The organism is Bradyrhizobium sp. AC87j1 (genome assembly GCF_002936975.1).
Classification (GTDB): domain Bacteria; phylum Pseudomonadota; class Alphaproteobacteria; order Rhizobiales; family Xanthobacteraceae; genus Bradyrhizobium; species Bradyrhizobium shewense.
This window is the reverse complement of sequence record NZ_PTFE01000071.1, coordinates 1-44082: the sequence shown is the minus strand read 5'-3', so window position 1 is coordinate 44082 and position 44082 is coordinate 1. Positions and strand designations below refer to the sequence as shown.

At 64.2% G+C, this 44082-nt stretch carries 41 protein-coding genes; 13 read left to right on the top strand and 28 right to left on the bottom strand.

All coding sequences use genetic code 11. The features are described from left to right. Positions 1-1495 (top strand): Spy/CpxP family protein refolding chaperone (locus CV770_RS29100; protein WP_245453890.1); only part of this gene is annotated, 1495 nt, incomplete at its 5' end. Between the two features lie 191 nt (positions 1496-1686). On the opposite strand, the gene CV770_RS42810 is transcribed toward CV770_RS29100, so the two are convergent. Continuing rightward, positions 1687-1860: a hypothetical protein gene (locus tag CV770_RS42810; protein WP_165637131.1), complete on the bottom strand. Its 174-nt coding sequence runs from the start codon at positions 1858-1860 to the stop codon at positions 1687-1689. Positions 1861-2294: 434 nt separating this feature from the next. On the opposite strand from CV770_RS42810, the gene CV770_RS42805 reads away from it, so the two are divergent. Further along, the gene (locus tag CV770_RS42805) at positions 2295-2459 is read left to right on the top strand and encodes a hypothetical protein (RefSeq protein ID WP_201760092.1); all 165 of its coding nucleotides are present in this window, start codon (positions 2295-2297) and stop codon (positions 2457-2459) included. A gap of 2 nt (positions 2460-2461) precedes the next feature. On the opposite strand, the gene CV770_RS29090 is transcribed toward CV770_RS42805, so the two are convergent. The 9 genes from CV770_RS29090 to CV770_RS29040 form a co-directional block, all read right to left on the bottom strand. Beyond that, on the bottom strand, positions 2462-3325 hold the full coding sequence (locus tag CV770_RS29090) for a sugar phosphate isomerase/epimerase family protein (RefSeq protein ID WP_104464821.1): 864 nt from the start codon (positions 3323-3325) through the stop codon (positions 2462-2464). Next, entirely contained in the window at positions 3325-4515 is a 1191-nt protein-coding gene (locus CV770_RS29085) for a dihydrodipicolinate synthase family protein (RefSeq protein ID WP_104464820.1), read from the bottom strand. The genes CV770_RS29090 and CV770_RS29085 overlap by 1 nt, the downstream gene beginning before the upstream one ends. A 10-nt stretch (positions 4516-4525) precedes the next feature. Next, positions 4526-5677 carry a Gfo/Idh/MocA family protein gene (locus CV770_RS29080; protein ID WP_104464819.1) on the bottom strand — a complete coding sequence of 384 codons (1152 nt, stop codon included), beginning with the start codon at positions 5675-5677 and terminating at the stop codon, positions 4526-4528. Then, positions 5674-7071, bottom strand: coding sequence for an enolase-like domain-containing protein (locus CV770_RS29075; protein WP_104464818.1), 1398 nt, complete (start codon positions 7069-7071; stop codon positions 5674-5676). Before CV770_RS29075 ends, CV770_RS29080 begins: the two co-directional genes overlap by 4 nt. A 200-nt stretch (positions 7072-7271) precedes the next feature. Further along, positions 7272-8117: an ABC transporter ATP-binding protein gene (locus CV770_RS29065; RefSeq protein WP_104464817.1), complete on the bottom strand. Its 846-nt coding sequence runs from the start codon at positions 8115-8117 to the stop codon at positions 7272-7274. A gap of 151 nt (positions 8118-8268) precedes the next feature. Continuing rightward, positions 8269-9261 (bottom strand): ABC transporter substrate-binding protein, encoded by a 993-nt coding sequence (locus tag CV770_RS29060; RefSeq protein ID WP_201760091.1) that lies wholly within the window; start codon positions 9259-9261, stop codon positions 8269-8271. 55 nt (positions 9262-9316) lie between these two features. Beyond that, positions 9317-10126 (bottom strand): ABC transporter permease, encoded by an 810-nt coding sequence (locus CV770_RS29055; RefSeq protein WP_091953718.1) that lies wholly within the window; start codon positions 10124-10126, stop codon positions 9317-9319. 207 nt (positions 10127-10333) lie between these two features. Further along, the gene (locus CV770_RS29045; RefSeq protein WP_201760090.1) at positions 10334-11041 is read right to left on the bottom strand and encodes a TetR/AcrR family transcriptional regulator; all 708 of its coding nucleotides are present in this window, start codon (positions 11039-11041) and stop codon (positions 10334-10336) included. A 211-nt stretch (positions 11042-11252) separates the two neighbouring features. Further along, positions 11253-12101 (bottom strand): VOC family protein, encoded by an 849-nt coding sequence (locus CV770_RS29040; protein ID WP_104464814.1) that lies wholly within the window; start codon positions 12099-12101, stop codon positions 11253-11255. 223 nt (positions 12102-12324) lie between these two features. Here CV770_RS29040 and CV770_RS29035 point away from each other — a divergent pair, with 223 nt between their 5' ends. Both CV770_RS29035 and rbsK read left to right on the top strand, forming a co-directional pair. Continuing rightward, entirely contained in the window at positions 12325-13218 is an 894-nt protein-coding gene (locus tag CV770_RS29035; RefSeq protein WP_091953727.1) for a sugar kinase, read from the top strand. A 6-nt stretch (positions 13219-13224) separates the two neighbouring features. After that, positions 13225-14139 carry a ribokinase gene (rbsK, locus tag CV770_RS29030; RefSeq protein ID WP_104464813.1) on the top strand — a complete coding sequence of 305 codons (915 nt, stop codon included), beginning with the start codon at positions 13225-13227 and terminating at the stop codon, positions 14137-14139. Here rbsK and CV770_RS29025 read toward each other — a convergent pair whose 3' ends face one another. Continuing rightward, positions 14140-15360, bottom strand: coding sequence for an NAD(P)/FAD-dependent oxidoreductase (locus CV770_RS29025; RefSeq protein ID WP_104464812.1), 1221 nt, complete (start codon positions 15358-15360; stop codon positions 14140-14142). Positions 15361-15587: 227 nt separating this feature from the next. Between CV770_RS29025 and CV770_RS29020 the strand changes: the two genes are divergently transcribed. Next, positions 15588-16382: an enoyl-CoA hydratase/isomerase family protein gene (locus CV770_RS29020; RefSeq protein ID WP_165637133.1), complete on the top strand. Its 795-nt coding sequence runs from the start codon at positions 15588-15590 to the stop codon at positions 16380-16382. Then, on the top strand, positions 16379-16987 hold the full coding sequence (locus tag CV770_RS29015) for a histidine phosphatase family protein (RefSeq protein WP_104464811.1): 609 nt from the start codon (positions 16379-16381) through the stop codon (positions 16985-16987). Before CV770_RS29020 ends, CV770_RS29015 begins: the two co-directional genes overlap by 4 nt. Here CV770_RS29015 and CV770_RS29010 read toward each other — a convergent pair. The 4 genes from CV770_RS29010 to CV770_RS28995 form a co-directional block, all read right to left on the bottom strand. Beyond that, positions 16947-18287, bottom strand: coding sequence for a TRAP transporter large permease (locus CV770_RS29010; RefSeq protein ID WP_104464810.1), 1341 nt, complete (start codon positions 18285-18287; stop codon positions 16947-16949). The genes CV770_RS29015 and CV770_RS29010 overlap by 41 nt on opposite strands. Then, complete coding sequence (locus CV770_RS29005; protein WP_018322810.1) at positions 18284-18862, bottom strand: TRAP transporter small permease; 579 nt, start codon at positions 18860-18862, stop codon at positions 18284-18286. The genes CV770_RS29010 and CV770_RS29005 overlap by 4 nt, the downstream gene beginning before the upstream one ends. A gap of 155 nt (positions 18863-19017) precedes the next feature. Then, positions 19018-20013, bottom strand: a complete 996-nt coding sequence (locus CV770_RS29000; protein WP_104464809.1) for a TRAP transporter substrate-binding protein — start codon at positions 20011-20013, stop codon at positions 19018-19020. A 55-nt stretch (positions 20014-20068) separates the two neighbouring features. Beyond that, positions 20069-21784, bottom strand: coding sequence for an IlvD/Edd family dehydratase (locus tag CV770_RS28995; protein ID WP_165637134.1), 1716 nt, complete (start codon positions 21782-21784; stop codon positions 20069-20071). 174 nt (positions 21785-21958) lie between these two features. Here CV770_RS28995 and CV770_RS28990 point away from each other — a divergent pair, with 174 nt between their 5' ends. The 3 genes from CV770_RS28990 (at position 21959) to CV770_RS28980 (ending at position 24585) form a co-directional block, all read left to right on the top strand. Next, entirely contained in the window at positions 21959-22642 is a 684-nt protein-coding gene (locus CV770_RS28990) for a GntR family transcriptional regulator (protein ID WP_104464808.1), read from the top strand. A gap of 175 nt (positions 22643-22817) precedes the next feature. After that, positions 22818-23993, top strand: coding sequence for a TAXI family TRAP transporter solute-binding subunit (locus CV770_RS28985; protein WP_104464807.1), 1176 nt, complete (start codon positions 22818-22820; stop codon positions 23991-23993). Positions 23994-24027: 34 nt separating this feature from the next. Further along, positions 24028-24585, top strand: a complete 558-nt coding sequence (locus CV770_RS28980; protein WP_104464806.1) for a hypothetical protein — start codon at positions 24028-24030, stop codon at positions 24583-24585. A gap of 36 nt (positions 24586-24621) precedes the next feature. Here the strand turns inward: CV770_RS28980 and CV770_RS28975 are convergent, their stop codons facing one another. Continuing rightward, positions 24622-25035 (bottom strand): hypothetical protein, encoded by a 414-nt coding sequence (locus CV770_RS28975; protein WP_104464805.1) that lies wholly within the window; start codon positions 25033-25035, stop codon positions 24622-24624. Between the two features lie 220 nt (positions 25036-25255). Further along, positions 25256-26080, bottom strand: a complete 825-nt coding sequence (locus CV770_RS28970; RefSeq protein WP_091953760.1) for an NAD-dependent epimerase/dehydratase family protein — start codon at positions 26078-26080, stop codon at positions 25256-25258. Positions 26081-26169: 89 nt separating this feature from the next. Between CV770_RS28970 and CV770_RS28965 the strand changes: the two genes are divergently transcribed. Beyond that, entirely contained in the window at positions 26170-27147 is a 978-nt protein-coding gene (locus tag CV770_RS28965; protein WP_091953763.1) for an SMP-30/gluconolactonase/LRE family protein, read from the top strand. 187 nt (positions 27148-27334) lie between these two features. Here the strand turns inward: CV770_RS28965 and CV770_RS28960 are convergent, their stop codons facing one another. Both CV770_RS28960 and CV770_RS28955 read right to left on the bottom strand, forming a co-directional pair. Continuing rightward, positions 27335-28765, bottom strand: coding sequence for an aldehyde dehydrogenase family protein (locus CV770_RS28960; protein ID WP_028144301.1), 1431 nt, complete (start codon positions 28763-28765; stop codon positions 27335-27337). A 299-nt stretch (positions 28766-29064) separates the two neighbouring features. Then, the gene (locus CV770_RS28955; RefSeq protein WP_104464804.1) at positions 29065-31428 is read right to left on the bottom strand and encodes a thiamine pyrophosphate-binding protein; all 2364 of its coding nucleotides are present in this window, start codon (positions 31426-31428) and stop codon (positions 29065-29067) included. Positions 31429-31562: 134 nt separating this feature from the next. Between CV770_RS28955 and CV770_RS28950 the strand changes: the two genes are divergently transcribed. Then, entirely contained in the window at positions 31563-32024 is a 462-nt protein-coding gene (locus CV770_RS28950; RefSeq protein ID WP_028144303.1) for an Lrp/AsnC family transcriptional regulator, read from the top strand. A gap of 96 nt (positions 32025-32120) precedes the next feature. Further along, positions 32121-33041 carry a polyphosphate kinase 2 gene (ppk2, locus tag CV770_RS28945; RefSeq protein WP_104464803.1) on the top strand — a complete coding sequence of 307 codons (921 nt, stop codon included), beginning with the start codon at positions 32121-32123 and terminating at the stop codon, positions 33039-33041. 80 nt (positions 33042-33121) lie between these two features. On the opposite strand, the gene CV770_RS28940 is transcribed toward ppk2, so the two are convergent. From CV770_RS28940 to CV770_RS28905, 8 genes are all read right to left on the bottom strand, one after another. Further along, positions 33122-34201 (bottom strand): zinc-binding dehydrogenase, encoded by a 1080-nt coding sequence (locus tag CV770_RS28940; protein ID WP_104464802.1) that lies wholly within the window; start codon positions 34199-34201, stop codon positions 33122-33124. A gap of 60 nt (positions 34202-34261) precedes the next feature. After that, the gene (locus tag CV770_RS28935; RefSeq protein ID WP_201760093.1) at positions 34262-35203 is read right to left on the bottom strand and encodes a DMT family transporter; all 942 of its coding nucleotides are present in this window, start codon (positions 35201-35203) and stop codon (positions 34262-34264) included. 187 nt (positions 35204-35390) lie between these two features. Then, positions 35391-36230, bottom strand: coding sequence for an aldo/keto reductase (locus CV770_RS28930; RefSeq protein ID WP_104464800.1), 840 nt, complete (start codon positions 36228-36230; stop codon positions 35391-35393). 45 nt (positions 36231-36275) lie between these two features. Then, positions 36276-37178, bottom strand: coding sequence for an SMP-30/gluconolactonase/LRE family protein (locus CV770_RS28925; protein ID WP_104464799.1), 903 nt, complete (start codon positions 37176-37178; stop codon positions 36276-36278). 233 nt (positions 37179-37411) lie between these two features. After that, a complete protein-coding gene (locus CV770_RS28920) occupies positions 37412-40117 on the bottom strand; it encodes a nitrate reductase (protein ID WP_104464798.1) in 2706 nt (901 codons plus the stop codon). Between the two features lie 28 nt (positions 40118-40145). Then, positions 40146-41363, bottom strand: a complete 1218-nt coding sequence (locus tag CV770_RS28915) for an NAD(P)/FAD-dependent oxidoreductase (protein ID WP_201760089.1) — start codon at positions 41361-41363, stop codon at positions 40146-40148. A gap of 10 nt (positions 41364-41373) precedes the next feature. After that, the gene (locus CV770_RS28910) at positions 41374-41802 is read right to left on the bottom strand and encodes a globin family protein (protein ID WP_104464823.1); all 429 of its coding nucleotides are present in this window, start codon (positions 41800-41802) and stop codon (positions 41374-41376) included. A 119-nt stretch (positions 41803-41921) separates the two neighbouring features. After that, entirely contained in the window at positions 41922-43301 is a 1380-nt protein-coding gene (locus CV770_RS28905; RefSeq protein ID WP_091965698.1) for an MFS transporter, read from the bottom strand. Positions 43302-43394: 93 nt separating this feature from the next. Here CV770_RS28905 and CV770_RS41795 point away from each other — a divergent pair, with 93 nt between their 5' ends. After that, positions 43395-43628 (top strand): hypothetical protein, encoded by a 234-nt coding sequence (locus CV770_RS41795; protein ID WP_146101374.1) that lies wholly within the window; start codon positions 43395-43397, stop codon positions 43626-43628. Between the two features lie 7 nt (positions 43629-43635). Here the strand turns inward: CV770_RS41795 and CV770_RS28900 are convergent. Further along, positions 43636-44082 (bottom strand): ABC transporter ATP-binding protein (locus CV770_RS28900; RefSeq protein WP_146101373.1); only part of this gene is annotated, 447 nt, incomplete at its 5' end.

Below are 44082 nucleotides of genomic sequence, written 5' to 3'. Positions count from 1 at the left end.
CCACCGGGCGCCGGCAGCACCACAACGTCCGGCGATGGCGCCGCGGCCGACGCCGCATATCGCCGCCCCCTCGCGCCCAAGCGCGCCACCGGGTGTGACCGCGCGGCCGTCGCGACAGGAGGGGATAGAGCAGCGCGCGCAGCAACATCAGCAGCAGATCCAGCAGCGACAGCAAATCGTGCAGCAGCGGCAGCGCGAGATGCTTACACGTCAGAGCTCGGAGCGGCAGAGCCGCATCGATCGGATGCAACAGCGCGTGCAGCAATTGCAGTCGCAGAAGCCGGAAGGCGTGCGGGCCCAACGTGCACAGGAGCGGACGCTGCAGACGCAGAACCGCCTGCTCCAGCGCGAACAGGGCATGCAGCAGCGCGATCAGGCGCGCCTGCAGCGGTTGGGCCCCGAGTCCACCACGGTTGGGCGAGCCGCCACTGCCGCCGCCGTACAGGCGGCCCAGCGCGGGCGATTTGCCGAGCGCTTCCGCGAGCAGGCCCCTGCGCAAGCCCAGGCAGCGCTCACCACCCGCCAGAGCGGCTGGGCTCCCCGGCAGGCCTGGCGACACCGCCATCCCGCGGTGTTCGTGGCGTGGCTTGGGCCCGTGTTCTGGCCTTACGCTTATTCCGACATTTTCAACTACACGTTCTGGTCCTATGGCTACGAACCCGGTTATTGGGCATACGCCTATGACGACTTCGTCGACACCGTGTTCTGGGGTGGCGACGGCCCCTATTCCGCCTATGCCAGCACCAACCCTTATGACTATCCGCAAGCCGGTGGCAGCAGCCGCGCCCGTCCGCGCGCGAGCGTGAGCCCGCAAACGCTACAGCAATTGTGCGGCACACCGGACAAGGGCGTCACCGCCTGGCCGCTTGCCGATATCGCGAAAGCGGTGCGGCCGGCGCCGGAGCAACGCGCACTGCTCGACGAATTGAAGACCGCGGCGGCCAACGCTGCCGGCGTGTTCAAGGACTCCTGCGCGGAGACTTATGCATTGACTCCCCCTGGTCGCTTGCGCGCGATGATGAACCGCATCAGCGCGACGCTGGAAGCCGTCAAGATCGTGCGACCGGCACTGGAGAATTTCTACAACTCGCTCAGTGACGAGCAGCAGGCCAGCTTCAATGCGCTCGGTCCGAATGTCGGCGAACGCTCGCCGCAGCAGCAAGCCAACGTCGAGGGCTGCGGCGATCCGAAATCCGGCCTGACCCAGCTGCCGATCCAAAGGATCGAGGCTGTGCTCCACCCCGCCGGCAAGCAGAAGGAGGCGCTCGACCGCCTCAGTGAAGCGACAGCCAAAGGCGTTGAAGGCCTGCAAGCGGCTTGCCCGAACGATGTGCCGCTGACGCCGGTCGGACGGCTGGAGGCGATGCAGCACCGGCTCGAGGCGATGCTGACGGCCGCCAAGCTGGTAGAGCCTGCGCTGGACGAGTTCTATGCCACGCTGAGCAGCGAGCAGAAGGCGCGCTTCAACACGCTGCAACAGGTCGCGGGGCCGTGAGGACGGCATCGCGTTCTCTCGTTGCAATTTGCGCCGCGGTCGAACGAAGCGGGGTGACGTAATCGTCCTGCTTCAAAGCTCGACGAGACCATGTATGTCCCTGCCGCGCACTCTCTGTGAGAGTGCGGCGGCACGTAACGCAAGCGACAGCCTCGTTTCCGACCTCACGAGGAAATCGTCTTCCGCCCAGCCTAGTTCGCGCTTGGGATCGCGTTGCATTGCTCGAAGTGAGAAGACAACTCGAGATTAGCCAGATGATCCCAGTATTCCGCTTCTGCGAGCAGCTTCCATTTATTCATGCTGTTGTACGCGGCCTGTTGGCGGCACAGTGAGCTCATCGCACGCAAACGCTGCACCTTATCCACTGCGACCCTCCTTCACGCTTGCTTGTTTGCAAGCATTTGTGTTGTCACAGCTTCGCAGATCGAATTGACGAGTGATAGTCCGGTGTTTGACGGTGAATCAATGATAGCGCAATCGTCCGACTTTTCAGCGGATGGCCGTGCCCGGCAAATTCGATCGCAAAACTAGTTTGGGCCCGGCGCATTGAATTGCAGATCGTCCTTGGCGGTCTTTCGCCGCAATAAAGCACGCCGGCCTTCGGCAAAGCTCGCCAGCCTTGTCACGCTGATCACGGCAATGGCCCCGACGGTTGCACGTCGGGGCCATTCAAGATCAACAGGCATGGGTACATCCGCCGTCCCTGCTGATCGTTGATGCCACTGATTACCGCATCCGATCTGGCACAGACTGTGGCGAGGCTGCGGCATCGGCATGATGACATTCTGCCTGAAAGCTGATGGTAGTCCACCACATCTTTGGTGGTACTCCGACCAGCTCGCTGCTTCGCCAGCGGGGCGAACTTGCGCTGGACGAGTTCTATGCGACGCCGAACAGCGAGCAGAAGGCCCGCTTCAACACGCTGCAACAGCTCGCAAGCCCGCAGGGGCCGCACTCGTGGTAACTCTACACCACCGTCTTATGACGCGCGATGCAGGTCTGCAGCACCTCGGCCATCGGCTTGCCCCACCAATCGTGGGAGAAGATCTCGATCTCCGAATAGCCGGCGAACCCCTGCGCTTCGACCGCTTCACGCACCGATTTGATGTCGATGACGCCGTCGCCCATCATGCCGCGGTCGTTGAGGATGTCTTTTGTCGGCACCAGCCAGTCGCAGACGTGGAAGGCGAGCAGGCGATCCTTGCCGGCGCGCGCGATCTGGCTCATCAGCTCCGGGTCCCACCAGATGTGATAGACGTCGAGCGCGACGCCGAGCATGCCGCTGCGAGCAGGATCGAGCCGGTCGCAGATATCGAGCGCCTGCTTCGTGGTGTTCACACAGGCGCGGTCAGCCGCATAGGCCGGATGTAGCGGCTCGATGGCCAGCGGCAGGTTTGCCTGCCTGGCATAGTCGAGCATATCGGCGAGAGCCTCCTCGACCTGCCCGCGCGCCGTCACGATATCCTTCGAGGCCTCGCTGCCCGGCCTGGAATATTGCGGCAGGCCACCGACGACGAGGACGATGCAGGGCGCGCCCAGCGCCTTGGCTTCGTCGACGCAGCGCCTGTTGTCGTCGCGCACCTCGCCTCTGCGCGATGCGTCCGAGGTGAACATGCCGCCGCGGCAATAGCCTGAGAGCTCGAGGCCGGCATCGCGCACCGCGCGCGCGGCGCGCTCGAGACCGACGGATGCGACCTGGTCGCGCCAGGGATCGATGGCGCGGATGCCTTGCTTTGCACAGGCGTTGATGATCTCGACGAGGTCACCCTGCTTGCGGACGGTCGCCGTGTTGAGCGACAGCCAGCGATGGTCGGACGAAAAATCGCGCATCAGGATTCGATACCGTGGGTGGCGAGCACGGTCTTCATCCGCTGCGTCGCGAGTTCAGGGTTGGCGAGCAGGCCGGCCTTGTCGGCCAGACGGAACAGCTCGGCCAGATGCAACGTGGAGCGCGTGCTCTCCTGTCCCCCAACCATGGTGAAATGGTCCTGGTGGCCATTGAGATACGCCATGAACACCACGCCGGTCTTGTAGAACCGCGTCGGCGCCTTGAAGATGTGACGCGACAGCGGCACTGTCGGCCCCAGCACGTCGTGGAATCCGGCTTCGTCGCCGGCCGCCAGTCGTGACAGTGCGTAGGATGCCGCCGGCGCAATGGCGTCAAAAATGCCAAGCAGCGCGTGTGAAAAACCCTGCTCGTCGCCGGCGATCAGCTCCGCATAGTTGAAGTCATCGCCGGTGTACATCTTGATGCGCTTGTCGAGGCGACGGCGCATGTCGATCTCGCGCTGCTTGTCGAGCAGCGAGACCTTGACGCCATCGACCTTGGCGGCGTTGCCGTTGATGATGGCGACCGCAGTATCCATCGCCTTGTCGAGATCCCCGATGCCCCAATAACCCGTCAGCGCCGGATCGAACATGTCGCCGAGCCAGTGGATGATCATGGGCTCGCGGACCTGCGACAGCACGCGATCATAGACGTTGGCGTAGTCATCGGCGTTGCGGCCGAGTTTCGCCAGCGCGCGCGATGCCATCAGGATGATGCGGCCACCGACCTTCTCCACCGCCGAGATCTGCTCCTCATAGGCGCGGATCACGTCGTCGAGGCTCCTGGCATCCTCGACCGCGAGATGGTCCGTGCCCGCGCCGGAGAACACCAGCGCGTTGCGGCGCTTGGCGGCGGCGACCGAGCGCGTGATCAGCTCCAGCGAGGTCGGCCAGTCCAGCCCCATGCCGCGCTGAGCGGTGTCCATGGCTTCGGCAACGCCAAGACCGAGGTCCCAGACGTGCTCGCGGAAGGCGATGGTCTTGTCCCAGTCGACGGCAGCCGACAGCCACGGATCGTTGTCCGCGAAGGGATCGACGACCGTGTGCACGGCCGAGAAGGCTATGCGGTTCAGCGGTCCTTCGAGCTTTGCGGGAAACGTACGGGAGGCTGCGAGCCGGTAGGTCTCGATCGACCGGTCGGCCTTCGGCAGCTTCAGCGACAATGACGATATCGGCTGGACGGGCTTGTTCATACGTCCCTCCTCAGGCCTTGATCGGGGCGACGTCGATCCAGCGCCGCTCCTTCCAGCTCTTGAGCGCGCATTCGGCGAGCTGCACGCCCTTGACACCTTCGAGCAGCGTGAACTTGTAGGGCGCATCCTCGTAGACGTGGCGGATGAACATCTCCCACTGCTCCTTGAAGCCGTTGTCGTAGGTGACGTTGTCGGGCAGCTTCTGCCAGTCGCCGTAGAAATCGTGCAGCCGCTTCTCGTCGGGATTCCACACCGGACGGGGCGTCGCCTGACGCGTCTGGATCATGCAGTCGGTGAGACCTGCGACCGCCGAGCCGTGCGTGCCGTCGACCTGGAAGGTGACGAGGTCGTCGCGATAGACGCGCGTCACCCAGGACATGTTGATGTGGGCGATGACGCCGCCTTCGAGCTGGAAGGTCGCGTAGGCGGAATCATCCGCGGTCGCCTTGTAGTTCTTGCCCTGCTCGTCGAAGCGCTCGGGGATGTCGGTGTTGCCGATGCAGACCACGCTCTGGACATTGCCGAAGAGGTTGTCGAGCACGTAGCGCCAGTGGCAGACCATGTCCAGAATGATGCCGCCGCCGTCTTCGTCGCGGTAGTTCCAGGACGGCCGCTGCGCTTCCTGCCAACCACCTTCAAACACCCAATAGCCGAACTCGCCGCGCACCGAGAGGATGCGGCCGAAGAAGCCGCTATCGCGCAGGAACGCGATCTTCTTCAGGCCGGGCAGGAACAGCTTGTCCTGCACCGTGCCGTGCTTGACGCCCTTGGCATTGGCGAGCTTGACGACTTCGAGCGCCTCCTCGAAATTCGTCGCGATCGGCTTCTCGCAATAGACGTGCTTGCCGGCGTTGATGGCCTGGGTCAGCAGGCCGGGGCGGGCCTGCGTGGTCGCGGCATCGAAGAACATGGTGTCGTTCTTGTCGGCGAGCGCCGCATCGAGATCGGTGGTCCAGCGTGTAATGCTGTAGCGCTTGGCGAGTGCCTCGACCTTCTCGGCACTGCGGCCAACCAGGATCGGATCTGGCATCACGCGGTCGCCGTTCTTCAGTCGTACACCACCCTGCTCGCGGATCGCGACGATCGAGCGGATCAGATGCTGGTTGAGCCCCATGCGGCCGGTGACGCCGTTCATGATGAGGCCGAGGCGTTGGGTGGTCATGTCAAATGCTCCTGAAGTGATCTTAGCTGTTCGAGCGGGCGGAGCGCCGACCAGTCCGGATGGACCGACGTCGCAAAGCCCGTTGCATGAAGCGATCCCGTCAGGAGATCGCCGTCGTGAATGGAGAGCCGGATGCCCTGCCCGGTATCGGCGTAGAGATCGGGATGCGCCGCGGCGAAGGCCCGCGCTTCGGCGAGAGGCGTCTCGCCAAAGCCGTCGACATAGTGATGGCCGTTGCGTTCGGCATGGGTGACGCCAAGGAAGGCCCCCAGTGCGAGGTCGTGCTGCACGGCGAGGCCGGCCTGGCAGGTGAGGTCCTCGCCGGTGACGAAGAACCTCTCGCCGTCCGCGCTCCACTTCGCGGCGCGCGTCGCGTTGATGATGGACTTGTAGAGTCCCTTGCAGGATTTCGAGGAAATGCCGCAATAGCCGAGCGCCCGCGCTGCCGGGAAGGCATCGTAGGAATCGTCGGCCTCGTCGATGATGAAACCGTGCGCGACCAATGCGCCAAGCGGCGATTGCCTCGTGATGTCGCGCGGCATCGGCTGCTCGACATAGAGCAAGCGCGTGGCGATCGGGCGTAGCGCTGCGTCGTGATCGAGCCGGCCCATCAGCGCCTGCAACGCAGCGAGGTCGGCATATTGCTCGTTGGCGTCGAGCGTCACCTGGTAGTCGTGTCCCAGCGTAGCGAGCTCCTTGCCGATGCGGGCGAGCCGCGCCGCGTCGGCTGCGGGATCGCCCGACAGCTTCAGCTTGAAGTATCTTGCACCGGAGTTCTCGCGGGCATCGGCGACGCCGCCCTCGCCTTCGACGGCATCATCAAGGCCTACGGTATGCCTGATGGCAACACGCTCCAGCGGTATCCGGCCGGAGAGAAAGGTGGTGATGTCCGATCCCACGAGGTCAGGCGAGAGTCGCGCATCGATGCCGGCTATGTTGCCGGCCATTCCATCGAAGAAGCTGTTTTCGGCGGCGCGCAGCAACGCATCGAGGATGGCCTTGTCGATCTCCGCCGGACCGTAAGCCGCGGCAAGCGGCGGAATGTTCTTTTTCGCACAGGTCGCGACCTGCGCACCGATGCACGAGGCATGCAGATCGAACGCGGTCTGGTATCCGGTGCGCGCCAGATAGAGCCCCCGCGCAATCTCGAGCGATCGTCGCAGCCCATCGACCGTCTGCGCCGGTGACAGTTCTGGCCGTTTGTCGAACCATTTTGGCACCAGCAGCTCGGCACTGGCACCGACCGCAACGCCCCTGCCCTCGACCTCGATCTCGGCGCGTACGAACAGCTGCGGCGTCGCGTTGATCGTGATCGCGCCGAAGCGGAACGGCCGCGCGAACTGCACGGGACGTTCGAAGAAGGCGATGTCTCGCAGCTTCAGGCGCGGTGACATGGCGTTAATTGGTCCCAAATATTTGGCCAAGGCGGCGGTGCACCTCTCCCGCTTGCGGGAGAGGTCGGCGCAACGCGCCGGGTGAGGGTTTTCTCCTCTTGGGGGTCCTCACGAGCGGAGATACCCCCTCCCCAACCCTCCCCCGCAAGGAGAGGGAGCGCACCGTTGTCGTGGTTGCGGTCAAGGCCAATCCCATTGCCTTAGTCCAGCGAACCTTGCGAGAAGAAATGCTTGCGGATGCGCTGCACGAGTTCGGTGAAAACCGGGTCGGCCATGACGTCGAGCGAGCGCGGGCGCGGCAGCGGCACGTCGTAGATCGCGGCGACCGCGCCGGGACGCTCGGTCATGACGAGGACGCGGTCGGCGAGGAACACGGCTTCCGGAATCGAATGCGTGATCAGCAGCACCGTCTTCCTGGTTTCGCGCTGAATCCGCATCAGCTCGACATTCATGCGCTCGCGCGTCAGCGCGTCCAGCGCGCCGAACGGCTCGTCCATCAGCATGATCTTGGGATCGTGCACCAGCGCGCGGCAGATCGAGGCACGTTGCTGCATGCCGCCGGAAAGCTGCCAGGGCAGCTTCTTCTCGAAGCCTTCGAGCCCGACCAGCTTCAACAGCGCCTTGGCACGGGCAAGATATTCGTCCCGCGGCAGCCGCTTCATGTCGATCGGCAGCATGACGTTGGACAGAATGTTGCGCCAGGGCAGCAGCAACGCGTTCTGGAACACGATGCCGACATTGCCGTGCGGGGTCGTCACCTTCTCGCCTTCGACCAGGATCTCGCCTGACGTCGGCGGCAGCAAGCCCGAGATCAGCTTGAGCAGCGTGGACTTGCCGCAGCCGGATGGCCCGACCACGACGAAGAACTCGCCGTCATTAATGTGGAAGTCGAGCGGCCGCAGCGACGGCACATCGCCATCGCGCGTCCGGTAGGTCTTCGACACGCCGGACAGTTTGATGCCCGAGGCATCGCCCGCGGCCCGGTCGCTCACCAGTCTCAGATGGGCGGCCGGCTGGACATCGATTGGTTTGGTCGCAGGGTTCATCGCAGCGCTCTCCCCCCGTCGTCCCTGCGAACGCAGGGACCCATACGCCGCGCCGGCGCGTCCGGGCACGCGGAGTGAGACCTTTCGTAACCATCGAGGCCGGTGGTAATGGGTCCCTGCGTTCGCAGGGACGACGGCGGATATTGATCGCTCACGAGCCACTCTTCGGCAGATAGTCGTTGGTGTAGAAGGCTTTCGGGTTGTCCTTGGCCTTGGCATCCAGTCCGCCATATTCGACCATCAGATTGACGGAGTCCGTCATGTTCTGGTCGGTGACCTGGAACGGCCGCTTGCTCTTGGTCTCCGCGGTCCGGTACAGCGGAATGGTCAGCTCAAAGCCCTGCGTCAGCGTGTCGATCTTGCCGCCCTTGGGGTTGGCATCGAGGATCGTCTGTGCCGCCGCCTTGGGCTCCTTCTCGGCGGCTTCGACCGCCTTGGTCGTCGCAGACATGAAGCGGCGGACCAGATCGGCATTGGCCTTCACATAGTCAGCATTGGCGATGATGCCGGAGGAGACCATGTTGATGCCGTAGTCGGCAAACTTGATCGGGTAGACGTCCTTGCCGGTGGCGTCCTTGATCTTCATCGACTGGTCCATGACATAGCCGAGCAACAGATCAGCCTGGCCGTTGATGACCGCGTTGAGCTTGGTCTGGCCGTCGCCGGCAACGGTCTGGAAGTCGCTCTCCTTCAGGCCGGTCTTCTTCAGGAACAGCGGCCAGATCTGGGTCATGGAATCGGCCGGCGTGATCGCCACCGTCTTGCCCTTGATGTCTTCGGGCTTTTTGATGTTCTTGTCAGCAAAACCCATGGCGGACATCGGTGAGGTCTGCAGCAGCACACCGGTCGCAACCACGGGCGCGCCCTTGATCGCGGCGCGCATCATGGTGGGAACGTCGACATAGCCGAAATCGGCGGTCTTGGCAGCGACGGCTTGCGTGGTCGCAGCCGAGCCGCGGCCTTCCTGAATCTCGAGCTCGATACCCTCGGCGGCGTAGATGCCCTTGGCCTTGCCGTAATAGAACGGCGCGTGCTCGCCATAGACGTACCAGTTCAGCATCAGCACGACCTTGTCGGCCGCTTGCGCCGGCATGGCCGCAAACACCATCAGCACCGCTGAGACAGCCCCAATCAACCGCTTCATCGTCACTCTCCCTTGCCGTTGTTGTTTCGGCCGTTGGTGGCCGTTTGTGTTCTAGTTAAGAAGCGAAAATCACGTCCTCGCGCTGGCTGACATGCCAGGGAATGACCAGCTTCTCGATCCGGTCGACTATCCAGAACAGGATCACGCCGAGCAGCGCGAGAATGACGAGGGCCGCGAACATGGTCGGCAGGTCGAAGGTGCCGATCGAGCGCTGCATCACGTAGCCGATCCCGGAATTGGACCCTACGAACTCGCCGACGACGGCGCCGACCACGGCGAGCGTCACCGACACTTTGAGACCCGAGAAGATCGCAGGCAACGCGTGCGGCAGATTCACCGCACAAAACACCTGGAAGCGGCTGCCCTGCATCGCGCGGGCGAGATCGACCATATCAGGATCGACCGATTTGAAGCCCTGCACCGCCGAGACCACCACCGGAAAGAAGCCGAGCAGGAACGCCGAGATCACCTTTGGAATGATGCCGAAGCCGAACCAGACCACGAACAGCGGCGCGATCGCGATCTTGGGCACGGATTGCGAGAACACCAGCAGCGGATAGACGTAGCTCTCCACCGTCTTCGAGCCTGCGATCAGCATCGCGACGGGAATGCCGAACAGCGCCGACAGCGCGAAACCGCAGACCGTCGCATAGGTCGTCGGCCAGGACTGGCGCAGCAATTCCGGCCAGTCGGTACGCAGCACCGCGACGACGTCGAGAGGCGACGGGATCTGGTAGGCGGGGATCCTGAACAGCCGGATGGCCAGATCCCAGGCAACGACGATGAAGACGAGGAACAAGAACGGCCGAACCCAGGCCGCATTCAGCACCTTGGATACCGCACCTTGCGGCTTCAGCTCAGCCAATTTTCACTCCCGGCATTCTTCTTCGTTGTGGCGAGAAATTAACCCGTTGGATAAATACTGTCCAGAGTTTTCCCTGTGACGTTTTGCGGCGGGTTCCGACACACCAACGGCGTCATTCCGGGGCGATGCGCAGCATCGAACCCGGAATCTCGAGATTCCGGGTTTGGTCCTACGGACCGCCCCGGAATGACAGCGAAGAAGGAAGGACTACACCGTCTGCGCCACCGCGGCGCGCGACTTCGGCGCTTTCGCGATCTCGAACAAGGCCACCGACTGCCCAGTCAGCGCGGCGAGCACGAGGCCGACCACGTGCGCCAACCGCTCGTCCTTGGCCTTTTTGTCCAGGAGGTCGCGGCCGAAGATCACGCTGAGCGTCGCCGAGTTCGAGAGGTAGAAGAAGCAGAGGCCTGCGATCGAGATGTAGAGCTGCACCGGATCGACCGCGACCTGGAAGTCGCCGCTGTCGACGCCGCGTCGCACCACGGTGCGGATCATCTCGACGAAGGGCGAGTGCATCGACTTGACCTTGGTCGATTTCTTCAGGTGCTTTGCGCGCGCGAGGTTCTCGGTCTGGAGCAGCGACAGGAATTCGGGATTGCGCAGGAAGTAGTTCCAGGTGAACTCGATCAGCCGCCTGATGGCCTCGGGCGGATCGAGATGCTCGAGATCGAGCCCGCGCTCCTCGCTGCGGATCTTGTCATAGGCGCCTTCGAGCACCGCAAGGTAAAGCTCGTCCTTGTTGCCGACGTGGTAGTAGAGCATGCGCTTGTTGGCGCCGGCCTTGGCCGCAATGCGGTCGACGCGCGCGCCGGCGAGCCCGTGAGCGGAAAACTCCTGCTTGGCGGCTTCGAGAATGCGCAGCCGCATCCCCTCGGGATCGCGCTGCCATTTCAGAGTTCGCTTTGCCTTCGCCAAACCGGGTGCTCGCTGGGTGCTGTCGGTACGCGTGTAACACGCGGGCAGCCCGCCGCATAGTTTTCGCGACAGTGAAAGCCAAGCAAGCCGGTTTCGTAGGGTGGGCAAAGGCGCTCTTGCGCCGTGCCCACGTCTTCTCATCGAGCAGCCAAGACGTGGGCACGCTTCGCTTTGCCCACCCTACGAGAGTCTTCGAGTGGAAAGACCGCTTTCACTCCACCGGCTTGGGCGAGCGCTCCAGCAGAACCGTCTGAATGCCGCAGGTGCCGTTGCGCACCGTCATGATTCGCGTGCCGGGCTTGCGGCCGCTACGGACCTCGGTGACGTCGAGGCCGGCGGCGATCAGCCGGGCGCGCGTGGCGTCGATGTCGGCGACCCGCCAGCTCAGGCCCCAGAGCCGGTCATGCGCAAGGTCACCGCCGGCGACCGGCCGGCGGACCACCTCGACGATCAGATCGCCGCAGCGGAAGAACATCAGCTGGCCCCAATCCTGGTGCGAGCGGTCGAGCGCCAAATCGAGCCCGAGCCGTGCGCCATAGAGCGCGGCAGCGCGTTCGGAATCCTCGGTGGTGACGACGACATGGTCGAGTGCGTCGATCGGCGCGATGTCGGTCGCGGGGGAGAGCGGACGCTCGTCGGCCAGCTCGAGGAAGAACATGCGCACGCCGCGCGTAAGTTCCGTGGCGGCGCGCGTGCGCTTCCAGTGCAGGACGGCGCCCGACTCGTCGTCGCTGCTTTCGACCTCGGCAACCGGATCCGGGCTCAAGGCCACCCGCTGCAGCCGCCGGTGCATCCTGCTCATGTCTGCGACACGAAAGCACAGGCTGGCGAGCACGCCCTCCTGGTCGTCGAGCAGCGCACGCATGCGATCGGCCGTCACGCTGAAACCGCTCGGCGCCATCAATTCAATCGTCATGTTCTCGAGGGTGAACAGCACGCGGTCGGCACCCTCGCCGGAGTTCTGCCAAGCCGGCGCGCGGGCGAGCAGCGTCTGGTAGGCCGCCTTGGCTGCACCGATATCCCTGACCAGAGCGACGACGTGATCGAGGCCGGTGATCATATGTCCCCCTTTTGATCGACCCATTTATTGACCTGGAACCAATGCGCTGAAACACGGCGCTTGTCCGGGCTTGGCATTGCCCGGTGATGGTCGTATTCCGGCCTCATGCTGACCTCAAGCGCTTGGGGCGGCAGATTTGCGAATAATTTCAGCGATCCCTGAGCGGAACCGGTGCTACAGTAAGCGCGCCGGCCTGGACCACAAAGCGCATGACGGACAAGCAATGCAGGCTCTCTTCATCGGACAGACCTATATCGACGTCGTCTTCATCACCGACCACATGCCGACCGGGGACGAGAAGCACGTGGCCTCGGACTACGCGGTCTCCTTCGGCGGCAACGCGGTGACGGCGGCGTTCTGCTGCGCCAAGCTCGGCATCGTGCCGGATCTTATCGCCACCGCGGCCAATGACTGGCTGGGACGCATGTTCCAGGACATGTGCGCGAAATACGCGATCTCGCTGCACGGGCGGAAGGTCAACCAGTCCTCGCTCTCCTTCATCATGCCCAAGGACGGCAAGCGCGCCATCGTCCGCTGCCGCGACGACGAGCACATCCATCCCTTTCCGATGCTCAATCTCGGCGGCTGCCGCGCGCTGCACGTGGATGGTCATCAGCCCGATGCCGCGATCCACTACGCCAAGGTCTGCCGCGAGGCCGGCATTCTGACCTCACTCGACGGCGGCGGCCTGCGCACCAACACCCATGAGCTGCTGGAATATATCGACGTCGCCATCGTCGCCGAACGCCTGTGCGAGCAGATGGACCTGACGCCGGAGAAGATGCTCGACTATCTCAAGAGCCGCGGCTGCAGGATCGGCGGCATCACCATGGGCGAGAAAGGCCTGCTCTGGTACAACGAGACAGGCGCGGTCGAGATCATGCCGGCGATGCCGATTCCGCGCGAGCGCGTGATCGACACCAACGGCGCCGGCGACGTGTTCCATGGCGCCTATGTCTATTCCTACCTCGCCCATCCCGGCAAAAGCTGGCGCGAGCACTTTGATTTTGCCCGGGCCGCCTCGACCTTCAAGATCCAGCGCCTCGGCAACGAGGCCGGCTTGCCGACGCTCGTCGATATCGCCAAGGTCCGGCACGAGTTCGAGGTCAGGGTTTAGATCCAGATGGGGCGCGTTTTCGTCGCCGGCAGCATCAACATGGATGTGGTGGCGACCGCCGATCGCCACCCGCGCGTCGGCGAGACCGTCGCCGGCCGCGAGGTGCTGTATTTTCCAGGCGGCAAGGGGGCGAACCAGGCGGTGGCCGCGTCACGGCTTGGCGCGAAGACCACGTTGATCGGGCGATTGGGGAAGGATTCATTTGGCGCTGAGCTGAAGACGTTCCTCGGCGCGCAGGGTATCGACCTCGGCTCGGTGCGCGACGCCGACACGCATACTGGCACCGCGATCATCACCGTCGCCGCCTCCGACAATACGATTGTCGTCATCCCCGGCAGCAATGCCCTGGTCAGCGCGGATGATGTGGCGGACGTGCCGCTGGCGAAGGGCGATGTCGCGGTCAGCCAGTTCGAGATCCCGCTGCCGACGATCGCCGCGTTCTTCCGGCGCGCGCGCGAGGCCGGCGTCGTGACCGTGCTCAACCCGGCGCCGGCGCAAAACATGTCGAGTGAGCTGCTCGCGCTGGTCGATATCCTTGTGCTGAACGAGACCGAGCTCGGCTTCCTTGCTGGAGTGGAGCTTACGGACGCCGACGAGACCGCGAAGATCATCGACGTCGCGCGAAAACTTCAGGCGCGCGCGGACCAGAGCATCTGCATCACACTCGGCAAGCGCGGCGTGCTTGCGCTTGCGGGGCGCGAAGAGGTCGCCGTGCCCGGGCGTGCCGTGAAGGCGGTCGATACCACCGGCGCCGGCGATTGTTTTGTCGGCGCGCTCGCCGCGCAACTGGCCGACGGTGTGCCCTTGCGCGCCGCCCTCACCTTCGCCAACGCCGCCGCCTCGATCAGCGTACAGCGCATGGGCGCGGGGCCGTCGATGCCGACGGCCACGGAAGTGGCGGCGGTGCTGCGCGCTGGCTGATCACGCCAGCGCGCTCTTCAGATCGAAGCTCTCATCCGCGGCCTGCGCCGGCGTGATCGAGCGATTCATGCCCTGCAGCCTGCGGCCGAACATGTGGTCGCCGGCGCGGTTGATCGATTCGATGCCGAGCAGCGTCTCACTCTTGTAGCAGAACGCGGAAAACGCCTTGTTCGCGGCGCTGCCACGCAGCACGACGCGGTCGTAGCCGGTGGTGAGGCCTGATATCTGGAGCTTGTCGTCGCCCTGGTCGCTCCAGAACCAGGGATGGCTGTCGTACGGCTTCTTGTCGCCGGTCAGCCGCGCGGCGAGGCAGCGGGCGTGGTCGGTGGCGTTCTGCACCGATTCCAGCCGCAGCGATCCGCCGAAGCGGGGGCTTGCGAACAGTGCGCAATCGCCGATCGCGGAGATGTCAGGGTCAGCCGTCGACAGATATTCGTCGACGATGATGCCAGCGGCGACCGGCAGCCCGGCCTCAGCTGCAAGCTCGATGTTCGGCAGCACGCCGACGCCGACCACGACGAGGTCGGCGGGCAGATGCCGTCCGTCGCTCAGGGAGACCCCGGTGACCTTGCCGCCCTCCGCCTCGATCGAGGTCGCCTGCACGCCGAGATGGACGCGGATACCGGCCTCGCGATGGCGTTCCTGAAAATACTCCGACACCTCCGCCGTCACCGCGCGCGCCATCACGCGAGGGGCGAGTTCGAGCACGTCGACCTCGAGGCCCTTGATCCGGGCGGTGGCCGCGAATTCGAGACCAATGAAGCCGGCGCCGATCACCACGACCCGTGACTTCGAGGGCATGATCGCACGCAGCGCATCGCTCTCGTCGAGGATGCGCAAATATTTCACGTCGGGCAGATTGGCATTGGGCAGGTCGAGCAGCCGGTTGCGCGCGCCGGTCGCCAGCACGAGGTGAGCGTAGGCCAGCGTCTCGCCCGAGGCGAGCAGCACCTTGTGGCCGGCGCGATCGATCGACACTGCGCGGCCCGCGATCAGCTCGATCTTCTGGTCCTGATAAAATTTCTCCGGCCGGAACATCAGGCTCTCCGGCCCGGCCGAGCCCTTGATATAGGCCTTGGACAAAGGCGGCCGCTGATAGGGCAGATGCGCCTCGTCATTGATCAGGCAAATGCGCTGCGAAAAGCCCGCCTGGCGCAGCGATGCCGCGACCTGATAGCCGCCATGGCCGGCACCGACGATGATCACCGGACCGTCGCTCATTGGACAGCCCATTTCCGGAAGACACGAGCGTGACCCATGTCGTCTCCTCTCTCGCTGATTTTGATTGCTGGCCTTACGAGGAGCCGGCGCTCGTGTCCGTCCCTTGGCGAAGGCGGCCCCATTTGAGCCTATCGTTTCGCCCCGCGCAAGGGCGGCGGTCGGGGATTGTCACTCCTCCGCTTCTGCGATTTAGTCGCACGAACCACCTCATGCCGGGGATATTCCAGATGCCAGCTCCCATCTCCCTGCCCGATGATCCCGCCCTGCTGCGGATCGACGGCCCGATCGCAACCATCACGCTCAACCGTCCCGCCGCGTTCAACTCCATCAATCTTGCCATCGCGCAGAAGCTCGAGCAGCTCGCGGCCTATATCGAAGCCGATGACGACATCAGGGTCGTCGTGCTCGAAGGCGAAGGCCGTGCGTTCTCGGCCGGCGGCGATCTGCAGACGATTGGCGCCGCCGCCGAAGCGGGCACGGTGACGCCCGTGGTCGGCGAGCTCTTGAAGCACTATCACGCCTTCATCGAGATCGTCAGGCGCATGCCAAAGATCTCGCTGTCGAGCGTCCATGGCTCGGCCGCCGGCGCTGGCATGGGCCTCGCCTTCGTCACCGATCTCTGCATCGCCGCTGATGACGCCAAGTTCACGCCCGCCTATGCCAAGATCGGAGTGTCGCCGGACGGCGGCTCGACGGTCGGCATTGTCGGCACGGTCGGCTCCCGCCGCGCGCTGCAGATCTTCCTGTCCGAGGACAATTTTACCGCGCAGCAGGCCTATGAATGGGGCCTCGTCGCCAAGACGGTTCCGGCCGCCGAACTGAAGGCGGCCACGCGAAAACTCGCCGAACGTCTGGCACAGAACCCGCCGGCTGCAATCGCCGGCACCAAATCGCTGGTCTATCAGGCCGCCACCACACCGGTGAAACAGCAGCTCGATGCCGAGGAGCACAAGATCATCATGGCGATGAACACGGACGAATTTCGAAGCGCCGTGAAGAAGTTCACGAGCAAGTCGAAGTGACGACGCCAGCGCGTACGTTCTACGGCCTCCGTCACGGCGCGACCGACTGGAATCGCGAGGGACGATTCCAGGGGCGGACCGACAATCCGCTGAACGAGGACGGCCTGCGGCAGGCGCACGAGGCCGTGGACATGCTGCGCTGCGCAGGCATCAGCCGCATCGTCGCAAGTCCCTTGGCCCGCGCGGCGCGAACGGCCGAGATCATCGCGGCCGCAATCTCGGTGCCGCTGGCGATTGACGACGGCATCATCGAGTTCGACTTCGGGAGCTTTGAAGGCCTGCCCGTTCGCGACCTCATGATCAAGCACGGGGTCACGTCCGCGACGGGCCTCGTCTCGATCCTGCCGGCCGACGGCGAGAGCTGGGACGCCATGACGGAACGGTCGCTGGCTTGCGTCTCCGCGTGGCTCGACCGTCATCCCGGCGACGATCTCCTGTTCGTCTGCCATGACGCGGTGATGCAGGGGATGGCCAACGCGCTGTCCGGCAGCTACTTCAAGAACAGCCACGGCACGCCGTTTCGCTACGTCTGCGACGGCGCGCATTGGCGGGTCGAGCAAGTCGTTACTTTGGACAGATATAGCCCGTCCCCGCCGGCGACTTGAAGCAGCCGACCGATTCCGGCAGCACCTTCTGCGGCAGCCACAGCACCACGCTCGGGAAGTAGATCGCGAATGCGATCGTTCCCAGGAACACCAGATAGATCGGCAACGCAGCGCGTAGCGCTTTCGCGAAACTTATGCCGACGAATTTCGACGCCATCAGCAGCACCAGCCCGTAAGGCGGCGTGATCAGGCCGAAGGCGAGCGTGGCGATCAGCACCACGCCCATATGGACGCTATTGATGTCACCCGCCTCCGTCAGTGTGTTGACCAGCGGCATGAAGATGATGATAGTCGGCACCGGTTCGATGAAGTCGCCGACCACGGTGAAGAGCAGCACCATCAGCAGCATGATCAGATGCGGATCGTTACCTGCCATCGACGTGATGACGTCGGCGATGTAGCTCGCACCCCTGAGATAAGCGAGCATCCAGCCGAAGGCATTGGCTGCGCCGATGGTGACCAGCGGCAGCGAAAAGATCAGTCCGGCAATGCAGAAATCGTAAGGGATATTCTTGATGTGCCCGCGATTGAGCGCGGGGATCACGACCAGGACGATCCAGACCACGGCGACCACGCCGGCTTCCGTCGGCGTGAACCAGCCGGTCAGGATGCCGCCGAGCAGGATCACCGGGATCATCATCGGCAGCGCCGCATCGCCGGCGGCGAACACTACCTGCCGAAGCGGCGCGCGCGGCTTGCGCAGGCCCGAGGGGCCGAAGAAGTAGCAATAAAGCATCAGACCGAAGCCGATCATCAGGCCGGGCACCACGCCCGCCATGAACAGGCCCGCGATCGAGACGTTGCCGACCGCGCCATAGACCACGGCGGTAATGCTCGGCGGCACAAGCGCGGCGATAGTGGAGGCCGAGGCGATGATGGCGGCGATGAAGGCCGGATCATAGCCTTCGCGCTTCATCGGGCCGCCGAGCGCGCGGCTCATCACGGCGACGTCGGCGGTGGTCGAGCCCGACATCTCCGAGAAGAACATGCTGAAGACGACGACGACCTGCGACAGCCCGCCCCTGATATGCCCGACCAGCGACACCGAGAGGTTGGCTATTCGCACCACCACGTTGGCCGAGCTCATGAGCTCGCCGACCAGCAGGAAGAACGGGATCGCCAGCAGCGCCTCGGAATCGACGCCGTCAAAGATCTTCTGGATGATGGCGGCGAGCGAAACGTCGGACAGGAGCGCGCCGATGAAGACGCCGGCCATCAGCGAGAACGGCACGGGCACGCCGAGATAGCCGAACGACAGGAAGCAGATCGTCATCAACGCCAGAACAACAGGTGCGCTCATAGCTGCGCCCTCGCCTGCGCGTCGGTGACGATGGGCGTTCCATCCTCCTCTGGCGGCTCGGGATGGTCGAAGCCGTTGCGCAGGCCGTTGACCAGCTGCTCGATGGTGAACAGGCCGATCAGCACGCCCGACAGCGGGATGATCGCGTAGAGCGAAGCGATCGGCGTGCCCGACGGCAGGCGAAAGCTGCCGAAGCCGCGGAGGTAATTCTGATAGCCGTACCAGATCAGGCAGAAGGCGACGCCGAGCACGACGAGGCGGATGATCAGCTCGACGATCAGCCGCGAGGTGCCGTGCAAGGCCTCGGAGATCGCGGTGAGATAGAGGTGGTCGTTGCGGCGCGTCGCAGCGGCCGTGCCGATGAAGATCGCGTAGATGAACAGCGTCGAGGTGACCTCCTGGAGCCACAGCCAGGGATGACCGATGGTCCGGGTGACGATGTCCGCGGTGACCGACAGCGAGAAGCCGAAGCAGAGCACGCCGCAGAGGATCATCAGCGCGAGCTCAAGCCAGTCGAGCCAGCGCCATTTCAGGTGGCGTTGGCGATGCACAAGCAGTTTGTCGGCGATGGCCATAGTTGCTCCCGGCTGCAGCTTTCCGTCATGGCCGGGCTTGTCCCGGCCATCCACGCTCTTGGCGCGGCTCGAAGGGCAGAACGTGGATGCCCGGGACGCCTAGCGCGAAGACGCGCTTCGCGCTTCTGCCCGGGGCATGACGACCTCGCGAGCGGTCAGTTAATCGACCGGATCAGATCCTTGACCTTCTCGGCGTGCGGGCCGAGCTCCTTGGCGAGCTTGTCGAGATAGGGATCGGCGACCGTCGTGAAGGTCTTCTTGTCGACGTTGTCGACGATCTTCACGCCCATCTTCTTCAGCTTTTCGGCCGCGGTGCGCTCCAGCTCGAACGTCTTCGCCGGCTCTTTGGTGCTGATCTCGTTGGCCGCGGTCTGCACCCAGCCCTTTTGCTCGGCCGAGAGGCTTTGCCAGAGCTTGTCAGAGATGAACACCAGCGCGTTGTTGGCCTCGTGCTCGGTGATGTTGAGGACCGGCGCGACCTCGTAATGCTTGTTGACGAGGTAGACGTTGATGCTGTTCTCGGCGACGTCGACGACGCCGGTCTGAAGGCTCGTGTAGACGCTGCCGAACGGCATGTGCACGGTCTGGGCACCGTAGGCCGGGAACATGGTGTCCTCGGTCGCGGTCGCCTGCACGCGGATCTTGGCACCCTTGATGTCGCCGACGTTATGGATCTCCTTCTTGGAGTACATGTGGCGCACGCCCTGCGATCCGGTCGCTATCACGTGCAGGCCCTGGGTGGTCTCGTCGATCATGGCCTTGAGCGCTTCGAACACGCGGGGATCTGCGAGGCCCTTAACCACGTGGTTCTCGTCGCGGAACAGATAGTGCAGCGACATCACACCGGCTTGCGGCGAGATCGTCGCGGTGTTCGCGGAGGAGATAATGGAGAATTCGACGTCTCCGGCTTTCACGAGCTGGAGCACTTGCGGCTCCTGCCCGAGCTGCGCGCCCGGATACTGGTCGATGATCATGGTGCCTTTGCTCAACTCCTTGAGCTTTTCGGCAAAGATGTCGCCCGCGATGGAATAGCCGGTGTTGCGCGGCTGGTCGTAGGCGAATCGATAATGCTTCACCTCCTGCGCCCCCGCCCCGGTCACGAACAGCACGGCGGCCGCAGCCGCCAACCCACGCATGGATCGTGCAATCATCGTTTCCCCCTGTGTTATGCCCGCCGCTTGTGCGGTCTGAGCGCTCGTCGTTCGGTCAGCTTGTCTCGGTCTTCCCAGTCCTCTGCATGAAATCGAAGTCGCAGCCCTCGTCGGCCTGCATGATGGTCTCGTTGAACAGCCAGGCATAGCCGCGCCGCGCTTCATCGGGCGCAGCCGCCGGCTTCAATGCAGCGCGCCGGCGCTCCAGCTCGGCCGCGTCGACCAGTAGCTCGATGCTGCGCTTGGCCACATCGAGGCTAATCTTGTCGCCGTTTTTCACCAGCGCCAGCGGCCCGCCGACGGCGGATTCCGGGGTGATGTGCAGAACGATGGTGCCGAACGCGGTGCCGCTCATGCGCGCATCCGAAATGCGCACCATGTCCTTGGTGCCGCCGCGCGCGAGCTTCTTCGGGATCGGCAGGTAGCCCGCCTCCGGCATGCCCGGCGCGCCCTTCGGGCCGGCATTGCGCAGCACCAGCACGTCGTCGGCGGTCACGTCGAGATCGGGATCGTCGACCCGCAAGGTCATGTCCTCGACGGATTCGAACACGACGGCCCGCCCGGTATGCTTCAACAGCTTCGGGCTCGCGGCCGATTGCTTGATCACCGCGCCGCGCGGCGCGAGATTGCCGTGCAGGACGGCGAGGCCGCCTTCCGTCTTGATCGGATTGTCGCGCGGACGGATCGCATCCTGTCCCGGCACGTCCTCCGCATTGGCGACGACGTCGCGCAGCGTCTGGCCCGAGATGGTCTTGGCGTCGAGATCGACGAGGTCGCCGAGCTGCGCCAGCAGCTTCGGCACGCCACCGGCGTGGTGGAAGTGCTCCATATAGTGCTCGCCGGACGGCTTGAGATCGACCAGCACCGGCACCTCGCGGCCAATCTGGTCGAACACTTCGAGATCGAGCCGATGCGGCGAGCGATGCGCCATCGCGGTCAGATGGATCAGGCCGTTGGTGGAGCCGCCAATCGCCTGGAGCACGACCTGCGCGTTCTTGAAAGACGCGGGTGTCAGAAGCTCGCTCGGCTTCGGCCCCTTGGTCTTGGCCATTTCGGCGGCAACCTTGCCGCTCGCTTCCGCCAAACGAAAACGTTCGGCATGCGGCGCCGGGATCGTCGCGCTCATCGGCAGCGACAGGCCCATGGCTTCGATCATGCAGGCCATGGTCGAGGCCGTGCCCATCACCATGCAGGTGCCGACCGACGGCGCGAGGCGGCCGTTCACTGCTTCGATTTCGACATCGTCGATTTCGCCGGCGCGATACTTGCCCCAGAGACGGCGGCAATCGGTGCAGGCGCCCAGCACCTCGCCCTTGTGATGGCCGACCACCATCGGCCCGACCGGAATGACCACGGTCGGCAGGTCGGCGCTGATCGCGGCCATCACCTGCGCCGGAAGCGTCTTGTCGCAGCCGCCGATCACGATCACCGAATCCATCGGCTGGGCCCGGATCATCTCCTCGGTGTCCATCGCCATCAGGTTGCGCAGATACATCGAGGTCGGATGCGCAAAGCTCTCGGCAATCGAGATGGTCGGGAACACGAACGGCATCGCGCCCGACAGCATCACGCCGCGTTTGGCGGCTTCGATGATCTGCGGGACGTTGCCGTGGCAGGGATTGTAGTCGCTATAGGTGTTGGTGATGCCGACGATCGGGCGCTCCAGCGCGTCGTCGGAATAGCCCATGGCCTTGATGAACGCCTTGCGCAGGAACAGCGAGAAGCCGGCATCGCCATAGCTCGTCAGACCCTTGCGCAACCCACCCGTCATCATGCCACTCCTCAAGTTGCCATTGTGGTACAGCCTGAACCTCGATTGTCAATAAGCTTGGTCCATATTGTCGCATTTTCCGCCCATAAGCGCCCTCTTCGGCACAAATTATTGACAATCCGTCCCTTCCCTGCTCCACAGGGCGAGCCGGCCAGACGCCGGGAGGCCGAAGGCATGTCCGACATTGGCACCGCAGACAGCACGCCGGTCCGGCGCGACGATCCGGACGACGTCGTCGCGCGGCTGGAGGAGGACATCATCTTCGGTCGCCTGCCGCCGGGCGCGCGCCTGACTGAAGACGCGCTGATGTCGCGCTACGGCACCTCCCGCCACTTCGTGCGGCAGGCCTTGGTGGATGCGGAGCGGCGCGGCATCGTCCGCCGCGAGAAGAACGTCGGCGCCACCGTCCGGTTCTACTCAGCCGAGGAAGTCCGGCAGATCTACGAGGTCCGGGAGATGCTGACGCGGCAGGCCGCGCTGATGATCCCGCTGCCCGCGCCGCGAGTGCTGATCGACGAGCTCTCCGCGCTGCAACGGCAATATTGCGCGAGAGCCGATGCGCAGGATCTGCGCGGCATCCACGAAGCCAATGACGCTTTCCACCTCGCGCTGTTCTCGGCCTGCGGCAATCCTTATCTGGTCCGCTCGCTCCAGGACTACATGAACCTGACGCTGCCGATGCGCGCGAAGAACCTCGCCGACCGCGAAGGGCTCGCGCAATCGCGGCGGCAGCATGAGATGATGATCGAGCTACTCAGGGGACGCGACAGCTGGGCGCTGGCGCAGCTGTGTGTGGATCATATGCAGTTCAGCAAGAAGGACTATCTGGCGCGGATTGCGGACGAGGCCGGGCGCTAGTCGGCAAACTTCTGCTGCAGGCATCCATCACGGAACGCCGCTGCCCCGGGCGCGTTGGAAGGCCAAGCATAAGGCTCGGTCTTGGTTCGGACGCCGCGGGTGGCAGTTTCTCGCAGCATGTCACGCCCAAGGGAGGACTGACCGAGCAGGTTGAACAATGAGGGTCTGCGGAGCGATGCGGACCGGTTTGTTCATCGCATTGATTGCGGCGGCCTGGCTCGGCGGACAGGTCCAGGATTCTTTCGCGCAAAAGCGGCCGTCGGCTTCTCCGAGCGAATCCACGAAGGTGTCTCCGAGAAAGGAAGGCACCCCTAAGAAGGAAACGGGACGACCTGCGGACCCGTTTACGGTGGGATTTGTAACCGGTTCGCCGCAATGCACTGAATTCGCGATCGCTCAGGACATTGCGACCACGCTCGCCAGCGGCCAGGAGACCGGTCCTCATGGCCAGGTCGCATTGCGGGTCCTGCCCATCGTGGGAGACGGCGGTGTCCGCAACGTCCTTGATGTGCTCACCCTCGCAGGTGCCGACGTGGCGATTTCACCCGTCGTCCTCGTCGACCGGCTCCGGGAGACAAGGACCTTCGGGGATATTTCTGACAGGCTGACCTACATTGCCCCGCTCCATATCGAAGAGTTCCATCTTCTCGCACGGGCGGAAATCGGCAGCCTGACGGAGCTTTCGGGAAAGAGGGTCAATCTCGGGGACGACGGCAGTGCCGGCGCCATTCTCGGCCGCGAAGTGTTGAACCGTCTGGGCGTCAAGATCATGGAGTCGAACCTGGGACCGGAGGCCGCGCTGGATGGTCTGAGGAAGGGAGATCTCTCTGCCGCTCTGCTGGTCTCAGGAAAACCGCTCAGCTTCCTGACGCAGGTCTCGCAACTCGATGGTATTCACCTCCTGCCGATCCCCTACTTCAAGGAGCTGCTGCAACAAGATTATCTGCCATCGACGTTCCGCCACAAGGACTACCCGAATCTGATCGCCGCCGAAGCGAGCGTTGACACGATCGCGATCAAATCCGCCCTCTTCGCCTACAACTGGCCGAGCGGCAACGAGCGATTTCGGTTGCTGGAATTCTTCGTCCAGACATTGTTCACGCGCTTTCCCGAATTTCTCGGCGACGCCCATCATCCTAAGTGGCGCGAAGTAAACCTGGCCGCACAACTCCCCGGATGGCGACGATTCCGACCGGCAGAGCGCTGGCTCCAGCAGCAATCGGGAGGGGAAGCCGCGCTTCGCAAGGCGTTCGGCCGGTTCATCGAGGGAAAGCCAACTGCCGATCTACCTGATCGCGAAGAACTGTTTCGGGATTTCCTGCGCTGGAGAGAACGCAATCCGGCCAAGTGAGCAGACTTGGGCAAACAAAGCTCGGGAGGTATCGATGCGCAAAACCGTGGTGGGCGCAGCCCTTGTTGCGTTGCTCGCCTTGATCGCCGATGTGAGGCGCCCCGCCGCCCAATTTGCTCCCTTCTGGCCACAAGCGCCGCAGCTGCTCCCGGGCACAGCGCCACCGGCCGACGAGGTCGAAAAAACCAGGACGGCCCCTCACCGAAAGAAGGCACATAGAAAGCACAAAGTCGTTCGTCCACCGCCAAACCAGCGGGAGGTCGCGGAAAAAAACGGATACCAGCGGGTCAGCGATCTCGTGAACTTTCCGAAGTTCTTTCCGGGCCTCGGCATCATATTCGTCAAGCCCGACACCTTGCCGCTGGGGCCGTTCCTGACCTTCGATCGCAGGGACCGTCTGGTCGCGACCGTCTACATGGTCCCGAACAAGGACATCGACGATCACAAAACGTTGGAGGGGGCGGGGTCAGCAGGACCAGTTGACCACGTCAGCTTCTACTTCAACCCAGGTCACCCCGGCGTGGATGTGCCGCATTACCATGTGGTGCTCTGGCACGTGACCAAGAAACAGGAAGCGCGCGTTGCCAAATGACGTACGACAGGTCATGCGATCACGTCACTGACGATGTCAGTACCGCCTCAGCAGGCCACGCTCCACGCTGGTCTCGCCATAATCGGCGCAGGCTCTTTTGGGGTTTTGGATCAGGTCCGTTCGGACCCGCCTGAACGTTTTGCGGGCCGCGTCGGACACTTCGGGACGGAATTTGCGGGGATCGTAGCTCTCGCCGTCGCGGGCCTTGATGGCCGCGGCATAGGCGTCGATCATGGCCATCGCGACGTCGGGACTGCCGAGCAGCCGGGCGCCGAGTTGAACGCTGCCGCTGCCATCGACCTCGTAACCGTCGCATCGCTGTTCGAGCACCACGGATGCGGTGTCGAGTTGATCGAGGAACGCCGCCTCGGCGTCGCTGAGCGCTGCGGCTCGCGCTGAACTAGACACTGTCATCGCGAACACCGCGATGACTGGCAATTTGATTTGCATTGTCGTGGGTCTCGCTGGCGATGGCCGAACTATGATCGTACAGATCGAGAACCAGACGATGAGGGCAAGGTTGATCTAGATCAACGGACCGTCATGCCCGGGCTTGTCCCGCCGGCGCGGCCGAAGCCGCTTCGGCGACGCGAGGCCCGGGCACCCACGTTCTTTGGGCCGCGTGGCAAGGCGTAGATGGCCGGGACAAGCCCGGCCATGACGACAGGCCCTACCGCGTCTTCCAATCAATAATCCGGTCCGGATCCGCATCGAACTCCATGCTGCAGAACGTGCCGCCCTGGAAATAATCCCCGACCGGATCCGGCTTCAGCTTGGCCTGCTCGGCCAACGCGTGCGCGACGTGATCCTCTGAGCGGCCGGTGGGGCGATAGCCGAATTCGTAGGCGCGGTGGTTGTCCCACCAGGCGCGCTCGTTGAGGGATGCACCGTAGAAGATTTCGAAATGGATGTCGGGATGCTCGAGCCCGATGCGGCAGAGCTGCACGAGGTCGTCGGGCTTGAGCCAGATCGAGAGCCGGCGCTGATCGAGCGGCATGTCGCCGAAATTGCCGATGCGCAGGCACGTCACCTTCATCCCGTGCTTGTCGGCGTAGAGCGCGCCGACAGCCTCGCCGAACACCTTGCTGACGCCGTAGCGCCCGTCGGGACGCGGGGTGACGTCGGTGCCGATCTTGTGGTGGCGCGGATAGAACCCGACGGCGTGGTTCGACGAGGCGAACACCACGCGCTTGACGCCCTTGCGGTAGGCCGCCTCGAACAGATTATAGCCACCGATGATGTTGGCTTGGAGGATCTGATCCCAGCTGCCTTCGACCGAATAGCCGCCGAAATGAATGATGCCGTCGACGCCCTCGCAGATCGCCTCGCACTGCGCGAGATCGGCGAGGTCCGCCGCCTTGAACTTCTCGTTCGCGCCGAGATCGGCGGGCGGCTTGATGTCGGACAGCAGGAGATCCGAATAGATCGGCGGCAGCAGTCTTCGCAGGCTCGTGCCGATTCCGCCCGAAGCTCCCGTCATCAAAATACGCGGCATGTCTTCCCTCGCCTGTGGTGACCGATTTGCGGTCACATGTCTCTAATGATAGCAGGATTGTCCAGAGGGAACGAAACGAGAGAACCGACATGAATGAGGCATCGTCCCACACCCAGGAGCGGCCAGGCTGGCGGCCGGCGACGTATTACCCCGACCCGGCCATTCGTGCACTCGATCCCCGCTTCGAAAAATACTGGCTGAAACTGTCGGCGGTGGAACGGCTGGCGACCGGCCTGCGCTGGGCCGAGGGTCCGGTGTGGTTCGGCGACGGGCGCTATCTCCTGTGCAGCGACATCCCGAACCAGCGCATCATCAAATGGGAGGAAGAGACCGGCGCGGTCTCCGTGTTCCGCAAGCCCTCCAATTTCGCCAACGGCAACACGCGCGACCGCCAGGGCCGGCTCGTCACCTGCGAGCATGGCGGGCGGCGCGTGGTGCGCACCGAATACGACGGCAGCATCACCGTGCTGATGGATCAATTCAACGGCAAGCGGTTGAACTCGCCGAACGATGTCGTTGTTAAATCGGACGGCTCGATCTGGTTCACCGATCCGACCTTCGGCCTGCTCGGCAATTATGAGGGCTACAAGGCCGAGCCCGAGATCGACCCGAACGTCTACCGGCTTGATCCCGCGACCGGCAAGGCGACCATCGTCGCAGAGGGCGTGCTCGGGCCGAACGGGCTGTGCTTCTCGCCGGACGAGAAGACCCTCTATGTCGTGGAATCCCGCGGCGTGCCGAACCGAAAAATCCTCGCCTATGACGTCTCGGCTGACGGCACCACAATTTCCAACAAGCGCGTCCACATCGATGCAGGTCCTGGCACGCCGGACGGCATGCGCTGCGACATCGACGGCAATCTCTGGTGCGGCTGGGGCATGGGCGATCCCGAGCTCGACGGCGTCGTGGTGTTCGCGCCCGACGGCGTCATGATCGGCCGCATTGCGCTGCCCGAGCGCTGCGCCAATCTCTGCTTCGGCGGCGTCAAGCGCAACCGCCTGTTCATGGCGGCGAGCCAGTCGATCTATGCGTTGTATGTGAACACGCAGGGTGCGCTCGGCGGCTAGCGCCGCACTCGTAGGGTGGGCAAAGCGAAGCGTGCCCACCACTGCTCGCTTGTGGCGTGATGGTGGGCACGTCGCTTCGCTCCTTTGCCCACCCTACGGCACCTCGCCGTGTCGCGACACGCCGCCCAAAACAAAAACGCCGGAGCGGTTGCCCGCTCCGGCGCTTTGTTTGTTCAGTCGCGGAAACCTACGCCGCGTTGAAGCCGGCGACGGCCTTCACTTCGAGGAAATCCTCGAGGCCGTACTTGCCCCACTCGCGACCGTTGCCCGACTGCTTGTAGCCGCCGAACGGCGCGGTGCGATCGTTGGGCACGCCCTGGAGGTTGACGTTGCCGGCGCGGATCTGGCGGCCGACGCGCTTGGCGTCCTCGACCGAGGCGCCCGTGACATAGCCGGCGAGGCCATACGGCGTGTCGTTGGCGATCTGCACGGCTTCCGCTTCGTCCTTGGCGCCGATGATGGTCAGCACCGGTCCGAAGATCTCCTCGCGCGCGATCGTCATGTCAGGGGTGACGTCGGCGAAGATGGTCGGACGGACATAGAAGCCCTTGTTGACGCCTTCGGGCAGGCCCGGGCCGCCGGCGACGAGCGTTGCGCCCTCGTCGATGCCCTTCTTGATCAGGCCTTGGATCTTGTCCCACTGGCCGCGGTTGACGACGGGGCCGATGGTGGTGCCCTCGGCGCGGGGATCACCGGCCTTGGTCTTGTCGGCGACGGCCTTCGCGATCGCGGCGACGTCCTTCATCTTGGACAGCGGCACGATCATGCGCGAGGGCGCGTTGCAGGACTGGCCGGAATTGTTGAACATGTGCATCACGCCGCCGGTCACCGCCTTCGTGAGGTCGGCGCCTTCGAGGATGACATTCGGCGACTTGCCGCCGAGCTCCTGGCTAACGCGCTTCACGGTCGGCGCGGCGCGCTTGGCCACGTCGATGCCGGCGCGGGTCGAGCCGGTGAAGGAGATCATGTCGATGTCGGGGTGCTCGCTCATGGCGGCGCCGACCTCGGGGCCGAGGCCGTTGACGAGGTTGAACACGCCCTTGGGCACGCCGGCTTCATGGAGGATCTCCGCGAAGATCAGCGCCGAGGTCGGGGTGAACTCCGACGGCTTCAGGATCATGGTGCAGCCGGCGGCGAGCGCGGGCGCGACCTTGCAGGCGATCTGGTTGAGCGGCCAGTTCCAGGGCGTGATCATGCCGACCACGCCGATCGGCTCGCGCAGCACCATGGCGGTGCCGACCGGCTCCTCGAAATGATAGTTCTTGAGCACGTCGAGCGTGGTCATGAGATGGCCGAGGCCGGCGCCGGCCTGGAGCTTCTCCGCCATCGGCAGCGGGGCGCCCATCTCGTCGGAGACGGCGGCGCCGATCTCCTTGAGGCGGCCCTTGTAGACCTCGATGACCTTGGTGAGCAGCGCGACGCGCTCATCACGGCTGGTCTGGGAGAAGGTTGCGAAGGCGCGCTTGGCGGCGGCAACCGCCTTGTCCACGTCGGCCTTGGAGCCCAGAGCAACCTCGTACATCGCCTCTTCCGTCGCGGGATTGACCACGGCGGTGGACTTCTTGACGGCGGGATCGACCCAGGCGCCGTCGATGTAGAATTGCATGCGATTGACCATCGTTAACCTCTTTTTGGGGGCATGTGGGGGCGTTTCGGCAGGCATCCTTGCACGAAAGCGCCGGCAATTGAACCCGCCATATGCGGGGCCAGCGTTGCGGCGGACGCGCGGAATATGGGACGCGATTTAAAGCGAGGCAAGCGGCCTGGGTCCCGGCTCTGCGTCGCGACATTTCATGTCGCGCCTTGTCCGGGACACGAGATTGGAGTGAGTCCAACCAGGCTCGTGCCCCGGACGCGGCGCAGCCCTACTTCAGCGGTGCGTTGCAGAGCCGGGACCCATGCGACCGGTTACCTCGACTACACCGCCATCTTCCGATGCAGCACCGGCGCGCCGGTGGTGAGGCTTTCGGCCGCATCGATGATGGCGTTGGCATCGATGCCGTAGTGCCGATACAAGTCAGCGATCGTGCCGGTCTGGCCGAACTGCTCGACGCCGAGCGCCTCGACGCGGTGGCCGCGGACGCTGCCGAGCCAGCCGAGTGCGGAAGGATGGCCGTCGATCACGGTCACGATGCCGCAGTCGCGCGGCAGCGGCGCCAGCAGTTTTTCGATGTGGCTGAGATGCTGCACGCCGCGGCGATCCCGCCGCAATTTCCGTGCGGCGGTCCAGCCCGCATGGAGGCGGTCCGCCGAGGTGATCGCGAGCAGGCCGATGTCGCGCCGGCTCTCGCCGATGAAGCCGGTCGCCTCGATCGCCTCAGGTGCCACCGCGCCGGTATAGGCGATCACGACTTCGGCATTCGGGCCCGGCTTGCGCAGCCAATAGGCGCCGTCGGTGATGCCCTGCTGCAGCTCCGGTGTCATGATCCGCTGCGCCTGCTCGATGCTGCGCGTCGAGAGACGCAAGTACACCGAGCCGCCCTCGCCCGCTTCGCGCTGCATGTGCTCAAAACCGAAAGCCATGATCACGGCGAGCTCGTCGACGAAGGCCGGCTCGAACGAGGCGAGCCCGTCCTGAGCCATGCCGATCAGGGGCGTTGCAATCGACTGGTGCGCGCCGCCCTCGGGCGCGAGCGTGATGCCTGACGGCGTCGCCGCCACCATGAAGCGCGCATCCTGGTAGCAGGCGTAGTTCAGCGCATCGAGCCCGCGCTCGATGAAGGGATCGTAGAGCGTGCCGACCGGCAGCAGCCGCTCGCCGTTGATCTGGTGCGACAGCCCGAGCGCCGAGAGCATGATGAACAGGTTCATCTCGGCAATCCCGAGCTCGAGATGCTGGCCCTTGGGCGAAAAGTCCCAGTTGAACGTGGAGGGAATTTTCTCGCTGCGGAATAAATCCGCCTTTTCGGCGCGCGCGAACAGGCCGCGCCGGTTCACCCACGGACCGAGATTGGTCGAGACCGTGACGTCGGGCGAGGTGGTGACGATGCGCCTCGCCAATTCACTGTCGCCGCGGGCGATCTCGTTCAGCACGAGACCAAAGCCCTGCTGGGTCGACATCTGCGGCGACGGCTTGAACGCGAGCTGCGGGGGCACCTCGACGACCGGCGCGGTCAGCCGGCGGCCGTCCTGGTTGAACGGCACGCGCGCGAGGAACGCGTCGAGCTCGGCGGCGGATTGCGCGAGGCCTTCGTACTTCTCCCATTCATGCCCGGCCCGGATGTTCTGGCTGTCGCGATATTTTTCCATTTGCGCGACCGTCATCAGGCCGGCGTGATTATCCTTGTGGCCCTGGAACGGCAGGCCGACGCCCTTGATGGTGTAGGCGATGAAGCAGACCGGGCGATCGTGATCGATGGATTCGAACGCCTCCAGCATGCTCGCCATGTCGTGGCCGCCGAGGTTCGACATCAGTGCCAGCAATTCCTCGTCGCTGCGCCTGTCGATCAGTTTCGTGATCGGGCCCTGGTCGCCGATCTCGTCGTGCAGATGTTTTCGGAACGCTGCGCCGCCCTGGAAGCAGAGCGCCGCGTAAAGCGCATTCGGGCAATTGTCGATCCAAGCTTTAAGCGCCTCGCCGCCGGGCTCGGCGAAGGCCTCGCGCATCAGGCGACCGTATTTCACGATGACGACGTCCCAACCGAAATTGCGGAACATGGTCTCGAACTTTTCCCAGAGCCCTTCGCGCACGACGGCGTCGAGCGACTGGCGGTTATAGTCGACCACCCACCAGGTGTTGCGCAGGCCGTGCTTCCAGCCCTCGGCGAGCGCCTCCCAGATATTGCCCTCGTCCATCTCGGCATCGCCGACCAGCGCAATCATCCGCCCTTCGCGGCGATCCTTCATCCAGCCATGCGCCTTGACGTAATCCTGCACCAGCGAGGCGAACAGCGTCTGCGCGACGCCGAGGCCGACCGAGCCGGTGGAGAAATCGACGTCGTCGACGTCCTTGGTGCGCGAGGGATAGGACTGCGCGCCCTTGAAGCCGCGAAAGTTCTCCAGCTTCTCGCGGCTCTGCCGGCCGAACAGATACTGGATGGCGTGGAACACCGGGCTCGCATGCGGCTTCACCGCGACGCGATCCTCGGGACGCAGCACGTGGAAATACAGCGCCGACATGATGGTCGCGAGCGAGGCGGACGAGGCCTGATGTCCCCCGACCTTCAGGCCGTCGGAATTGGGGCGGATGTGGTTGGCGTGGTGGATGGTCCAGGACGACAGCCACAGCGCCTTGCGGCTCAGCGCGGTCAAGGTGTCGAGGCGGGCGGTATCGACGGGCATGGCAAGGCTCCCGGAAAACAGGTGGCGCGATGATACGCCCGTGGGAGGCGCCAAACTTCTCAATTTTTCGCGCAATACCTGCCGATATTGGGATACCATACTAATAATCCCCCGGAATTTGAAGGTCTATCCCAATGCCAGAGCTCGACGCCATCGACCGCAAAATCCTCGCGTTGCTTCAGGCCGACAGCCGGCTGACCATGCAGGAACTCGCCGACAAGGTCGGGCTCTCGGTCTCGCCCTGCCATCGCCGGGTCAAGCTGCTGGAGGAGCGCGGCGTCATCAGCCGCTACGTTGCGACCGTGGATCAGAAGGCGCTCGGCCTGCATGTCAGCGTCTTCATCTCGATCAAGCTGGCGCGGCAGAAGGAGGAGGACCTCAACCGCTTCGCGCGCGCGATCTCGAAATGGGACGAGGTGCTGGAGTGCTATCTGATGACCGGCAACCGCGACTATCTGCTCCGCGTCGTCGCCGCCGACCTCGCCTCCTACGAGACCTTCCTGAAGACCAAGCTGACCCGGCTCGACGGCATCGCCTCGATCGAGTCAAGCTTTGCACTGAGCCAGGTGAAATACTCGATCGCGCTGCCGGTGTGACCTGCCTCAGCGTGACAGAGCGGCTGTCACATGGACGCAACAAACCCCGCCGATGGTCGTTGGTAACACTGGCACCCTAGCCGAGAGAAGAAGCCCATGACCGCATCCGACCGCACCTTCCAAACCGCCAAGCGCGAGCGCATCATTCAGGAGATGGCCGACGACCTCGACGAGGAGCTGGAGATGGAGCTCGATGACACGAGGCTCGACGAGCTCCTGGACGAAACCGACACACCGGGTCCGACGGTCGATCGCAAGCTCTATTTCCGGGAGCTGCTGCGGCTCCAGGGCGAGCTGGTCAAGCTGCAGGACTGGGTGCAAAGCGAGCGCAAGAAGGTTGTCGTGCTGTTCGAGGGCCGCGACTCCGCCGGCAAGGGCGGCGTCATCAAGCGCATTACCCAGCGCCTCAATCCGCGCATCTGCCGCGTCGCGGCGCTGCCGGCACCGAGCGAGCGCGAGCGCACGCAATGGTATTTCCAGCGCTACGTGTCGCACCTGCCCGCCGGCGGCGAGATCGTGCTGTTCGACCGCAGCTGGTACAACCGCGCCGGCGTCGAGCGCGTGATGGGCTTCTGCTCGGAGGAGGAGTACCAGGAATTCTTCCAGACGGTGCCGGAGTTCGAGCGCATGCTGATCCGCTCCGGCATCATCCTGGTCAAATACTGGTTCTCGATCACCGACGACGAGCAGCAGTTCCGCTTCACCATGCGCATCAAGGATCCGCTCAAGCAGTGGAAGCTGAGCCCGATGGACGTCGAGGCGCGCAGCCGCTGGGAGGCGTACACCAAGGCCAAGGAGACGATGCTCGAACACACGCACCTGCCGGACTCGCCGTGGTGGATCGTCGATGCCGTGGACAAGAAGCGCGCGCGGCTCAACTGCATCGCGCATCTCCTCAGCCAGATCCCGTATCAGGAGGTCGCTCGCGCGCCGGTGATGCTGCCGCCGCGCGTCCGCCACCCCGACTATCAGCGCGGCCCGGTTCCGCCGGAGATGTACGTGCCGGAGAAGTATTGAGCGAGATCTCGTAGGGTGGGTTAGCCCTGCGACTGCGCGAAGCGCAGTTCGCACGGCGTAACCCACCCTACGCAGTAACGTCACCGCCACGGCTGCACGATGATCTTGGTGTGGGCTTCAGGGTTGGCGAGATCGGCGAACGCCTTGGCGACGCCGTCGATGCCGACCTCGGCCGTGACCATCGCCGCCGCATCCACCTGTCCTTCCGCGATCAGCCGCAGCGAGCCTGCGAATTCGTCCGGCGTATAACCGAGCACATATTGGACGTTGAGCTCCTTCATGATGCCGAGCATGGGTTCGCTCTTGTCGGTCTCCATGCAGACGCCAACCACGACGACCCTGGCATCGCGCGGCGCGCCTTCGAATACCTGCTGCAGCAGCCCGGGCACGCCGACGCATTCGAAGATGATCGCGGGCTTCAGCGCCGGCAGCATGGCCTGGAACGGCGGCCGCGCGGCCTTCTCCGCATCCGACATCTGCGCGTGCTCGGCCCAGGTCGCATAGGGCTGCGACACCCTGGGATCGACGACGACGTCGGCGCCGAGCTTTGCCGCGAGCGCGCGGCGCGCCGGCGAATAGTCGGCGGCGACGATCGGGTGCAGCCCCTTGATCTTCAGCGCCGCGATCACTGCGAGCCCGACAGGGCCGCAACCGATGACGAGCGGCACCTCGCCGCCCCGGATATTGGCCTTCGCCACGGCGTGAACGCCGACTGCGAGCGGCTCGGTCAACGCCGCATGTTCCGGCGCAAGACCGTTGGGCACTTCGAGCAGGAGCGGCTCGCTCAAAACCATCTGTTCCGCATAGCCGCCGACGAAGTCGTTGGAATAGCCGATCCCCTTGATGCCTTCCGGCGTCACCAGCGCGGGCAGCGAGCAGACATGCGTCCCCGGTTTGAGCTTGCGTTCCGTGCCGGGGCCGTAATCGACGATCTCGCAGCAGAATTCGTGACCGAACACGACGTCACGCGACAGATCCATCGGCGTGCGACCGGTCTTCCTGGCCATCTCCACCATCCGCGGCGCATGCTGGCGCGCATGAAGGTCGGAGCCGCAGATGCCGCAGGCGAGCGTCTTGACCAGCACCTGGCCGGGGCCCGGCTTCGGCTCCGCCATCCTGTCGACGACAATCTCACCGTTCCTGAAAATCGCAGCGCGCATTCGGCTCCTCCCGTATTGTTGGAGCCGTTGATAGCACGTAACAGGGCGCGCGAACTTGCGTCAGGGGTTCGGGGAACGCTCTTCCAGCACCAGCAACTGGGCGCGGCGGATACGCTCGCGATGGGCGATGTAGAGGCCGCTAGCGACAATGAAGGCGGCGCCGACGACCGTCCAGAGATCGGGGACCTCGCCGAAGATGAAGAAGCCGAGAATGCTGACCCACAGCAACTGCGTGTAGGAGAACGGCGCCAGCACCGAGGCATCGCCATAGCGATATGCCAGCACGATGATCCACTGGCCGACGGTGGAGGCGACGCCGATCACGATGCCAAGCCCGATCGCGGTCCAGCTCGGCGTGACCCAGACGAACGGCACCATCACGGACAGGATCGCAACGCCCGTGAGCGCGGAATAGGCCATCGTGGTGAGCACGGCTTCACGCCCGCTCATCATCCGCGTCAGGATCAGCGCGGCAGCCCAGCAGAACGCAGAGACGATCGGAAAGAACGCGGCGGCGTGAAATGCGCTCGTGCCCGGCCGCAGGATGATCAGCACGCCCGTCAGGCCGATCGCGGTCGCGATCCAGCGGCGCATACCGACCTTTTCGCTGAGGAATATGATCGACAGCGCGGTGACGAACAGCGGCGAGACGAAGCCGGTGGCGGAGGCTTCCGCAATGGGCAGGAAACTCAGGCCGGTGATGAAGAACAGCGAGGAGCCGAGCAGCGCGGCACCGCGCATCAGCTGCAGGCCGAACCGCTCGGTGCGCATGGCATGGAGCGGCGAGCCCGGCAGCATCACCGGCGTGAACATCAGCGCGAAGGTGACGAAGCGGATCCAGGTGATCTCGATCGACGGCAGGCTGGTCGAGAGATATTTCGCGGTGGTGTCGGAGCAGCCGAGGAAGATCGTCGACAGCAGCACCAGCGCAATGCCCTTGAAGGGATGGTCGACGCGCGCAGGCGCGCGGCGAGCCTTCTGCTTCTTCTCCGGCACGGGCATGGGGATACTGTCGAGCCTTGCGGCTGCGGCGGGCGGCGGTGTCACGGCTGGAACCCGGGAAAATGCGAATCGAGAACGATTGTAAAAAACGACAATTGCGCCGCGCTCACAACTTCCGAAAACAGGATGCCGATATGCGCGAGCCGCCGCGCGCGTCAATGCTCCGTTAATAATGGCCGTTTGTGCATTACAGCATGGGCAGGCTGCGCGGCTTCGGACCGCGCGGAAACGCCGCATCCAACGCCGAAATCTCGTCTTTCGTCAGCGCGAGATCACCGGCGGCCGCATTCTCGCCGGCATGTTCGGCAGACGAGGCCTTCGGGATCGCGAACACCGTAGTCGCACGGGTGAGGAAGCTGAGCGCGACCTGACGCGGTGTCGCACGACGCTCTTCGGCAATGCGTGCCAACACGGCGCCGCCCTTGCTGCGCGCATCCGGAAAATCGTCGTGACCGAACGGCGAGTAGGCGACGACGGCGACGCCATGCTGATCGCACCACGGGATCACCGCATGCTCGATCGCGCGTTCCTTGAGATGATAAAGCACCTGATTGCAGGCGATACGGCCTTCGCCCGCGACGTCGAGAATTTCGTCGAGATCATCGGCATCGAAATTGGAAACGCCCCAGGATTTGATCTTGCCTGATTTCACCAGTTCCTCGAACGCGGCGACGGTGTCTTCGAGCGGATAGGAACCGCGCCAGTGCAGGAGATAGCAATCGAGATGATCGGTCTTCAGCCGCTTCAGCGAACGCTCGCAGGCTGTGATGGTGCCGCTACGCGAGGCGTTGCTCGGCAATACCTTGGAGACGAGAAACACCTCATCACGGCGACCCGCGATCGCATCGGCAATGACGAGCTCGGCATCGCCATACATTTCGGCGGTGTCGATGTGCGTCATGCCGAGATCAAGCCCGCGCTGGAGCGCCGCGACCGCGCGCTTGCGGTCGCCATGGTCGAGATACCAGGTGCCCTGCCCGATGACGGAGACGTTGGCACCGGTTTTGCCGAAAGGGTTTGTGTTCATGTTTGCTCCGCTGTCGCTCCTCCGCTCGGGCAACCGCCACAAGGCTCAGGAGTTCAATCCGCTGATATCAGCAACCAGCACGCTGCCGGTCGATGACTCCGTGATATAGAGACGATCCTTGTTGGCGCCACCGATCGCCACATTCGTGCAATTCGGCCCCGCGCACGACTTGATCCGCGCAAGCAATTCGCCGTTCGGCGCAAACACGAAGACGTGGCCGAGCGAGGCATGGCCGACGAACAGGCGGCCCTTGGCGTCCATGGTCAAGCCATCGGGACCGCTGGTGCCGAACAGCGAGCAGAAGCGGCCGACCTTGGACACGCTGCCGTCCTTCATGAACGGCAACCGCCACACCGCGTTGTCGCGCGTCATCGCGACGAACAACACGGTTTCGGTTGGGTCGAGCACCAGGCCATTCGGACTGATACCGGTGTCGATCAGGCAATCGAGCCTACCATTCGATGCCAGCCGATAGACCCGGCCACTCGGATCATGCAGACCGGTCTGCCCCTGATCGGTGAAATAGATGTCACCGTTGGAAGCAAGATGCAGGTCGTTGCAACCGCGGAACGATTCTGAATTGCGCGCGGTCAGGACGGGCTTGATGCGGCCGGCCTTGGGATCGAGCTCCATGATGCCGTGACTGTAGTCGGCCACCAGGATGCGCCCGTCCGCGGCGATCTTCAGTCCGTTCGGCCAGCCCTCATATTCGGCGACCAGCGACCACTCGCCGTCAGCCGCGATGCGAAAGATGCGGCCGAAGGGAATGTCGACGATGTAGAGATTGCCGTCCGTGTCGAAGGAGGGCCCCTCGATGAAGCTGTCGGTCGGTACATTCGGCCGGTTGGCGTCAGCCCAATCGGTTCGCACGCCCTTGCGGCGAAACTTTTCGGGCATGGTGGAGAAAAGCCTTGTTTCGATCAGGCGCGGCGGCGTTTCCAGGTACATCATTGTTGTTATGGATTGCTGAGAGGGAAGCCGCGGCACCATAGGGCACAATCGAGGGCGCGTCGATTGGTGCGGAGGAATGGCGCCTCGCCCTCACTGTCATTCCCCGCGAAAGCGGGGAATCCAGTAGGCCGCGGCCTCACCGCTTCATCACAGATGTCTCGGCGTACTGGATCGCCCGGTCAAGCCGGGCGATGACAGCTGAGTCTAGGCGACGACCGAGAACCTCGCCCCTACCCCACCGCGCCCGCGACCTTCGCCTGCTTCACCGGCGCCACGTCCGTCGTCGCGATCAGGCGCTTCAGTTCCGGAATGCAGGAGCCGCAATTGGTGCCGGCCTTGAGCTTGGCGCCGATCTCGGCAGCCGAGCGCGCGCCGGCCGCGATGGTCTCGCAGATGGAGCCGCGGCCGACGCCGAAGCAGGCGCAGACGATCGGCCCGGTCGAGGCGGCGCCCTCGCCGGACTTGCCTGACAGCAGCATGCGACGCTGATCGTCGGTGACGAGGTCGGCCACGAACAGGCTCTTCACCACCTCCCAGTCGCCCGCATCATGCGCGGGGCCGACGAACAGGCAGGTCTCGATCTGATCGCCCGCGAACGACGCCGCACGATAGACCCCGCCGCCGAAGTCGCGATAGTCGGCAACGTCCTCGCCGGCGACGCTCTCGAGCCAGGCCGGCCAGCGCGAAAGGTCGGCGTTGTCGGCGAAGAGATAGCCGAAGCCGCCGGTGACCGTGACGCGGGTCCACAACAGGTTCGGCGGCAGATCGAGCTGCTTCCGCGACAGCGCAAAGCCACGGAAGACGAATTCGTAAGGCGCGATCGCAGCCGGCGTCGCCTTTGATTCCGGCTGCCCCGAGAACGGATCGGTGAAGGACTGCACCAGCGCTCCGACGCGGCCATGCGAGGCATTCATTGCGCTCCAATGGATCGGCGCGAACAATGTGCCGCGCTGAGTGCCGTCACTGACGACGACCTTCAGGATGCACTGACCGTAATCGGTGGTAACGCGGGCAAAGCCGTCGTGAACGATACCGTATTTGCCGGCATCATCAGGATGGATCTCGACGAAGGGCTCCGGCAGATGCGCGCCAAGGCGCTGGCTGAGACCCGTGCGCGTCATGGTGTGCCACTGGTCGCGGATGCGTCCGGTGTTGAGCCTGAGGGGGCGCGAGGCGCCGGTCTCGCCGCGCAGCGACGGCACCTCCGGTGCAACGAAGCGGCCCTTGCCGTCATTGGTGAAGAAGCCGCCCTTCGCGAAGAAGCGATCGCCCGGCATTCCGCCTTCACGCACCGGCCACTGTACCGGCTTTAGGGCATCGAAGCCTTCGTCCGAAAGCGAGGTCAGCGCGCCGATGTCGAAATCGCGGCTGCCCTCGTTCTCGAAAGTCGAGAGCGCGGCGTGCTCGCGGAAAATCTCGGCCGCCGATTTGTAATTGAAGCTGTCGCCGAAGCCGAGGCGCTTTGCCGTCTCGCTCAGGATCCACCAGTCCGGCCGCGCCTCGCCCGGCGCCGGCAGGAACGAGCGCTGGCGCGAGATGCGGCGCTCGGAGTTGGTCACGGTGCCCGACTTCTCGCCCCAGGCGAGCGCCGGCAGCAGCACATGCGGACCGGCATCGACCGTGTCGTTGGAGAGCACGTTCTCGGACACCACGAACAGCTCGAGCTTCTTCAACGCCTCGCGCACGAAGTCCGCATCGGGCAGCGACACCGCGGGATTGGTGCCCATCACCCAGAGCGCCTTGACCTCGCCGCGATGGATGGCCTCGAACAGCTGCACCGCCTTCAACCCCTCATGGGTGGCGATGCGCGGCGCCTTCCAGAACCGCCTGACACGATCGATGTCGGGCGGCGTGAAGCCCATATGGGCGGCGAGCATATTGGCGAGACCGCCGACCTCGCGGCCGCCCATCGCGTTGGGCTGGCCGGTGAGCGAGAACGGCGAGGCGCCGGGCTTGCCGATGCGTCCCGTCGCGAGGTGGCAGTTCAGGATCGCGTTGACCTTGTCGGTGCCCTGTGCCGACTGGTTGACGCCCTGCGAATACAGCGTGACGACGCGGTCCGTGTCGCGGAACATCTTGAAGAAGGTGGCGACATCCTGCTCGGAGAGGCCCGTCGCGAGCGCCGTCGCAGTGACGCTGCCGGCGATGCTGCGCGCACGCGCCAGCGCGTCGTCGAAACCGCTCGTGTTCTGCGCGATGTAGTCCTGGTCCAGCGCGCCGCTGTCGGCGAGGTGGACAAACAGGCCGGAGAACAGCGCGGTATCGGTGCCGGGCTTGAGACCGAGGAACAGATCGACATCGCTTGCAGTGTCGGTGCGGCGCGGATCGATCACGATCATGCGCGCGCCACGCTCTTGCCGGTTCTTCAGCATGCGCTGGAATAGCACCGGATGGCACCAGGCCGCGTTCGAGCCGACGAAGACCAGCAGATCGGCCTGGTCGAGATCCTCGTAGCAGCCGGGGACTGTGTCGGCGCCAAAGGCACGCCGATGGCCGGCGACCGAGGACGACATGCAGAGCCGCGAGTTGGTATCGACATTCGCCGTGCCGACAAAGCCCTTCATCAGCTTGTTGGCGACGTAATAATCCTCGGTGAGGAGCTGGCCGGACAGATAGAACGCGACCGCGTCGGCGCCGTCACGCGCCACGATGTGCTGCATGCGATGGGCGACATGATCGAGCGCATCGCTCCAGGCGACGCGTTCGAGCACGCCCTTGCAGCGGATCATCGGATAGAGCAAGCGGCTGTCCAGCCCGACGGTCTCGCCGAGTGCGGAGCCCTTCGAGCACAGCCGGCCGAAATTGGCGGGATGGTCGGGGTCGCCCGCGATCGCGGCCCCGCCCTTGCCGTCCGGCGTCGCCAGCACGCCGCAGCCGACGCCGCAATAGGGACAGGTCGTCTTGGTGGCGCGGAGCGTGGGATCGATCGCCGTCATATCAAGCTGCCTTGTCACGCCGGCTCTATCAAGCCGCCTTGGAAGGACGCGCGAGCGCGCGGCCGAACATCATGTCGGTGCGGATCGCCGCCACCTTGTCGCGATTGCGGATCAGCTCGAGATACCAGAGCGCATCGACGGTATCGCCGATCAGCACCGCGCCGGTGAGCCGGCCGTCGGCGATCACCAGCTTCTTGTAGGTGCCGCGCCTGCGATCGGTCAGCACCAGGCTCTCGCTGCCCTCCCCGCCCATGAAGTCGCCGGCGGAGAACACGCTGACGCCGGAGACCTTCAAATTGGTCGAGACCACGCTGCCCTGATAGGCGGCGGGCCGGCCAGCCAGATGCCGTGCCAGCACCCGCGCCTGCTCATAGGCGGGCTCGACCAGGCCATAGCAGGTGCCGCGATGCTCGGCACATTCGCCGAGCGCGAAGATATCTGGCGATGCCGTCTGCATCTCGTCGTTGACGACGATGCCGCGATTGACCGCGATGCCGGCATCTTTGGCAAGCGCCACGTTCGGTTTGATGCCGGCGGCGAAGATCACCGCGTCGGCCTCGATGCGGCTGCCATCGGCAAGCTCGACGGCCTCGACATGACCGTCGCCATAAATGCGGGCGGTCGAGGCGTTGAGCAGGATGCGGATGCCCTTGCGCTCGACCAGCGTCTTGAGCAGGTCGGCGGCCGGCCCATCGAGCTGACGCTCCATCAGCCGGTCCATCAGATGCAGCAGCGTCACCGGCGCACCGGCCTTGGCAAGACCGTAGGCTGCCTCAAGTCCGAGAAGGCCGCCGCCAACCACGACGACGCGCTTCTTGGCAGCGGCCAGCGTCAGCAAAAGGTCGACGTCGCGCGTATCGCGAAAAGTGTGCACACCGGCGAGATCGGCGCCCGGCAAATTGAGCCGCAGCGGCGTCGATCCGGTGGCGAGCACGAGCTTGGAATATTCCATGCTCTCCTCGCCTTCGATCTTGAGTTCGCGGCGGCCGGTGTCGATCTCAGTAACGCGATAGCCGTAGCGCACCGTGACGCCGCGATGGCGCCACCAATCGGCGGGCCGGAGCTCGATCTCGTGCGAGCCGGTCTCGCCGGCAAGCACGGAGGAGAGCAGCACACGATTGTAAGCGAGCCGCGGCTCCTCGCCGATCACGGCGACCGCGTAGCGGCCGAGCGCGGTCTTGGCGAGCTCGTCGACCAGACGCGCGGCTGCCATACCGTTACCGACGATGACCAGCGGTTCACTCACGAGGCATCTCCTATTCAGCGGCCTGCGCTTGCGCGCCATAGGCCTCGGACATCATGAAGCCGGACAGAACGCCGTAGGCGTCGGTCCAGGCCTTTGCCAATTCGGGCGTCCAGGCCTCGCCAAGGCCCTTCTCAAGGGTCCACAGCAAGGTCGCACCGACCACGGGATAGTGCTCGGCCGTGGCGCCGTAAGCGACGTGACGCTTGGCGAGCGCGGAGGCCGCGGGAAGAATCGTCTCCAGGTTCGACAGGCCGCTGACGACGGCGGCGAGCATGCCCATCAGCTTCTTTCGCTGCTCGGTCATGTCTTCAGGGAACATCGCGCGCACGGACGGCGCCACCTCGAACAGACGATCATAGAACAACACGGAGGCAGCTTGCGAAATCGGCGCGACCTTGGCGAAGCTCTGCTGGATGAGGGTGATCTGTTCTGGCGTCATGATGTTCTCCTGCCTGTTGGGTTTGCCTTGGTGCGCGCCATTGCGAACCAGGTTCATGGTCAAACTGTCGGGCAATGCTTCTCCCCGCGTACGGGGAGAAGCGAGATTCGTACCAAATGTCAGACTCGCGCCTCCGCGAGGCTTGAGGCGCCCTCACCCTGCGGGCCGCGACGCAGGTAGAACCACCACGTCAAGCCGAGGCAGCTGGCGTAGAAGCCGAGATAGATCGCGAGCGCGAGCTGGGGGCCGCCGGTCAGGGCGATCGACTTGCCGAAACCGGTCGGGATCAGATAGCCGCCAACGGCACCGATCGCGCCGATGAAGCCGACCGCCGCACCGCTCTCGATGCTCGCCGTCTTCAGCGCGAGCGCGCGCGCCGCATCGCCCTTGCCGCGCACCTTGAACAGGTTCTCTTCGCGGAAGATCGAGGGGATCATGCGATAGGTCGACCCGTTGCCGATGCCCGTCGTCACGAACAGGATCAGGAACATCGACAGGAAGCCGATGAAATCCTTCTGCCCGACGAAGTAGAGCACGCCGACCGTTGCGCCTGCCATCACCATGAAGTTCCAGAAGGTGATGACCGAGCCACCGATCTTGTCGGCGAGCCAGCCGCCGAGCGGTCGCGACAGCGAACCGACCAGCGGCCCGAGGAACGCGATCGCAATCGTGATTTGCGGGAACTGGGTCTTGATCAGCAGCGGAAACGCAGCCGAATAGCCGATGAAGGAGCCGAACGTGCCGATATAGAGATACGCCATGATCCAAGTGTGCTTGCGCTTGACGATCGCCAGCTGGTTCTTCACCGAGGACTTCGCCGTGGTCAGGTTGTTCATGAAGAACACGGCACCGAATACCGCGATCGCGATCGGCAGCACCCACATCAGGCCGGCATTCTGCAGGAAGATGCCGTCGACCGGCGTCGCCTGGAACAGGTTGAAGACGGCGAGCGTCATCAGGATCGGGGTCAGGAGCTGCACGCTGGAGACGCCGATATTGCCGCCAGCCGCGTTCAGGCCGAGCGCCCATCCCTTCATCCGGTCGGGGAAGAAGAAGGAGATGTTGGTCATGCTGGAGGCGAAGTTGCCGCCGCCGAGACCCGCGGTCGAGGCGACCAGCAGCATCAGCCAGAACGGCGTATCGGGCTGGCTCACGAAATAGGCAAGCGACAAGGTCGGAATGAACAGGATCGCCGCACTGAAGATGGTCCAGTTGCGGCCGCCGAACGTGGTTACCGCGAAAGTGTAGGGAAAGCGCATCAGGGCGCCGATCAGCCCCGGCACCGCGATCAGCTGGAACAGCTGGTCGGTTGAGTAATGAAAGCCCGCCTGCGGCAGCTTGGTGGTGACGATGCTCCAGATCAGCCAGACCGAGAAGCCGATATGCTCGGCCACGATCGACCAGATCAGGTTGCGTCGCGCGATAGTCTTGCCAGTCGCATTCCAGAACGCCTCATCTTCGGGGCGCCAGTCTGAAATCCAAGTAGGATTCTTCGTCATTGAGTATCCCTTCCAGGCTCACCGCTGCGTCGTTGCAGGCTCTGCCTCACATGGAGGCGCGCTCCGAGGCTTCACCCCGGTGGCGAGTTCACGATGCTGATTGATGATGTTGAGGGACGTCGTCGTTGGCGTCGCGCAAAGACATTTCAATTTCCGTGCCAGTTGCGCGCACGCTGGAAATACAGGGATTTCAGGACGTTATTCGTATTGCCAGAAATTCTTGCAGGGCTTTTCCGCACGCTAAATTTGCGATTCGCTCAATCCTTGTGCGACGCACAAGGATTGAGCGGGATGTCGATTATTTGTGCGCAGGCCCGCTTGCGTTAACTCTTCGTTACGCGGCCTCGACGAAGCGATGACGCTCGTAGAGGAATTCGAGCACGCGCTGGCGGCACTTCAGATAGGTGGTGTTGGTGGCGAGCTCGAGCCGCTTGCGCGGGCGCACCAGCGGCACCTCCAGCACCTCGCCGATCCGCGCGCTCGGCCCATTGGTCATCATCACGATGCGGTCGGACAGCAGCACGGCCTCGTCGACGTCGTGAGTGATCATCAAAATGGTATTGCCGAGCTTCTGATGCAGCGCCATCACCGAGTCCTGCAAGTGAGCACGGGTCAGTGCGTCGAGCGCGCCGAACGGCTCATCCAGCAGCAGCACCTTCGGCTCCATCGCCAGCGCCCGCGCAATGCCGACGCGCTGTTTCATGCCGCCGGAGATTTCGGAAGGACGCTTGTCCTTGGCATGGGCCATCTGCACCAGATTGCGATTGTGCATGACCCAGGC

Bases quoted from the DNA above. Each gene is read 5' to 3' on its own strand.
- CV770_RS29090 (WP_104464821.1), bottom strand. From the start codon at position 3,325: ATGCGCGATTTTTCGTCCGACCATCGCTGGCTGTCGCTCAACACGGCG.
- CV770_RS28920 (WP_104464798.1), bottom strand. From the start codon at position 40,117: ATGACGGCGATCGATCCCACGCTCCGCGCCACCAAGACGACCTGTCCC.
- CV770_RS28975 (WP_104464805.1), bottom strand. From the start codon at position 25,035: ATGCAAATCAAATTGCCAGTCATCGCGGTGTTCGCGATGACAGTGTCT.
- CV770_RS28930 (WP_104464800.1), bottom strand. From the start codon at position 36,230: ATGAACACAAACCCTTTCGGCAAAACCGGTGCCAACGTCTCCGTCATC.
- CV770_RS29010 (WP_104464810.1), bottom strand. From the start codon at position 18,287: ATGAGCGCACCTGTTGTTCTGGCGTTGATGACGATCTGCTTCCTGTCG.
- rbsK (WP_104464813.1), top strand. From the start codon at position 13,225: ATGGGGCGCGTTTTCGTCGCCGGCAGCATCAACATGGATGTGGTGGCG.
- CV770_RS28935 (WP_201760093.1), bottom strand. From the start codon at position 35,203: ATGCCCGTGCCGGAGAAGAAGCAGAAGGCTCGCCGCGCGCCTGCGCGC.
- CV770_RS28940 (WP_104464802.1), bottom strand. From the start codon at position 34,201: ATGCGCGCTGCGATTTTCAGGAACGGTGAGATTGTCGTCGACAGGATG.
- CV770_RS29075 (WP_104464818.1), bottom strand. From the start codon at position 7,071: ATGTCACCGCGCCTGAAGCTGCGAGACATCGCCTTCTTCGAACGTCCC.
- CV770_RS29080 (WP_104464819.1), bottom strand. From the start codon at position 5,677: ATGACCACCCAACGCCTCGGCCTCATCATGAACGGCGTCACCGGCCGC.
- CV770_RS28995 (WP_165637134.1), bottom strand. From the start codon at position 21,784: ATGACGGGTGGGTTGCGCAAGGGTCTGACGAGCTATGGCGATGCCGGC.
- CV770_RS29020 (WP_165637133.1), top strand. From the start codon at position 15,588: ATGCCAGCTCCCATCTCCCTGCCCGATGATCCCGCCCTGCTGCGGATC.
- CV770_RS29065 (WP_104464817.1), bottom strand. From the start codon at position 8,117: ATGAACCCTGCGACCAAACCAATCGATGTCCAGCCGGCCGCCCATCTG.
- CV770_RS28955 (WP_104464804.1), bottom strand. From the start codon at position 31,428: ATGCCCGTCGATACCGCCCGCCTCGACACCTTGACCGCGCTGAGCCGC.
- ppk2 (WP_104464803.1), top strand. From the start codon at position 32,121: ATGACCGCATCCGACCGCACCTTCCAAACCGCCAAGCGCGAGCGCATC.
- CV770_RS29000 (WP_104464809.1), bottom strand. From the start codon at position 20,013: ATGATTGCACGATCCATGCGTGGGTTGGCGGCTGCGGCCGCCGTGCTG.
- CV770_RS29060 (WP_201760091.1), bottom strand. From the start codon at position 9,261: ATGAAGCGGTTGATTGGGGCTGTCTCAGCGGTGCTGATGGTGTTTGCG.
- CV770_RS29025 (WP_104464812.1), bottom strand. From the start codon at position 15,360: ATGAGCGACGGTCCGGTGATCATCGTCGGTGCCGGCCATGGCGGCTAT.
- CV770_RS28960 (WP_028144301.1), bottom strand. From the start codon at position 28,765: ATGGTCAATCGCATGCAATTCTACATCGACGGCGCCTGGGTCGATCCC.
- CV770_RS28910 (WP_104464823.1), bottom strand. From the start codon at position 41,802: ATGACGCCAGAACAGATCACCCTCATCCAGCAGAGCTTCGCCAAGGTC.
- CV770_RS28905 (WP_091965698.1), bottom strand. From the start codon at position 43,301: ATGACGAAGAATCCTACTTGGATTTCAGACTGGCGCCCCGAAGATGAG.
- CV770_RS29040 (WP_104464814.1), bottom strand. From the start codon at position 12,101: ATGATCACCGGCCTCGATCACGTCGTCGCTCTGGTCAGGGATATCGGT.
- CV770_RS28965 (WP_091953763.1), top strand. From the start codon at position 26,170: ATGAATGAGGCATCGTCCCACACCCAGGAGCGGCCAGGCTGGCGGCCG.
- CV770_RS41795 (WP_146101374.1), top strand. From the start codon at position 43,395: ATGCTGATTGATGATGTTGAGGGACGTCGTCGTTGGCGTCGCGCAAAG.
- CV770_RS29005 (WP_018322810.1), bottom strand. From the start codon at position 18,862: ATGGCCATCGCCGACAAACTGCTTGTGCATCGCCAACGCCACCTGAAA.
- CV770_RS28970 (WP_091953760.1), bottom strand. From the start codon at position 26,080: ATGCCGCGTATTTTGATGACGGGAGCTTCGGGCGGAATCGGCACGAGC.
- CV770_RS42805 (WP_201760092.1), top strand. From the start codon at position 2,295: ATGGTAGTCCACCACATCTTTGGTGGTACTCCGACCAGCTCGCTGCTT.
- CV770_RS28925 (WP_104464799.1), bottom strand. From the start codon at position 37,178: ATGTACCTGGAAACGCCGCCGCGCCTGATCGAAACAAGGCTTTTCTCC.
- CV770_RS29085 (WP_104464820.1), bottom strand. From the start codon at position 4,515: ATGAACAAGCCCGTCCAGCCGATATCGTCATTGTCGCTGAAGCTGCCG.
- CV770_RS28980 (WP_104464806.1), top strand. From the start codon at position 24,028: ATGCGCAAAACCGTGGTGGGCGCAGCCCTTGTTGCGTTGCTCGCCTTG.
- CV770_RS28985 (WP_104464807.1), top strand. From the start codon at position 22,818: ATGCGGACCGGTTTGTTCATCGCATTGATTGCGGCGGCCTGGCTCGGC.
- CV770_RS29035 (WP_091953727.1), top strand. From the start codon at position 12,325: ATGCAGGCTCTCTTCATCGGACAGACCTATATCGACGTCGTCTTCATC.
- CV770_RS28950 (WP_028144303.1), top strand. From the start codon at position 31,563: ATGCCAGAGCTCGACGCCATCGACCGCAAAATCCTCGCGTTGCTTCAG.
- CV770_RS28990 (WP_104464808.1), top strand. From the start codon at position 21,959: ATGTCCGACATTGGCACCGCAGACAGCACGCCGGTCCGGCGCGACGAT.